We start from the raw sequence: 57671 nt of genomic DNA, 5'->3' as shown, positions 1-57671 counted from the left end.
TAAAACGTCAGCCTCAACCTCATCTTCTCTCTCATTTTCTATAGCTAGTAAAATGCCATCCCTTTCTAAGCCACCCTTTGTTTCGAATGCATCTAATATCTGACAACCAGCGCACAATTCTTCAACAACTTCCAGGCTGCTTCCTAAGCCGTAGCCACCATTAGTATTGAAGGGAATAACGGTTTTTCCGCTTAAATCATATTCACTCAAGAAGCTTTTCATTGGTGGTGGCAGGGTCATGTCCCAGGTAGGAAAACCAATAAAAATGGTATCGTATTGCTCTATGTTATCGATGGTTGATTCAAGAGGAGGAAGGTACCCTGTTTCATTCTCTTCGTCTACTTGAGATACGATAGCGTCATAATCTTCAGGGTAGGGCGATTCTAATGCTAGCTCAATAAGTTCTCCGCCCACTGCCTCATGAATCATTGAAGCGACGGCTTTCGTATTGTTGGTACGTGTTAAATAGACAATTAAATTCGCATCGTCGCTTTGAAGGTTAATCTCACTCTCCTGTTCTTGAGCGTATAGGGTGGAAGAAGCTGATAAGGTAGCCATCAATAAGGTAAAACGAAAAAAAATCATAGGGTATTATCCATTAAATAGACGGATTAAGTGTCAATTACGCTTAGTTATCTGAAGTGTCGTCGATATTCCACCACTGGTTGAAATCAAGCTCTGACAAAGAAGCTAGCTCAATAACTTCACCAATACGTGGAGTTAACAGCCCGAACGGTTCATCTTGCTCAAGACCTGCCAACTGGTTAAATGGGTCGTCCCAATCGTGAAAGGCGAGCGAAAACCTTCCTACATGAGCCGGTATAACCCCCGTCGCCCTTAGGTCGCGGCCCGCTTGAGCGGCATCTTCAGGCGTCATGTGCGTAAAACGCCATTGTTCATCGTATTGGCCTGCATCTAGCATGGCTACATCTACTGCGCCTAACGCATTGGCTATAATTTGAAAGTGGCTTCCATAGCCGCTATCACCACTGAAATACAGTTGCCTTTGTGGTGATTGAATGCCAAAAGATACCCAAAGCGTCTGATTACGTTGAAACAGGCGGCCTGAATAATGACGTGCGGGAAGTACATGGATAACTAGTTCGTCATCCAGGCTTATTTGAGTGTTCCAATCGGTTTCAATAATCTGATCATTATCAAATCCCCAGCTTCGAAAGTGTGAACCCACACCCAGCCCTACGATAACGTTATCGATTTGATCCTTTAACGCCATCACCGTGGGATAATCCAAATGATCCCAGTGATCATGGGAAATTAAGACATAATCGATATCAGGGATATCTTCTACGGTATAGATGCTCGTCCCTTCAAATGCTTGGATGGTGAAGGGGATAGGTGAGGCATTTTGACTAAGGACTGGGTCGATTAAAATACGTTGCCCCGCCACTTGTACATAAAATGAGGAGTGCCCTAACCAAACAATGATGTCTTCGCTTTGTTCTATTTCATGTAAGTTTGTCTTTACTGTAGGTAACGCCTGTGGGGGTGCTCTTCCGCTATCTCCAGTAAAGAAAAAGTCTAACCAGCCGCGATCGGAGTCTGATTCCATTGTGATCTCAGGGATTGGCTCTAGGTTATGAAAAATCCCGTCTGAATAATTTGGAGATTGTTGAAAAAGCGCTAAGCTCTCTTGATCGGGCGGCGCACCAAATTTTGGAGATTGAAGGTAAGCATACCCAGCCACGCCAATAGATAAAACCAGAAGTAATAGAACACCTAGAATTTTTTTCCATCGAGATTTCAACTACATACCCCTTAAAGTGAGTAGCGACTTTAGATCGATACACGATTGGCTTTTAAAAAATATGTATCAGATTGCATCACCATAATGCCATGCAGTAATAAGCATTAGAGGTATAAATTGGGATGTGGCTATGAATTGAACTCATCAATAGTGTTGCCGCGCCTATGAAGATGAGCGTAATGCCTCCAATAGCAGTGAAAAAGCGGGCGATGGTTGACGTCGATTTGGATAATAGAGATGAAATCCAGGGAAGGAAGGGCACCAATCATCTAACACTTGAATTAGCTGCCCAGATTTAATGTATTCCACCACCATATCTTCTGGGACGAAACCTAACCCTACGCCCGCTAACGTGGCATTTATTTGTTGTTGAGTATTGTTGACGATAAGTTGCCCCTCTGTCGATACGTTCATTGCATGGCCTTTCTTCTCAAATTCCCACATATATAAACCACCGTGGGTTGGAAACCGGAAATTAATACAATTATGGTCAGTCAACTCATGGGGATCTTTTGGCTGTGAATAACGCTCAAAATAATCCGGTGCTGCTACAACAACCATCCGCATATTAGGGCCTATTCGAGTAGCTATCATATCTTTCGCGACGCGTTCGCCAAGCCGGACACCTGCATCAAACCGTTCAGAGACAATATCCGTTAATCCATTATCTACATTGATCTCAACTTGAATATCTGGGTACTCCTTTAAAAACGGTTGTAGCTTGGGTATTAAAATATAATCGGCAGCGTGGCTGCTACTTGAAAGCCTGATAGTACCTGCTGGCTTGTCACGTAGTTCGTTGAGGGCGGTTAGCTCTGACTGAATGTCTTCAAAGCAAGGACCTATAGTGCGAATTAACCGTTCACCTGCATTGGTAGGTGAGACGCTTCTTGTGGTACGCATTAACAAGCGGATGCCCAACCTTTCTTCTAAGCCGCGCATGGCATGACTAAGAGCCGATTGTGATACACCTAACTCTGCAGCGGCCCGCGTGAAGCTGCCCTTTTTGGCGACCATGAGAAATGCGTGTAAATCATTGAAATTATCGCGCGACATTGATGAATTTCCTTCATTAGCTCATCCATATTTTGCTATCTAATCATAAAAATTGCCTTTTGCTAAAGTCTTATCACTACTTTTTGCACCGCTACTCGCTGTTACGGAGCTGATGGGTAGGCCATAGCACAACGCACCAGCATGCGCTGTATTGCCATCGCTGCCTCACCCTATTCAGGACACCTGAACATTATGAGCCATGCCCGCTAATTGCAGGTTAAGAATAGATGCCTTGGTTTAAGGAGTGAATAATGTCGTCAAGTGAGTCGGCTGACAGCCGCTTAATTAATGGTCACCCCAGCGCAGTGTTGGGTGTAGTGTTAATCAGTTATTTAATGATTGTTCTCGATATCTCCATTGTCGTAACGGGACTGCCTGAGATACGCGATGATCTCGGCTTTACTTCAGTGGGATTGTCGTGGGTACAAAATATCTACACGCTTTTTTTTGGTGGTTTTTTATTATTAGCCGCGCGCGCAGGCGATCTGTTGGGCCGTAAGAGAATGTTGCTAGTAGGCCTATGGATATTTACCTTGTCATCGCTTGCGATAGGTTTGGCACAAACACCGTACTGGCTGATTATTGCGCGGGGGATACAAGGCATAGGGGCGGCTATTTTAGCGCCTTCAGTATTAGCGCTAATATCAACAACCTTTCCGGAAGGGCCTGAGAGGACTCGGGCATTGGCGTATTATTCGATGGTAGCGGGGGGCGGTGCTAGCTTGGGGCTGGTGCTAGGGGGGATATTCGCTGATCAGCTTTCTTGGCGGGTGGGCTTTTTTATGAATGTGCCCATTGGCTTGGCTCTGATTGCCACGGCAATGAATGTATTGAGCGAGACCTCACGACAAAAAGGGGCTTTTGATCTGGTAGGCGCAGTCAGCTCTACCCTCGGTATGGGGGCATTGGTTTATGCCATTGTTCACTCCACTGAGGTGGGCTGGTTGGCAGTGAGCACCTTGGGAGTGTTAGCCATCTCGATTGGGTTGCTTGCACTTTTTATTGTTACTGAACAGCGTGTATCTCAGCCAATGCTACCCTTAAGGCTCTTCGCCAGTCGTGAAAGGGTCGGTGCCTATTTAGGTCGTCTACTGTTTCTTGGTGCAATGGTAAGTTTTTTCTTTTTTTCCACTCAGTTTATGCAGCTCGTGTTGGGGTTCTCGCCATTGCAAGCGGGTATTGGCTTCTTACCTATGACCATACCTACCTTTGTCGCTGCACTTTCGGTGCCTATATTGACACGCCGTTTTGGCAACGGTGGCGTGTTATGCCTTTCTTTAGCGCTACTCGCTGTGGGTATGTTTTGGCTTTCGCTAGCCGATGAGAATGCCAGTTATTGGTCTGGAATAGCGCTACCCATGTTATTGATTGGACTCGGCAACGGCTCAGCACTGGGCCCGCTGACCGTCGCCGGTGTTAGCCAAGTCCACTCTGACGATCAAGGTGCAGCTTCAGGCATGGTCAACGTGGCCCACCAAATGGGTGGAACACTTGGGCTTGGTATCTTGATCGCTTTTTTTGCCCATGCCAGCAATGCACCTTTAACGGGAATCACTCTGCTCAGCCATCAAATCTCAGTGGCTGTTTTGGGAGGCAGCATTATGGTGTGCTTAGCCCTATTGGTGGCGCTATTCATGATCGTGCCAGCATCAAACGCAGCAACGAGAGCATTGAGTTAATCAGCTGTTTAATTAAATGACGTTTAACACGATGGCTTCTAGGTTTTGATGCATTGGCTGCCTTCCCTTTTAGCCAGTTGATGCGAGGTGAAAATGCAGCATCTTGATCTAAAGGTTATCGAGCAGGCACTTGCTTGGGCACGTGACGGTGCCACCGTGTGGCTATGCACGGTGATGGCAACCTATGGCTCCTCGCCACGTCCACCGGGCGCTTTATTCGTTGTCAGTACCGAGGGGCAGTATGTTGGGTCGCTGTCAGGTGGGTGTGTTGAGGAGGACTTTCTTGAACGGCTGGCCGCGGGTGAGTTTGACACACCAATGACCACTCTTCGCTATGGTGAGGGCGGTGCTGAAGGCGCAGGCGTTGTCCTTCCTTGTGGGGGTATTCTCGATGTTCTTATTGAACGACTGCCACCTGAGCATGATGCTTTAGTTCACCTTGAAGTATTCCGTGACACCTTGCTAGGCCAAAAAGCATTGGCGCGGTGTATTGAACTTAACAGCAATGCGAGGAGCTTCGTTGTTGATGATGGCATTGGGCCGCGAGTGACCTGGGACGCGAATACCAATGTGGCGCACATTCGTTTAACACCAGCTACCCGTTTAATTATTGCGGGAATATCGCCTGTCTCCGAGGCCTGTGCTCAATTCGCGCTTGGGTTAGGGTATGAGGTGATTATCTGCGACCCGCGTGAGGAGGTGCTAGCTGGTTTTGATGTGCCAGGTGTGGAAGTGCGTGCCCAGCTTCCTTCTGTATTCATTGCATCGGGCGGTTGTCATGCCGCTACCGCTATCGTCGCGCTGACGCATGATCCTCGCATTGATGATTTAGCCATGATTGAAGCCGTGCGCACTCCTGCTTTTTATATCGGAGTCATGGGGTCACAACGAACTTCTCACGCTAGGGCAGAGCGGCTTCGTCGTTCAGGTGGGCTCAACGAAGCTGAAATAGCAAGCCTCCATATGCCCATAGGCCTGTCGTTAGGTAGCAAAACACCTGCCGAAATAGCCCTTGCTGTGATGGCTGATGTATTACGCGTTCAGCGGGGTAAAACGCGTAATAGCCTCTGAATGTGTCTCTAAAAATGGGGGATTGACCTACCTGCCTTGCGTTTGCGCCACTGCAACCCCTTGTGACGCGTAATAAGACAAGAGCATGAAGAGTCCGGCGATCGCTATGCAGTGAATGAAAAAGCCGGCCACTGATTCTTCGAAGTTCCACCAATCGAGTGTCATTTGCATGGATAACTTACTCCCAAGCCCCAGTTCAAACGAACTCCACACACCATGGACCGCAATCATTATAACTATTAATCGAAGTACGACAGTTCGCGTACGGCTATCGCGTTGAAGGCCCAAAGCGTTACGAGCGAGTCCCATGAGTAATGGCCAGCGTAACCCGAGATGGATAGCCACGATGACGAGTGCCCAATAAGCTGCCATCGTGTGTATTTGCATCACTGTAAAGCCGCCATAAGCTGACATGACGCTAGATAAAGCATTAGAGATCAGTATGCTAGTGACGATCAGTACCAACATCACAACCATCAGTATGAAAGTTACAACGGTATTGAAAAGCTCACGTGATGCACGCCGTGCCTTAGGGGGCGTGCGATACCAACGCCGATTAAAAAGGTTATGAATAATAACGAGAAGAAACAGTGCTGTCCCAGCGACTTCATGGGCAACATTACCAAGCCACCAATAAGAAAAGCCAAACAACAGCAGACCTGCCGCAGTGAGGTCAAATACCAGCCTCATCAAAAAAATTGAACTCACGTGGTGCTCCTAACATTACTCGACGGGTGAACCATCAAATCGGGGTATCCGATAGCCAGTAAACAGGTAATCACTCGACGCCTGTCGACGGTGGCAAGATTGGCAGCGGGCTGTATTTTCATCGGTATTAATTGATCTATCTGGCCAAAACCATTGAAACTGCCAGTCGTCGGTTCTACGTGACGTATCGTAGTCATCACCAAAACCTTCGCCTTTCTCCATGACAAAGTAGCGATAGAGTTCGCCATCTCGATGGTCAACGAGCACAAAATGCGTTCCGTAGGGTATGGAACGTCTTTCCTCTACGGCTTCCATGGCTTCGGGAGTGGTCATGATATGTTCCATCACATCGCCACGCCTTACGGTTGTGTAGTGCACCAACTCATCAAGATCAGGAAACTGGACACGGTTTTCCTCGGCCTGCAGTTGCCCGCTGGGTAAATAGAGAATTGAAGCAAACAAGGCAAAATAGGGGGCATACTTCTTCATTTCAGTACTCAATAAGGGATGAAGTCAGGAAGTTAATGGTCGCCTACACTTGGGTATCACTGGTTCCTTTAAGCCGGTTTCGATGTGAAGACTGCAACACCTTCATTGGCCTTATGAGAGTCGGGCCACTGATAGCAGCGACTATGATGCAATTATTTATTACAAAGTGCGGGCATAGAATTCGGTCAACTCATCGACGGCGCTATCGACATACTCGGGAACCCAGTAGGTTTCGATATGCGTGGCACCATCGATCTCGAACAATTCCTTATTCTCTGTGCCGGTGGCCATGCTGAAAGCATCCTCGGTCATATAGAGGGTTTCGGCCTCACTACCGGCGATCATTAAGAGCGGCTGGTCGATCAATTCGATCTGATCAGTAGCATCCCAGCGCATCAAATCTAGCAAACTGCTCTGAGTGTATCGGGCAGTCGAGTTCGGATGTGCATGGGTTCTACCGTAGTAGATAGCCCCCTGGCTATAGAGCTCAAAGGGAAGCTCGTCAATCTGCTCGTCAGTGAGTTCAGTGAAACCTTCAGCTGCATACAGCACTTCTCCGCCAGCCGCTTGCTGGTCGCGAGCTTCCGAAGCCTCCTGCAGCCGCTCTTGGATCGTGTCCATTTGCGAATCCACATAGCCATTGCGACGAACGCGGCCCGAGTTGAACATGCTGAGCGTTGCGACTGACTGGAAGCGTTTATCCGTTTTGGCGGCTGCCAACGAATATCCACCACCGCCACAGATGCCGAGTAAGGCTAAGCTTTGCTCATTGGCGCCCGGATATTGGGTGATGAAATCCGCCATGCCATGGATGTCTTCGATGCGATTTGCGGGCGTGTCAACATTGCGTGGCTCGCCACCACTTGCCCCCTGAAAGGCTGCATCCGCGGCGATGGTGATGTAGCCCTGCTCCGCTAGGCGTTGTGCATACAAACCTGCCACTTGTTCTTTTATCCCGCCATTCGGGTGGGCCACTACCACGGTTGGGTAGCTCTGCTCCGGATCGTAACCCGCAGGGGTATAGACATTAGCTGCAATATTCACGCCATTAAGTTCATAGCTGACCGGATGAATATTGACCTTGCCATTTACGTTTTCAGTAATCGCGTCCTCGTAGGTCAAGGTAAATGGATTGTCTTGGTAATCCGCCGCCCAAGCACTGCTCGCAGTGATACCGGTCATTGCCGCCATGACTGCAGCCTGTAATAAAGTGTATTTCATATAGTTCTCCAGATGATTAAACAAACGATACCCAGAGCGCACTATTGGTGATGAGCGCGCTTTTAATAGCAGCGTAAGGGAGTTGACTGATGAGAATAAGTCCAATATCTGGGATGAGCTGATGAGGTGAAATCATGAATACTTCGAGCAGCATTGCTGTCGGCTGCAGGGAAAACAGGACTTCCTTGTCCTGTTGCGATATTAATGCCGATGCCGATATTAACTAGCGTTGAGTTGGCAAGCGTTAATCCAATCCTTTCTCGGCCAGAAACTCAGAAACCTGATCCGCAATTTCGACGTTGTTCAGATCCGAGAAGGGGAAGTGGGTATTACCCTCAATGCCAATCTCAGGCAGGTGAACGAGTGTAACGTCGCCCCCATGTTCGTTAACGGCATCTCTCCACTCACGCGCCATCTCTAGTCTTACCCGCCAAGCGTCTTGGGTGGGAATATCGGTGGGCTCTGCAGGAATATTGTCGCCATAAAAAATAATAATGGGGATCTCGGTTAGTTTTTCGAAATCTTTCATTGGAATCGCTACCCCTTCCAGCGTATCGAAGGAGCTTTCTTTAGGAGCAGGTACTTCATCTTCTGGGAAGACAAAGTTACTGCCTGGCTCAAAGGCAACGATGGCTTCGATATCATCATTCTTGATGGCTGCAGACCATCCCATGCCGCCACTGTGAGAGTGTGTAAACAGGATGCCTTGGCCAATCTCGTCAAACAGGGCTGAGACGGCGTCGGACATGATGTCAATATCGAATGGACCGGTATCGGGTGTCATGGAACGGAAGTACTGATCGAGCGTCTCCTCATCGGTCGGGAACTGTACGCCTTCGAAATAATCTGGCCAGACGCCCACGCGAAACTGCCCAAACCAAAACTGCTCATCAGGGGTGGGGTTGATTTCGGTACCGACCGTGCTGCGTCCAGCGTTACCACGACGCGGTTGGTCAATGACATAAACCGGGTATTGGCGACGAAGAAAGATATTTTGGAAACCCTCACGCCCATCCGGGGTGGACTCCCATGTCTTGGAGAATTGCCCAAAGCCGTGCCACATAACGATAGGCAGTTGCCGAGCTTCGTCTGGAATCTGGTAAAACGTATAAAGGTGGTCTCCTCGAAAGGTTTGACCATCAGGTTGAGTAGGGTTCAGTGGGTCAAACTCTCCTGGCTCCGTTGTTATGGTACCACCCACGGTGAAACTGCCTTGCTCCTGGATCACCAGAGGTTCTTGAGTATCAGGTTCGGCCGCGAGGCTAAACGGTGAACTCAAAGCACTGACAATAAAGGCAGCCGTTAATGGCGTTGTCCATCTAGATTTCATACAAGCCGACTCCTTAGAACGTTGTTATCTGTATAACTCCTCCAGCGCTTGATGGGGGAGCTTTTGATGGGATTATTCGTGCTATGGCTGAGTCAATCCGATCACCTATTTAGACGTTGCATTTACTCTCAGCGCTATCTCCTTGTGCATACTCTTCATCAGTGACGAGTTCCATCCACGTTACAGAGCTGCCATCCTGCGCTTCTGATATAGCAAGGTGAGTCATGTCGTCAGATGCGGAAGCACCATGCCAGTGAGGCGTATTCGGTGGTATGACAACGATGTCGCCGGGCTTAACCTCTTGGACAGTTTCGCCTTCACTCTGCACCCAGCCGCATCCGTCGGTGATATAAAGCGTTTGACCGAGAGGGTGGGTGTGCCAAGCCGTGCGTGCGCTCGCCTCAAAGCTCACTACGCCTCCCCCGAGGCGGGCGGGTTGGGGAGCAGAAAAGCGTTGGCTGACCTCAGCCACGCCTGTGAAGTTATCCTCACCGCCCGTCGTGGTTTCTGCATTCGTGCTGGGCACAACCGTAATGTTGGCTGACGTCTCGGCTGTCTCACGCGCCGACAAGACTTCTTCAAGCACCGGGACTGCGGATACCGCGTTTGGCCATCCTGAATAGTAGGCTAGGTGGTGAATTGCTTCCTTCGCCTCAGCTGGTGTTAGCCCATTATCCAGTGCTCGATTGAGGTAGGCGGGGAGTTGTTCGGCCTTACCGGTAGCGGCTAGTGACGCGATAGTCACCAAGCTGCGGTCTCGGGTGCTCAGCGTAGGTCGACGCCATAAATCGTCAAACAGTACCTCATTGGTCGCGTCCGCGAGTTGAGGCACTGTCGCAGTGATGCCTTCGGACATTTCACGCTGACGCGCCGCTTCGGCCTCAGAGTTAAGTTCCAGCGGTGTGCCATCGGCATCTACTGGCATCTCAACGCCTTGATTCTGAAAGACCTCGTGCATCTCGTAGACAGCGGCGATGGCATAGGGCCAGCCAGCATAGAAAGCCAGATGGGTGGCGATCTCACCGATCTCGGCAGGCGTGAGGCCGTTTTCCAGGCCGATGCGGGTATGACTACCTACCGGCCCGGTCTGCCCCATGGAAATCAGAGCGGACAGCACGACGAGGCTACGATCTCGGGGGGCGAGGGCCTCGCCGGGCCAGACGCGCCCGAACAAGACGTCATCCGTGTATTGGCCTAGACCAGGCGCTACTTCGTAGACCTCGTCCGGCGCGATACGGCCTGAATCAGACTCTTGTGCCTCGGCGTGAGAAAGCGCGGCGAAGGAAAATAGGACTGGAAAAGCAAACTTCATCATACGGCGACATCCTTTGCATTAAGGGTTGTTATATCAACGGATTTCATACTGCTCAGAACTGTGTTTGGAAGCTAACGAGGCTTCCGGGATTGCTAAGTGTTTCAGGCGATTTCCGGTAGACGGTCTAGGAACTTATCGAGTGTGATGGGGTAGTCACGGACTCGCGCACCGGTAGCGTTATAGACCGCGTTGGCGACAGCTGCGCTGACCCCACAAATACCGAGTTCGCCGACCCCTTTGGCCTTCAGGGGTGTCGAATAGGGGTCTTCGCCTTCAAGGAAGATTACCTGCTGTGCGGGGATGTCGGCATGCACCGGCACCTCATAGCCAGCGAGGTCATGGTTGACGAAGAAGCCATGTCGGGTATCGACCGCCAGCGATTCCATCAGAGCTGCACCCACGCCCATGGTCATCGCTCCTATAACCTGGCTACGGGCGGTCATGGGGTTAAGAATGCGCCCTGCATCACAGACCGCCAGCATTCGTCGGACGCGGATTTCACCCGTCGTCGCGTGGACGGCCACTTCGACAAAGTGCGCGCCAAACGTGGCCAGTTGATACTCTTCACTTCGAAAATCGCCGAACTCAATACTGTCTTCAGCTGTAATAGAGCCAGCAGATGCGAGCTCGCTGAGCGCTGTTTGCTGATCGTTATAGCGAACATAACCTTCTGAAAATTCAAGTGCCTCAGGATCAACAGCTAAACGCTCTGCAATTTTTTTGCGTAACGCTAAACAGGCGGCATAGACCCCTGCCGTCGAGCTTGCCGCACCCCATTGGCCGCCTGAGCCAGCAGAAACAGGATGTCGAGAATCCCCTAAATCAACGTTAACCACCTCCAACGATACGCCCATCATTTCTGCCGCCGTCTGAGCGATGATGGTGTACGAACCGGTGCCAATGTCCGTCATGTCCGTTTCCACCCGTATAGAACCATCGGGTCTTACACTGACACGCGCCCCTGAGGTTTCTGCAGGGGCATCGCGATAGGCGCCTGCCACACCATGCCCAATTAACCACGCCCCTTCACGTCGCGAGCCTGGGGCTTTGTTGCGAGATGCCCAATTGAAGACTTCGGCGCCGCGCTGTAAGCACTCAATAAAGTGACGCTCCGAAAACTGACGTTCAGGATGACTAGGGTCGACCTGCGTATCGTTAATAATCCGAAACTCGACAGGGTCCATACCTAGCTTCTCAGCCATTTCATCCATCGCAATTTCTAGCGCCATCAGGCCTGCTGTTTCGCCTGGTGCGCGCATCGCATTGCTTTCTGGAAGATGAATTTCCAGCGCTCGATTAATGAGAAGCCGGTTTTCACCTGCATAAAAACGGCGAGTGGCCCTGGCGCCGTTTTCACCATCACCACCGGGAAGCGTGTTGGTGGCGTTATCGTGACCGATCGCGGTGATTTTTCCCTCTTGGGAGGCTCCAATGCGTATTCTTTGGATCGTCAAACCGCGATGGGTCGTGTTATTTGCGGACATTGGCCTAGGGAGCGCGAGCTTAACCGCACGCCCGACCTTTCTAGCAGCAAGCGCAGCCATCACCGCATCGGCGCGTAAAAATAGCTTCACCCCGAAACCACCGCCTATATAAGGCGAATCGAGACGAAAGTTTTCGGCGGGCAAATCAAACGTGGTAGCGAGTGCTTGACGGCTCCACTCAATCATCTGATTCGATGTCCAGAGGGTCAGGTGATCTCCATCCCATTGGGCAATGGTCGCGTGTGGCTCCATTTGGGCATGGCATTGCCCTGGGGTGGTATAGGTGGCATCAAGTGTCACCTCAGCTGACGCATAGGCGCTTTCGAAGTCGCCAATATTGTCAATGGGTTCTACGTCATCACTTAACCGCTCTTGCCGTACGGCAGCCAGGTCGTAGGTGGCATCTTGGTCTTCCTCATACTCGACGCGAATCAAGGCAGCTGCGGCGCGGGCTTCTTCGAAACTGTTAGCAACCACCACGGCAATTGCCTGGTGATAATGCTGAATCTCGCGGCCGCCGAAGAGATACGCCACATTCCAGTCGACCTTGGGGAGGCGCTCCATTTCTAAGGTGGTGACAATACCCACAACGCCCGGTGAGGCTTGCGCTTCATTAATATCCATCGAGACGATACGGCCTTTGGCGATGGCAGAGCCGAGTGGGTAGCCGACAAGCTGATCTTTCGCCACACCATGACGCTCGTAGGCGTAGGGCGCCATGCCGGTGGTTTTGAGAGGGCCGTCGATTCGGCGTAATGGTTGTCCGAGCACCTTCATACGATCGGAGACGTTTTGTTCAGCGGGACTGTCGAAACGCATGGCTTATCCCCTGGCTTCGGCGAGCACGGCGGCAAGTGTACGCTCAGCCAGTGTCACCTTAAATTCGTTATCTTCGGTGGGTGTCGCACCCTCAAAAAGACGTGATATGACGGCTCGGGCACCGTTTGGCATGGCGGCCTCGGCGGCCTCATTTCGCCACGGTTTGGGGGCCACGCCACCTAGTGCGATGCGACCGGAGCCATCCGGCTGAATCACAGCGGCAACCGATACTAGAGCGAAGGCGTAGGATGCACGATCACGTACCTTGTGGTAGAAGTGCTGCCCGCCAAGTGGCCTGGGAAGGACAACGGCGGTGATGAACTCGTCTGGTGCGAGTACTGTCTCGATATGCGGGGTGTCGCCAGGGAGAAGGTGAAAGTCAGCGAGGGGAATGGCGCGAGTGTCGCCCTCGGCATTCACTGTCTCCACCACTGCATCGAGCACACGCATGGCGATTGCCATGTCACTTGGGTGAGTAGCGATACATGCTTCGCTGCCGCCGATGACCGCGAGTTGACGGCTGTAGCCTCCTTGCGCGGCGCAACCCGACCCTGGCTCACGCTTGTTGCAAGACATGTTGGTGTCGTAGAAATAGGGACAGCGTGTGCGCTGTAGCAGGTTACCACCCGTCGTTGCCTTGTTGCGTAGCTGGCCCGATGCCCCCGCGACGAGCGCACGACTCAGGACACCATAGTCGCGGCGCACGCGTTGGTCGGCGGCAAGATCAGTGTTGCGTACTAGCGCGCCAATGCGCAGGCCTCCCTCTGCCGTCGCTTCGATAGTATCGAGTCCTAGTCCGTTCACATCGATGAGATGCGAGGGTGTCTCGATTTCCAGCTTCATCAGATCAAGAAGGTTTGTCCCGCCAGCGATGAACTGGGCTCCTTCATGCGCGGCCGCTGCTGCGGCTGCTTCTTGGGGCGATCCTGCTCGTTCGTAGCTAAATGCTCTCATGCCTTATCCTCCGCGACGTGCTCTATGGCATCAAGAATGTTCGCGTAGGCGCCGCAGCGGCAGAGGTTACCGCTCATACGTTCGCGTATCTCAGCGGACGTGATTTGTATCTCTCCGGTGATATCTTCAGTCACATGGCTTGGGATGCCAGCCCGGATTTCTTCGAGTGTTGCCTTGGCCGAGCAGATTTGACCAGGCGTACAGTAACCACACTGATAACCGTCATGTTCAATGAAGGCTACCTGCATCGGGTCAAGACCCTCTGGTGTGCCAAGCCCCTCAATCGTTGTGATTTCGTCACCTTCATGCATTACCGCAAGGGACAAACAAGAGTTAATGCGCCGACCATTGACCATAACGGTGCAGGCTCCGCATTGGCCATGGTCGCAGCCTTTTTTCGTGCCGCTTAGTTGCAGGCTTTCGCGCAGAGCATCGAGAAGGGTGAGGCGATTATCGGCAGTTAACTTCCGGGCCTCGCCATTCACAGTGAAGCCGACCTCTGTCATTGCCGAGTTTGGAATAGTGGTTACTGAAGAAGCTTGCCCCGTATTTTTTTCCTGGGCGAAGGAAAATTTAGGCAAGGCAAGAGAGGCTGTGGTCGTGGCGCTCCCGATCAACAGGTTGCGCCTGGTGATTTCGAAGTCGCTTAGCTTTGACATGGGGCATCCCTATCGCTAGCAAGTCGGCATGAAATTCGATCCAAATGACATGGTGTCTTTGGGAAATGAGTTCATAACGTTCATTTGTCTTCAGCTACCAACTTAGCTAAACCAAATCCATTCAACTATCGCTAAAATCCGGATGAGCTTATGTGCTCAATTCATTAATCAGATGATGGCTTTGGGTTTCTATGCGGCTAGGATAGTTGGATATTCCTTGGAAGCTTCGCTACGAGTTCAATCAGTTAACGGTGATAAAAGCCGTTAGGACGTATGCCCTGTAGCAGTAGGGTTGCCAAATAGCTTAAGCCGTTATGGAGAGCATATCTTCCATACAGCTAGTTAGGTGCGTCATAAGCGTCACCCGTGATGGGGCAAATGCACGAGAAGGAGGGGTAGGTTGGTTTGGGGATTAATGAATTTTAGACATAAGACCAAGTCATTATAAGCCTCTAATCATATCCATGTGAGTGTCCTAAACTGTGAGACACGCTACTCCCTCTTGACCTCGCTGTCTGTTCCAGGCTCGTCAAAACACTCCAATGACCAAAGGTATTCTCATGGATATCCAGCGCAACGCCTCCAAGTCATCTGCCCAAGGCCCCGAAGAATATTTCACTGGGACAGTGCGTATTGATTCGCCTTTCCAAGCCCCTGAACCAGCTAAAACCGGCGGAGCTATCGTCACTTTCGAACCTGGAGCCCGAACGGCTTGGCATACCCATCCACTAGGGCAAACATTGATCATTACGGCCGGGCTGGGTTGGGCTCAGCGGGAAGGGGAGCCAAAACAAGAACTTTGCCCAGGCGACGTAGTGTGGTTTGGACCAGACGAGAAGCATTGGCATGGCGCCACTGATAGCAACGCTATGACGCATATCGCGATTGCTGAATCGGAGAATGGTTCGCCCGTCACGTGGATGGAAAAAGTAGCGGAAGAGGATTATCTCAGCAGCGTTTCTTAAGCAAAGAACCAGCAAGAGCCATTACTTTATTTAGAAAGGAGAACTCACAATGGAAGGTATCAAGGATAAAGTCGTTGTCATCACAGGGGCTAGCAGTGGCCTTGGCGAAGCGACCGCACGCCGATTGGTGAATGGGGGCGCAAAGGTAGTGCTCGGCGCGCGTCGTATGGAGCGTTTACAGGCGCTCGCCAAGGAGCTCGGCCTGGATGAGCAGGCGGTGGTTAAGACCGATGTCACCCAGCGGGATCAGGTTGAAGCGCTGGTGGAGCGCGCCATTCAGTTACATGGCCGTATCGATGTCATGCTCAATAATGCCGGTGTGATGCCGCATTCACCTTTAGAGCGCCTGAAGGTCGAAGAGTGGGATCAAATGATCGACGTCAATATCAAGGGTGTGCTTTATGGCATCGCGGCAGCAATGCCGCATATGACCGCCCAAAAGAGTGGGCAGATCATCAACGTTTCATCGGTCGCTGGCCATAAGGTTGGCCCTGGCAGTGCTGTTTACGCGGCCACTAAGCATGCCGTTCGTGTCATCTCCGAAGGACTGCGCCAAGAGGTCAAACCTTACAATATCCGTTCGACGATTATCTCGCCTGGCGCTGTCGATACAGAACTACCGAATAGTATCTCGGAAAATGACGTGTCCGAGGCGATCCATGATTTCTATGAACAGTATGCGATACCCGCCGACTCGTTCGCACGCTCAGTGGAATTCGCCATGAGCCAGCCCGAGGACGTGGATATCAACGAGATTCTATTCCGGCCGACCAGCCAAGTGCTATAAACAAGATAGGAAATGCTATGACCATACCCCTTCTTACCTTGAACAATGGTGTTGAGATGCCTGCCTTCGGACTGGGCGTTTATCGCTCTAGTCCTGAGGAAACTACTGGCGCGGTGTTGTCTGCCTTTGAGGCGGGCTATCGCCATGTCGATACTGCCGCCGCTTACATGAATGAAGAGCAGGTGGGCGAAGCGTTCCGATCAAGCGGTCTCGCTCGCTCAGACGTGTTCATCGAGTCCAAACTCTGGCTTTCAGATTATACCTATGACGGCGCGATGCACGGGTTCGAACGTTCGCTGCGCAAGCTGAGCATGGAACACATTGATCTCTATCTGTTACACCAGCCAGCCCCGACTGAATTCGAACGCACTTTGGGTGCATGGAAGGCGCTCTGTGAAATTGTGAAAAGTGGCCGTGCCCGTGCTGTCGGCGTGTCGAACTTCAACGAAGAAGAGCTTATGCGCGCCATTGATGAGACCGGCGTGGTTCCTGCGGTAAACCAGGTGGAGCTGCATCCGTTCTTCACTCAGAAGAAGCTGAGTCAATTTCATCTGGAGCAGGGCATTCTGACTCAGGCGTGGTCGCCCATTGGCGGCGTTAATCGTTACTTCACTGAAGACCCTAAGCCGGAAGACGACCCGCTGACGCATCCCACAATCATACGGATTGCCGGTCAGCACGGTAAATCACCGGCCCAAGTGATTCTGCGCTGGCATATCGAACGGGGTCATTCAGTGATCCCCAAGTCGGTACACACTGAACGGATCAGCGAGAATTTCGATATTTTCGATTTTTCGCTTTCCACCGAAGAGATCGCTTTGATCGACGCACTTGATACTGGCCGCCGTGGCGGGCCAGACCCCAAATCGCTCAGTACTAAAACGGTCAAATTTTCTATACCGGAGTGATGCTGTCGTTTAGATAGAAGAGAAGAGCCGAGCTTTGCTCGGTTCGACGTCACCCCCTGATTGAGTAGCGCTACACTTTAGAGTCTCTCAATCGCAGAGCTGAAAATAGGCTGGAATATAGTCTCATCAGTAAGGTGCTCTTCCAGTTGGCCAGCGTCTAGCATCTCTATCTGTGACGGGTAATGCCTTAATAGCTGCTTTGCTTGTCTGCGGATGGTTACTGAAAAGTCAGTGTTACGGCTTAGCTCGATCAAGAACTCTCGGGTCTGGATAACCGAGCGCGTGCGTTCACTAGGCATGGTCATAAAATTTTTCTTTTGCTTGATAGAACCGCCACACCAAAAGCTGACGGCTCAGGTCAAAAAGTAGAAGACGGCATCAATGAGATGCTGCGGCAGGTAGTTGAGGTTGCCAAAAAAGGTTTTGCCCGAGTCGGCCAAATCCCTTGTTAGTTTGACGGCGAAAAGCTCGCTGTTGGTTATCGGCCATCGCGCTTTGCCCATCCGCGTCACGAATATAACGGGCCAACGTCATTGCTGCGGGTTGTCCGTAACGAGCGCCTGGCGAAGCACACGTCCACACATGGCGAAATGTCATCGCAATATCGGGCTTATGAGTATCCAAGTATGCAAGTCCATAGGCACAAGCCTCTAGTGTAAACACGTCATGGCTACAGAGCTTCCAGGCGGCATTTGGCTTGCCCTTGGAGTCATAAGTATATGTCTTACCAATATCGTGCAATAGCCCTCCCACGAAACAGGCTTCCTGCATGAGTCGAGGCATGGTTGGCTCGTTAAGGCGCAGCATAGCCACTGAGTGATTAGCAACTTCCAGCGAGTGCTTTAGCAAACCACCTGGATAAGCATGGTGATAATTGGCGCTGGCGGGCGCATTCAAAAAAGCTTCAAGACGATCCTTACGTTCCAGTACCCGTGTTAAAAACACTCGAAGGCAGTCTGATTGAAGCGACTGTACGGTCGTGACTAACTGATCGAATACCGCTGGTACTGGGCAATACACCCGTGGCAACGATTGCAGGGTATCCATAGAGGTCACTTCATCCCGGGACGCCTTGCGGAATTCATCAAGAATGAATTGGCCTGACAAACACTTCACTCCGGAAGCGGTAACAAAGTCCAGATGGCCGATGCGCTCAGGTACCGTTGTTTTGCTCAAGTTGAGCATCGCGATTTGATCCCCCACGCAATCACTTAGCCGCAGCTTTAAGAAAGGCGTTTTCGCGTTATCGAACTCCACCACGCGCCCAGTAAGGCGATAAGTGCCCGTGAAGGTGCGAGACAAATGAGTAGGGGCGTTATCAAGCCGTTTCATGATGCTGCTCCTTCTGGGGCTTAGTGGGCGTGGTGTTGTCTAACAAACGCTCAAAGGCAGAGCCATCCATACGGGTGGCATTGGGGACGTAACGGGAATAGGCCTTGAACAGCATTTCGGTTGAACTGTGACCCAGCATGCGCGCTACCCATTCTGGGTTTTCGCCAGATGCCAAAAAGAGTGTCGCGGCAGTATGGCGTGTTTGATAAGGACGGCGTTTGGTCAGCCCAAGAGACTTGAGCAAGGGATACCACACGCGCTTCGTCACGTTATTGTGATCAAGCGGCTGTCCCATCTGATTGCAGAACACGTACTTGCTCATGTGCCCAGTGGCGGTGTACTGCGTTTTGAGGGCGTCATACACCTGCCCGAACATAGGGATTTCTCGTTGCGACCCATCGGTCTTGGTGTATTCCGTTTCGCCGTTGATCAATGTTTCGCGTACTAAGATTTCACGCTTAGCAAAATCAATATTTTTCCACTTCAACCCATCGACTTCACCAGTACGCATGCCGGTAAAGAACCGTACTGTGTAATAGTGGCAATAATCTGCGCGGACGTTATCGATGATGCGTTGCACCTCATGTAGCGAAAACGGCTCGATGTGCGTCTTCTGGAGCTTTAACGGCTTAATATTTTTGTAGGGCGTCTCAAAATCGAAACGCTCGGCCGCCTCATCGAGCACCATACGCAAAATGGACATATGGCTGTTGATCGTTTTAGGCGACACAAATCCTGTGGCACCGCGGCCCCTGCGTTTTGCTAGCTTGGCGCGAAACGCCATGATGTCGGCCTTGGTGATGTCTCCGATGGTTTTTTTACCAAACGCTGGCTTCAGCGAGCTATCCAAGATCGAACTCACATTGCGGACGTGGGAAGCACGCCACTGGATTTTGCTCTCGTCGAACCACTGATCAGAAAAATCATTAAAAATCGGTGTGTTTAAATCGCTGACAACTTGAGGTTCAGCTTTATTGGTAGGCTGATGGGTCTTCAATTTCTGCAAATTGCTGCTATTAGGAAAGAACTCTGCATAATGGAATTCGCCGAGCAGCATTTTCGCTTCCATGCGCTGTAAAAGTAGTTCCAGTTGCTTACGATTTTTTACGTTATCGTCAAGCAGGGTTTGTTCCCGAAAACGCTGGCCATCATATCGGAAGTCGATAAAAAGCTTTTTGCTCTCTTTACGGGCTCGAACTTTACCCATGACAAACTCCTCCGTTAGCCATAGGAATGGCAATTGCTTGCTGACGAGGAGTCGCTTGAAGCATTTCTTCTTGGATAGCTTCCCAAATATAAAGGATCTTCCTGCGCCCAAAGGGACGGATGTAATGAGTGCCTTCGATGAGCACGCTGTCTTTGAGTTGCTGGCGGATGGTTCGCGCATCATATTTGATCCGCGATGCGAGTTCTTCCGTTGTCAAAAAAGTGCAGTCCATGAGACTATCTCCTCATGCTGGTGATCATTTGATAATATTTCTAATCGTTAGATTATCAATATATACAATCAAATGATTATTTCAACACCTTTTTGATAATTTTTATGGTCACATTGGATAAAGATATGATTCGGTATCACTTAAAAGAGCTGATTGCAGAAAAGGAATTTGCAGAACGGCGCAGAATTACGATAGGCGAGATAGCGAAAGAAACAGGTATCAATCGAATGACGTTATCGAAAATTATCAATCACCCAGGCCACAGCACAGTGACGGATAATCTCGACAAGCTATGTTACTACTTTGATTGTGAAATCGAGCAGCTGGTCACTCATATCAAGGAAGAAATAAGTGCTCCGACCGAAACCTGAACGCGTTGAATAAGATAGGTAGAAAAAATGGCGCAGGTAGCCTGAAGGTCACATTAATGCTGGAGGATTAAGAAGAGATATAAAGTTTAGGCACAGCGTGGGCACCATTTGGGCACAGGGCGTTTTGGAACGGCAGGCATAAAAAAGGCAGATCAGTAAGTAACTGATCTGCCTTTCAAAATATTGGTAGCGGGGACCGGATTTGAACCGATGACCTTCGGGTTATGAGCCCGACGAGCTACCAGACTGCTCCACCCCGCATCAACGTGTGGCGTATTCTACAGAGTTTTTACGTGAAGTCAATAGAGGTATTAACACGTTCGGCTTATAGCAGTGGCGTACATCCTACTGCAACATGAAGGGAGTACAGCTATGCTTCAGGTAGCTATAACAAAAAGCTTACGTTGGTGCATTGCTAACGCGAATAATGCACTAGGGTAATACAAGCGCAGATGCGCTTTTTCACAATGGCTTGCGGCGCAACGTGCGTGCGGTTAGATCCAAGCCATTTGTCATATCAGGGAGGTAGTCAATGGCCAATCAAGCCCCCGTCGCCTGGGTAACTGGTGGAACTGGTGGTATCGGTACGGCAATTTGTCGTTCGTTGGCAGAGGCGGGTTATCTGGTCGTCGCGGGTTACCGCAACCCCGATAAGGCCAAAACCTGGCTGGAGTCGCAGCATGCTGACGGCTTTAACAACATCGAATTGTCGGGTGTCGATCTCGCTGACCACAATGCCTGCCTGGAAGGTGCCCGCGAAATCCATGACAAGTATGGACCCATCAGCGTGCTAGTGAACTGTGCGGGTATTACCCGTGACGGCACCCTGAAGAAAATGACTTACGAGCAGTGGTATGAAGTGCTTGATACCAACCTCAACAGTGTTTTTAACACCTGCCGTAGCGTTATCGAGATGATGCTTGAGAATGGCTATGGCCGGATTATTAATATTTCCTCCATCAATGGTCGTAAAGGTCAGTTTGGCCAAGTGAACTATGCGGCTGCCAAGGCCGGTATGCACGGTTTGACCATGTCGTTGGCGCAGGAAACAGCGACCAAAGGTATTACGGTCAATACCGTATCGCCAGGCTATATTGCTACCGATATGATCATGAATATTCCAGAAAAAGTGCGCGAAGCCATTCGGGAAACGATCCCAGTGAAGCGCTATGGCACGCCAGAAGAGATTGGTCGCTTGGTCACTTTCTTAGCCGACAAGGAGTCAGGATTTATCACCGGTGCTAACATCGATATCAACGGTGGTCAGTTTATGGGCTAGTGGTTCGCCATAGGCTGATAAACGCTAGCTCCCTTACCAGGGAGAAACGCAAACGGGAGGCTATTAGCCTCCCGTTGTTATTGAACGATACGCCAAACTATCGCTAAACCATCATTAAGGCAGTGGAACCCGAGCCATTCGACTCAGTAGCTTATCCAACTCTTCCACTTCAGCGTCCCATAACGAGGTGGGCAGTGGCCCCAGTGCCAAAAGCGCGACTAAGATGTCGGTGACCTCTAAATCACGGCTGCGTTCTTGTTTGAAGCCTTCGTTCAAGCGTTCTACTTGAATAGCCAGCCGCAATGGTTCATCGCTTTGCCGTACGCTACCCACGGCCAGCATTGAGAGATGTACCCTTAATCGGGCGAGAGACTCAGCCAGCTTAGCGTGATCAGCGTCAGATAACGGCACCGCTATACGATGGCGCTGCTGGTTACGAGTGTTATGTGCTTCGCTAAAACAAGCAGGTAATGAGTCGCTGAGCACTGCCTGGGCATCTACATCGCTGGGGATGCCCTCATTAAGGTAGTGCTGATCAGCGGCTAAGTGAGCATTCACGAGCGGCATAATAGCGTGCCATTGCTGAACCGTATTGGCGACGGCGAGCCGATTTAAGCGTTCGCGACGCGCCCGCACAATACCACTCATGCGCCGCTGCATACCTTCACTACGGCGATTGCGTGGCAGCGGTTCGAGTTGGTTAGCCTGGTTTAGAAAATTCTCCAGCGTGGTTGCTTCGCTAGCCTCAATAGGTTGCCAGCTATCCATTTGGTCGATCAGCGTTTGCATTTCGTCAAGCTGCTGTTGTTGACGTGCCGCTTGCTCATTTTTGTGCGCATCGCGCTGGGCAAAAAGCTGGTCACACTCATGACGAAAGGTTTTCCATAACGTCTGCTCTTCGCCTTTGGGTGCACGACCTAACGCTCGCCACCGAAGCTGTAGCTGTTTGGTTAAGTGGATTCGCTGTGCTAGTGGTTGGCTTTCATCACTTCGCAGAGCCGTCACCTGACCAATCAATCCGCGTTTCTGTGAGGCAATAGTCTCGGCGCGCTGATCAATCAATGCCTGTAGTTGATGGCGAATAGTACCGAAGCGGCGTCCAACGGCTTCAGAGTGATCTCGCGGCACCGGGCTATAGTGGCGCCATTGGAGGCGTGCTTTGTCGCGAATTTGCCGAAGTACATCCGGGTCGGCGTCTTCAGCAGGTTGAGCCAGCAGGCTTTCAAGCTGGTCGCATAACGCTTCTCGGGCTTGAAGGTTGGTCTCACGCTCCTCGCTAAGCTGTTGGCGCCAGGGGGCTAAACGTTCGTGGATACGATCTGAGGCGCTGCGAAAGCGCGTGGCCTGCTCCCGGTTGGCAGCGGCATCACCCAGCGACTTCCACTCTTTGACCAACTGAAGGTGATGACGATCAAGCGCCTCTTCTGCCATGTGAAGATCATTGGCGAGGGCTTCAATACTGGCACAGAGCTGCTCGCGCTTAGGTCCGGCGACGAAACCTCGCCAATCGCGCAGTTCCGCTAATCGTGCCGCTAAATGCTTCAGACGCGCTTTAAGCGGTTGAGCGGAGGCACTTTCAAACCCTTCAATGCGCGGTTTAAGCCGTTGATGAAGGCGGCTGGCGCTTTTGAAGGCGCCCCGTTCTAATAAGTGCTCAAAGGTGTCGAGTTCGCCAGCATAAGTAGTGAGCGTGGGATGGTCTTCGGTGGGCTGCGAGGGCGCCGAATTTTCAGCGTTAAGAACCGTTTGGGCGCGCCCAAGCAGCGCGGGCGGTGTTAAGGCGTCCGGCCATTGGCATTGGGTGATCTGCGCCGCTAAGGTGGCGTGATCTTCGTTAGCCAGCGCCTTTTCCATATCGGCGCTAACCGCGCACCAGCGCTGCCAGGCTTCTAAGCATTGATCGTAATCTTGAATCGCCAGCGTGTAGCGTTGTCGCATCACATCGCTAGGCGGGTGCATATCGGAAAGGGTTTGCCAGCGTTGATCGAGTAGCTGGCGCTGAGCGCGCAGGCTGTCTATATCCTGTACGGTCATGGCCGCCGCGTGGCGTAGCCCATCAAGCGTCTCTTCTATTCCTTCAAGCAATTGCTCGCGGGTGTTCTCCGCTTCGTCCCGGCGCTCTATGCTCTGCTGCCGAGCCTGCTCTCGGGTTTCATGATCATGCAACGTCTTGCGGCAATTTAGCCTGGCTTGGTGGAAGCGCTGCTCCTGCTCTACGCTTGGCGGTTGCGTGAGTTGTTCCCACTGCCGCTCAAGATGCCGGAAGCGCCCGCCATAAAGTGGCTCCCACGGGGCACGGGCATGTTGCTCAAGTTGGTTAAGCAGCGTTTCGCGCTGCTGCTCTTCCGCTTCCAGCCACTGGGCGTCGCTGCGCAACCGGTTAAGCCGTTCCCGCGCCAAGCGTACAACCTGGCGGTCACGGCGCGCTTCTTTCAAAAGTCGTTTGAGTCCTTCTTCGTCCTCAATTCGCTCCGCAGCCTGGTGTCTAACAGCGGCCACGCCATTATGGCAAGCCTGATGAATCAGATCATTCTCATCAGTCAGCCTGTCCAGTGCGCTTAAGCGCAACGTCAGGTTGTCGGCTTGTAAGGCCACCGCGCTCAGTACCCGCGGCTCTTCAAGACGTTCAATAAGCGCTTGGCGTTGCTGCAGGTCGGTGTGGCCTTCGCGTCCGCTCAACCGTTGGCAAATGGCATTGAACCAAGCTTCATCCTGTTGATGATGCGAATAAGCATCGACTAAGCTTGCACAGTCATCCAAGGCCAGTAGCGCGGCAAGGCGAATCTGGCTATCGGGATCTTGAGAGAGCGACTGCAGCGCCTGGCGCTGTTCTGATTGTTCAGGGTCGAGTCGCTGGAGGGCCTGACGACGTACTTCGGGGTCGGGATGCTGCCACCGAGGTGCGAACAGGCGTCTTAACAGTCCGTGCATGGATCATCCTGCTGGTGCGTAGCGTGAAAAAAATCGTTAGTCAGCAATGCGGCGGTTGCAGTCACCGGCGCTGTCGCTTAGCTTGGCCTTACTATCTTGTAATAAGCATGGTGTGGTAAGCGACTATTTTCTAGACCACAATGCGTGATAGTACGCTACCTTTATCTTATCTGAACATGACAGGGAGTTCGGCCATGAGCCTTAACGTGGATAGTGCCGCTGTGGCCTTTACCTTTAAAGGCGGCATGCTGCCGATGACCGTCATGGAGCTAAGTAGCGCTGATCCGGAGCGAATCCGGCAGCAGTTGGCTGGCAAACTTTCCCAATCACCTGCTTTCTTTCAGCATACACCGGTTGTGCTCAGCGTGGAAAAGCTGGATGAACCGCACTTAGCCCTTGAACGTATTTGTGCCGTGTGTCGTGACCATAAGCTACTGCCGGTCGCGGTACGCGGTGGCACCGAGCCTGTGCGTCAGTCTGCCTGGGCGCTGGGGTTGGGATGGTTCCCGCCGGTAGAAGAGGGGCGCGCGCGGGTACTTGAAAGTGTTACTAGTTCGCCAGTGCATGAAGTGACCCGCGAAGAAACAGAAGTGAGTGAAGCAGAAGCGCCTGCGATTGCCACTCGCCTATACCGGGGTACCGTTCGCTCGGGGCAACAGGTGAGTGCTTCTGAAGGCGACCTGGTCGTGATTGGCGCGGTGAATGCCGGTGCAGAAGTGTTGGCAGCCGGCAGTATTCACGTATATGGCGCCCTGCGAGGACGTGCTCTAGCGGGCATCCATGGCAATACTCATGCGGGTATATACTGCCGTGAATTGGAAGCTGAGCTGCTATCAGTGGCGGGGAATTACAAACGATCTGAAGATATTGACCCGCAGCTTTCAGGGCGTCCAGCAGAAGTTCACTTTACAAAAGAGCAGCTTGAGATTAAGCCTTTAGGATAAGGTGTTTTCATGAGGGCGCGTTGATCTTCATGCCTAGCGACGCCGATGACTCGATCCGTTACAGTACGGCATGTTTGATGACATTGATGTTCCCGTTATGTGCAGAGCGCCAACTGACTCGCGCTCGCGACGAACGACTTCAAGAAGGAAGTGAATCTTGGCCAAGATAATTGTAGTGACCTCTGGTAAAGGAGGGGTCGGCAAAACCACCAGTGCGGCGGCAATTTCCACAGGGCTTGCGCTGCGCGGTAAAAAAACCGTCGTCATCGACTTTGATGTGGGTCTTCGAAATCTCGATCTCATCATGGGCTGCGAGCGGCGTGTGGTATATGACTTAGTCAACGTTATTCAAGGCGAAGCGGGGCTTAATCAAGCGCTGATTCGTGATAAGCGCGTTGAGAATTTGTTTATTTTGCCGGCCTCGCAAACCCGCGATAAAGATGCATTGACCCAGGAAGGCGTTGCGGAAATCCTGGAGAAATTGCAAGAAGATTTCGATTTTATTCTATGTGATTCCCCGGCAGGTATTGAACGCGGTGCTCAACTGGCGATGTATTTTGCCGATGAAGCCATTGTGGTTACCAACCCTGAAGTGTCGTCAGTGCGTGACTCTGACCGTATTTTAGGGTTGCTAGCCTCTAAAACCCGCCGTGCGGAGCAGGGCGAAGACCCTATTAAGGAGCACCTGCTGGTCACTCGCTATAATCCAGAGCGAGTCACTTCCGGTGATATGTTAACGCTAGACGATATTCGCGAAATTTTAGCGATTAATCTGCTGGGTTTGATTCCTGAGTCAGAGGCCGTTCTGCGTGCTTCTAACCAAGGGGTGCCCGTCACCCACGATATATCGAGTGACGCTGGTCAAGCTTATAGCGACACCGTATCGCGCCTACTGGGCGAGGACATGCCACTGCGTTTTCACGAACTGCAGCGTAAAGGCCTGCTTAGCCGCATGTTCGGGGGAGGTCGTCGATGAAACTACTGGAGTTCTTGAAGCGTGAGCGCAGGAAATCCGCCTCGGTAGCCAAAGAACGTTTGCAAATTATTGTGGCGCATCAGCGTAGTCAGCGCGGCCAGCCTGACTATATGCCATTGCTTGAGCGCGAACTGCTTGAGGTTATTCGTCGTTATGTACATGTGGACGACGACGCCATTCAGATTTCGCTGGATAGCGAAGACAACTGCTCTGTACTCGAGCTGAACGTTACGCTTCCGAAGAGCTGATCTTAACAACTGAATACGCGGCGAAAGGGGTGGCGGGTGTGCTAGGCTTGGGCTTTTCATTGCCCAGCGGAGTGTTTGTTCATGGCGCCACCCAATGCTGCCTCTGCCAGTTTTCTTTGGCATGATTATGAAACCTTCGGGGCTGACCCGCGTCGCGACCGGCCCGCACAGTTTGCCGCGCTGCGCACTGATGCCGATCTCAATGAGATTGGTGAGCCCATTGAGCTTTATTGCAAACCGGCCGATGACTATTTACCCCATCCTGCGGCCTGTTTGATTACCGGCATTACCCCCCAAAAAGCCCAGCGCCATGGTCTCCCCGAAGCTGAATTCGCGGGAGATATTCAGCGCCATATGAGTGAGCCAGGCACCTGCGTAGTCGGCTACAACAGCCTGCGCTTTGATGACGAAGTGTCCCGCCACCTGTTTTACCGCAATCTGCTCGACCCTTATTCCCGCGAGTGGCAAAACGGCAATTCCCGCTGGGATTTGATTGATGTGGTGCGCGCTTTTTATGCGTTGCGCCCTACGGGCATCGAGTGGCCGCTGCGTGAAGATGGCGCACCCAGTTTTAAGCTTGAGCACTTAACGGCAGCGAACGGCATTGCCCATGAAGGAGCTCATGACGCAGTGGCCGATGTGCGCGCAACAATCGCCTTGGCGCGTCTTCTCAAAGAGCGCAATGCGAAGCTGTTTGATTACTTGCTCGGCCTGCGCGGTAAGCGTGCGGTGGCTAAACAGCTCGACTTGCCCAATGCCAAACCGCTACTGCATATTTCCCGCCGTTATCCCGCTAGCCGTGGCTGTAGCGCCCTGGTGATGCCGTTGGCTGAACACCCGACCAACCCCAACGGGGTCATCGTTTACGACTTAAGCGTTGATCCCGGCGATATGCTTAGTATGTCGGTGGAACAGATTCGTGGCCGTGTGTTTGTAAGCCAGCAAGATTTGGCAGAAGGCGATGTACGCATTCCGCTGAAAGTGATTCATATCAACCGCTGCCCGGTGGTCTTTCCTGCCAGTGCCTTAAAAGATGTTGATGGGCCGCAAAAAGGTGAGTATGGCTCTATCGTTGAGCGTTTAGGCTTGGATGTGACGGCCTGTCGGCAGCATTGGAAAACCCTACGTGATGCCAGCGGTGTGGCTGAGAAGGTCGCAGAGGTATTTAACGCAGGCTATGAAGATGCGCCGCAAGACCCTGATCTAATGCTCTATTCTGGCAGCTTCTTTTCCGCCGCTGACCGCCAGCAGATGGAGCGTGTGCGTGAAATGGAGCCGTGGGACTTGGTGGGGCAGCGTTTTGCGTTCCAAGATCCACGCTTGGAAGAGATGCTGTTTCGCTTTCGTGCGCGTAGCTACCCCGACACCTTGGAAGGCGAAGAGCGTGAGCAGTGGGAGGCGTATCGCTGGATGCGCATTAATGACCCTGCGCTAGCGGGCTTTACTTTAAAGGCGTTTGCGCGGGAGATCGCTCAGTACAATCAGCAAACGCTTACTGATCGCGAGCGGCAGATTCTGGAAGAACTGGTCATGTTCGTCGAAGCCATGATGCCAGCTCAGGCGTTTGACGCCTGAGCTGCTATCAATAACGAGCCGTTACGATTAAGTGTTACGGGGTGGCTTGCTGTTCATGCACGCTGGGCAGTGGTGAACGGGCCTCCCGATAATCGCCGACATCGCTGGGTTCATCGCCTGGATTAAAACGCACGTCTAGCATGTGTTCGCGTAGCGATGGCCAAAGGGCTTTGATGTCATCAAGGCTAACGTTAAGCACTAATTCCGCCAGTTGGTCGCGGCGGTCAAAGCGCACGTCTTCCAACGCGGTGGCTTGCCAATAACGGTTGGCCATGCCCGCAAGGCTGGTATCGCGCTGGCGCAACTGGTCGTGAACTGCCTGGCGGTAAGGCGCTAAGTCAGCGTCGCTGAGTTGTTCAAGTCGTTGGTTAGCCTCATCAAGAAACACATCCATGCGTTCGGCAATGGTGCCGCTGTCTACGTCGGGTGATTGCACCATGAGGGCAATCCCTGGCGCTTCGAGCAGCGGCGAATAGCCGGCGTTGACGATGTAGCCGAGCTGCTGCTCGGTGCGCAGCTGCTGGTAGAACGGTGTTTCCAGCCACTGGGCGATCACGGCGGTGGTGGCTTGCTCCTCTGGGGTCTGGTCGCGACCTTGCAAATAGCGCAGTACCAAGGACTCGTCCCGCGTGCTGTGAGGGTGCAGCACGCGGTGCTCCTCACTGGCCGCAAGGGGGGTTAAGTTAGCAATGGCGTCGCGGGTTAGCCGTGGCTTGAGCGTGGCGCGCATCAGCTGAGTTTGTTCACGGGCCAGGTCAGCATCCAGGTTGCCCACCGCCATAGCGTCGACGTACAGGTCATTTAGAAAGCGCTTGCGAAAATTTTCCAGGTGCCCCCGATCAAATCGCTCGCTGGCGGCGAGAAGCTCTGCGTTAGACCACTGCGGTGTGAGCAGGGCTTCGCCTAGCGTACGGCTGGCTTGGCCGGTGAGCGACGCCTGGGGCGCGTTGCGCCACTCCCGCTGTAGCTGATAGCGCACCCGCTCAAAGGCGCTGTCGCTGATCTCTGCGTGCGCTAATTGCTCAAGGGCTTTTTCAATTAGCGGGGTTTGGCCATCACGCCAGCCCGAGAACGACAGCGTCATCCCCCGGGCGTGAGGGTAGGCGCTAAACGACTGCCCCGCTAGCCACGCTGGGTAGAGGGATTCATTCAAGCTGTCGTTGAGCCAGCTGGCGAGCAGCCGGGTGAGTACTGCTTCTTCTGCAGAGTAGCTGGCGGTGGGATTTTGCAGGCTAACGCGCCACTCAACTGTCGGGGTGTCGAAGCGTTCATCCTGCATATGCCAGGCGCTAAACGATGGCGTATCGACCAGTAGGCTGGGGCGCTCATCCTGGCCCTCTTGCAGCGTTAAATCGCTGGCAATAAAGGGGTTGGGGCCAGGGAGCTCCAAGCCACTCAGTACCTGACCTGGCTGGTCGGGTACTTGCTCTTTCCACTGAGTATTAAACCACGGTGAGACGGTGTCGCTTTCGACATCCGGCGCTGAGTAGAAGCGCAGCATGTTATCCGGCGTTAGGGCATCCAGGTAAGCCTGCTGGCGCTCAGCGTCTGGGCCATCCATGCGGTAGGCCGCGTACTGCACGTCTTCTACCGGGTAGCGCGATAGGCTCATGGAGAGGCGTGTGGCTTCCTGCTGCGGGGCGCCATGTTGCTGGAAGCGGAAGGCCTGTTCATTGAGGTCTGCTTGTTCCTGGTAACGCCAATCAGCGAGGCCGTCGTTGCGCAGTTGCTCGATGGCCGCAAACAGGGTGGCTTCAATATCGTCAAGGCGCTCGGCGCCTGCGGGCGTTAGGCTGATGGAGACTGTGAACAGCGCTTGGTTGCCATCACCGCGGCCAACGCCGGCGGAAAGACCGTCGGCCAGTCCAGCATCGCGCAGTACGGCGAGCAGGCTGCCTTCACCCTCATCGCCAAGCAGGTGAGCGATTACCTGGGTGGGTTTTGTGCGGTAGTCGTCGGTGGGGTCGGGTACCGGGAAGTAGAAGCGTAATTGACGGCGATCCTGCAGCGACTGACGCTCGATATAGTGGGGGAGCGTGTCTGAAACAACCAGCGGCGCGTCAATCGTCGGCACGCTTAAGTCGTTGTTGGGAATATCGGCAAAGCGTTCGGCTACCAGCTCTTCCAATTGATCCAGCGGCTGCGGCGCCACAATCGCCAGGTTCATCACATTGGCGTCGTAATGCTGGTGATAAAAATCGATCACCCGCTCGCGCAGCGTGGCTTCGCCTTCCGGCGGGCTGGCCAATGTTTCCCGGCTACCCACCGCAAAGCCGGTAGTGGGGTTGTCAGGGTTGAGCAGTTGGTTGAGCACATCGTTTTCGCGCCGGGATTCGTCGCGAATGCGCGCCATATACTCCGAGTGAACGATATTGCGCTCGCTCTCCAGGTGGTCGGCGTTAAACAGCGGTGAAAGGAAAAATTCGCTGAAACGGTCAAGCGCACCCGGCAGCGCCGACGGCTCAATATCAAAGAAGTAATTGGTATCCTGCTGCGCGGTAAAGGCGTTGTGGGAACCCGCATTATTGGAAATGTAGCGCTGGTAGCCGTCGGATTCTGGGTAGGGTTCGGTGCCTAGAAACAGCATATGTTCGAGAAAATGCGCTAATCCCTGAAGATCATCGGGATCTTGGGCGCTGCCGACCCGTACATTCATCGACGCTGCCGCTTTGTCAGCTTCTGGGTCGCTGACCAGTAATACATTGAGGCCATTTTCAAGCGTCAAAACCCGGTAGTCGCGGCTGTCATACGGGCTAATGATCGGGGTGACTGTATCAGCAATGGCGTCGGCAACGGCGTCATCATTCGCGGCGAAGGCGATTGGCATCATCGCGATGCTGGCAATAACGCCAAGCAGTGCACGCTTGGGGAAAAGCCGCCGGCGGGTTAAGCAAGGGGATCGCAACATTACAGCTCCTGAGACACAGCCCATCGCAGCATCGACCCGGTGGGGTGGGCACAAGCCGATGACTGATAGGCGGGATTATTGACATATTTAGATACCGGAAAAGCGCCCAACAGTTCCAAAGGGGCGGGCGCTAGTAGTGAATTAAGCGTTTCAGTATCGGTATCGGGGTTGAGCCAGGTGGATAGCGCATGATTGGGAATCACCACCGGCAGGCGATCCGTTAGTGGTGATAGCAGAATATTAGCGGGCACGGTAATCAAGGCAGTGGAATCGGTGAACGCCGTTAAGGTGGTGTGATAGCGGCACCACAAAGCGCCCAGCAGTAGCGGTGCCCGGGACACCTGAGTCACTAAAAAAGGCTGTTTGCTGCGTGGCTGGGTTTTCCATACATAGAAACCGCTGACCGGAATAACGCAGCGGCGTGCAACGAAAGCATCGCGAAACATCGTCCGAGATTCCAAGGTTTCAGACCGGGCGCAGTGCGGTGCGTGATCCAGCACTTCCAGCCAAGGCGGCGTAAGGCCCCAGAAAACTGACGAGAGCCGATATTGGCCCTGCTCAAGGCGAATCGCCGAAATGGGCCGTCGAGGTGCTAGGTTCGGGGATTCTATCAGCGGGTCCTGAAGATCAAGTGTTGGCAATAAACGGGTTAGCGGTAAGTTTTGCACATGCAGTCGTCCCGTCATGCCTGTCTCCTTAAGCAAAATCGTCGTGGAAGTGGCCCTGGATGTGAGGAATTCGCGCAATTAAGCACGAATTGTAGCGTTTTAGTGTCGAAAACAGTGTTCGATGTAAGGTATCCTATAGTAACCCTTACTCCCGCTAAAGTGCAGTGAGGCATTCCTCCTCGTTTGCCGTTGACCTTAAGAGATCGCCATGGCCCGTCCTAGACAGCATGCGCCCGATGCCCTCCATTCGCAGGTCATGCACGCTTGTGATGAGTGGTTGGCTGAGCAGCCAGTCCATGGTCTTTCACTGCGTGCCCTGGCCAGGGAAGTCGGCTGCGCCCCCAGCACGCTACTCAAACTATATGGCAGCTTCAATAACTTGCTGCAGCACGTCAATGTGGAGACGCTGGCGCGCCTGCAGCACACCATTACTAGTTTAGTGGATGATGATCCTGAACCATGGTTACGTTCGTTAGCCCGTGCCTACTGGCTTTTCGCTGAACAAGACTGCTACCGCTGGCAGTTGCTTTTCGATTACCCGTTAGCCAAGGAAGGTGAACTTGATCAGCGCCAGAGCGATTTGATCGAAGCGCTGTTTACCCAAGTAGAAGCGTCGCTTAAATCCTACCAGCCAGCGCTGGATGATCTCGAAGCCCGCCGTTTGGGGCGCACGCTGTGGGGCAGCGTTCATGGTTTAGTCCAGCTAGGGCTTAATGAGCGATTGGGCTATTGGCAGGGTCAGCAATTAAAAGTAGATGAGCTGCTGGATCAACTGATGAGTACCATTCTGGCGGGTCTGCGCCATCGTGAGGCGGCGACGTGAGTGGGTGGGACAATGCGGCTCGCCAGGTGCTGCGCTGGCTGATTTTTATCTCCATGCGCCTTTGCTACCGGCTGCAGGTTCATGGGTGCCACCATATTCCTAAGCATGGGGCGGCGCTGGTGGTGTGTAACCACGTAAGCTTTATGGATGCCTTGGTGCTCGGCGGTGCTAGCCCTCGGCCGCTGCGCTTTGTTATGGATCAGCCGATTTTTGATTCCCCTTGGCTGAAGTGGTGGTTCCAACTGGTCGGCGCTATTCCCATCGAGTCTGATCGGCGCAGCCCCGGCGCCCTCAGGCGTGCCTTGGATGACGTAAGCGCAGCCCTTCGTCAGGGCCAGGTCGTGATGGTATTCCCTGAAGGCAGGTTGACCCCGGACGGTGAAATTCACGCTTTTCGCCGTGGCTTGGAGACAATCCTGGCGCGGGATGATGTGCCGGTAATCCCTGCTGGATTGGCAGGCTTGTGGGGTTCCTGGACGTCTCACCATGGTGGTAAGGCGCTGAAGAAATACCCCAAGCGGTTTCGTGCGCCGGTCAGCTTGCACTTCGGCCCACCGCTCAATCGTCTGGATGCCGATGATATGGCGCTGCGGCGGTTTCTTGAGGCAAGAGTAAGAGCGTTAAAAGCGGTGGCTGACCAGGATCTGGCCAACCGCCATTAACTTGCCTGTAACTGACTAGCGGCGTGGCAGGCGTATTTTTTGCCAGCAGCGTGCCGAGGTAATGAGATTGTCTCGGATCTCTAGAATCTCCATGCGCATATTGTCGATCTGCAGGCATGCCGGGCCTTCCGGGAAAGCTTCAAGGTGTTCAAGGATTAGCCCGTTAAGCGTCTTGGGGCCATCGGTAGGTAGCTGCCAGCCGAGCATCTTATTAATCTCTCGAATATTGGCGGTGCCTTCGATCACATGGCTGCCGTCGTCCTGCTGGTGAATCTCTTCATCTTCAGAGACATCGGTGGTGAACTCACCAACGATCTCTTCGAGAATATCTTCCAGCGTGACCAAGCCCTCAACATCGCCATACTCATCTACCACGATGCCAATGCGCCGCTTCTGCTTTTGAAAGTTGAGCAGTTGGGTATGGAGAGGTGTCGACTCGGGAATAAAATAGGGCTCGCGGGCTTCCTGAACAATGGATGCTTTGGTGACTTCATCCCGAGAGAGAAAGCGTGCCGCATTACGCAAATGCAGCATACCGATAATATTATTGATGTCGCCTTTATAAACCGGCAGTCGGGTGTGCTGACTGGTACGAATCTGAGTCAAAATATCTTCAAGCGTGTCATCCAGGTCGATACCCAAAACCTCATGGCGGGGCACCATAATGTCATTTACGGTGACGTTCTCAAGGTCAAGAATCGACAGGAGCATGGCGCGGTGACGGTAGGGAATCAACGTGCCAGCTTCGTGAACCACCGTGCGCAGTTCATCACGCGTTAGGCTGTCACCGCCGTTATCGACGCTTTTAACGCCCACTAGCCGGAGCAGGCCGTTAGACATCACGTTAACCAGCCATACCAGCGGGTAGAGCATTTTCAGCAGCGGCTCAAGGGCATAGGACGTGGGGTAGGCAATCCGCTCGGGCTTAATCGCGGCGTAGGTCTTCGGCGTCACTTCGGCGAAAATCAAAATCGTGATGGTCAGCAGGGCGGTAGAGATAGCAGGCCCTGATACGTCACCAAAGAAGTGAATGGCAATAATGGTCGCAATTGAGGCCGCCAGGTTGTTGACGAAATTATTACCGATCAGGATAACGCCAATCAGGCGGTCTGGGCGTGTGAGCAGGCGCATGACCCGTTTGGCTCTGCGATCTCCGCTGTTGGCTTGATGGCTCAAGCGGTAGCGGTTAATCGACATCATGCCGGTTTCAGAACTGGAGAAGAAAGCAGAAAGCACTATCAGTAAGGCTAGCAGGCCGAACAGTAACCCCAGGGGGAAGTCGTCGCTCAAGTCGAAAAGTCCTTTGTGGCGGATTAGGCTCGATTTGTAGAAGGTAGCGAGTGGTGTGTCAAGACAACCAAAGGCGTGGTCACGCCCCCGTTAGTGATTGAGCCGTTATCTGTTGAGCAGTATCTCAAGTACGAACTTACTGCCAAAGTAGGCTAACACCAGCAAGCCGCATCCGCCCAGCGTCCAGCGGACGGCACGCATGCCGCGCCAGCCAAAGCGGTAACGGCCAACTAACAGGGTCGTGAATATTACCCAGGCCAATAGCGAGAGTACGGTTTTGTGCGCCAAATGCTGGGCAAAGAAGTTGTCCAGAAAAATAAGCCCGCTCGCGATGGATAGGGTCAATAGAATAATGCCCGCCCAGACCAGCTCAAAAAGTACCCGTTCCATCGTGGTTAGCGGCGGTAACGACTGCACAATGCCGCGAATATGGTGGTGGCGTAACGCCTGGTTCTGTAAACCGACCAGCACCGCCTGAACGGCGGCGATCGCCAGCACGGCAAACGCCAGGGCTGAGCTTATCGCATGTAATAAAATGCCCGGTGTAAGGCCGGTATGGCCGCCCTGATTCGGTAGCCAAGTAGCGGCAAGTAGTGCAACACCCGCCAGCGGAAAGAGCGCAATACCGGCGTTAAGCACCGGTTTAAACAAGCTGGCCACCAGCACGACGTTGACAGCCACCGCCATTAATAGCGTGGCGCTAGTGGTAAAGCCTGGAAGCAGGCCAGGGGATTGGCCGACTAATTTGACCACCACAGGAATATGCAGCAGTAGGCCCAATACGGCGAGCAGGCGCACCATGCCCTGGCGGGGAGGCACACGCCGGAACAGCGTCATGCCCTGCCAAATGGCCGCGGCAACATAAAGAACAAAAGCAATCGTGGCGAAAGGGAGCGCCTGCATGATGCTATCCGTGCGCCTTGCAGCGCGTTGCTGTGAATAAATAAACGAATTAAGTGTGATTGCGACGAGAATCTATCCAACTACTATAACGAATCCAAGCGGCGTCGCCCAGCAGGGCAAACGTAGGAAAATAGGTATGGCGCTCAATGCACCCCATGGAGACTCAAAGCATGAGCGCGTATAATCTTTTTACTAATGAGTCCAGGGCGTGCGCGCCAACGGCAGTGACGGAGGCAGAGAGGCCCCATGTTCCAGAATCTAAGTGAGCGTCTTTCCCAGACGTTAAAGTCGATTAAGGGTCAGGCTCGCCTGACCGACGACAATATTAAAGATACCCTGCGCGAAGTACGCCGCGCACTGCTTGAGGCCGACGTAGCGCTGCCGGTTATCAAGGAGTTTATCGAACGCGTGCGCGAGCGGGCGGTCGGGCAGGAAGTATCCAAAAGCCTGTCGCCAGGCCAGCAGTTCGTCAAAATCGTCCAGCAAGAGCTGGAAGCGATTATGGGCGAAGCCAACGACGGCTTTGTGCTTAAAGGCTCCCCCGCCGTTGTGTTAATGGCTGGTTTACAGGGTGCGGGTAAAACCACCTCTGTGGCCAAGCTGGCCCGCTACCTGCGCGAACGCGAGAAAAAGAAAGTCTTGGTAGTGTCTGCCGACGTTTATCGACCGGCGGCCATCGACCAGCTTGAAACCTTGGCCAAAGAGGTTGAGGTAGATTTCTTTCCTTCCCGCTCTGACCAGCAGCCGGTCGCGATTGCCGAAGCGGCTATCAAACACGCCAAGATTCAGTTTCACGATGTGGTGCTGATCGATACCGCCGGTCGTCTGGCGATTGACGAAGCCATGATGGCGGAGATCCAGGCGCTGCATAAAGCAGTCTCGCCTCAGGAAACGCTGTTTGTCGTCGACGCCATGACCGGCCAGGACGCCGCCAATACCGCCAAGGCATTTAGCGAAGCGTTGCCGCTAACCGGGGTGATCCTCACCAAGGCGGACGGTGATGCTCGTGGTGGCGCGGCGCTGTCGGTACGTCACATTACCGGCAAGCCCATTAAGTTTATGGGTGTCGGTGAAAAGGTTGACGCCCTAGAGCCTTTCCACCCAGACCGGGTTGCCTCGCGCATCCTGGGCATGGGCGACATGCTGTCGTTGATCGAGGAGGCCGAGCGCACCGTCGATAAGTCCAAAGCCGAGAAGTTGGCCAAAAAGGTCAAGAAGGGTGATGGCTTTGACCTGGAAGATTTTCGCGACCAGCTCCAGCAGCTCAAGAAGATGGGTGGTATGGGCGGCCTAATGGGCAAGTTGCCGGGTATGGGGCAGATGGCTGAGATGGCTCAAGGCCCTGGGCCTGAGAAAGAGCTGGGCAAGTTGGAAGCGCTAATTAACTCCATGACGCCTAAAGAGCGCCGCAAGCCCGATATTATCAATGGTTCGCGCAAGCGCCGCATTGCCTCGGGTGCCGGCCTGCAAGTGCCTGATCTTAATCGTCTGCTCAAGCAGCATAAGCAGATGCAGAAGATGATGAAGAAAGCAGGCCAGAAGGGCGGCATGCAGAAAATGATGCGCGGCATGTCCGGCATGATGGGCGGCGGTGGCCCAGGCGGGCCCGGAGGAATGGGCGGACCCGGCGGTATGGGTGGCCCAGGCGGATTGCCGCGGCGTTAAAACACTAACAGTAACGTGCTGATGCGCTTGGTGAGGTTGACGGCCTGTGAGTTTTCTGGCTGTCAGGCTTTCCAAGCCGAGCGCATTTGCGTAGAATGCGGCCTCTTCATGCGTGGGTGTTGCCTAAAATACGTTAAAAACGTAGCGGTAACAGTCTCAGTGAAGGCCTTAATGGTACTAAGCATGCCTTATGCGGGCTTAGCGCCAAGAAAACAGCACGAAGAGTGTTCCGATAGCGGTTTGCGCTAACAACACACTCTCGTAACCTCAACCGAAGGATAGTTATCGTATGGTTACCATTCGTTTGGCCCGTGGTGGCGCCAAGAAGCGTCCCTTTTACCACTTGACCGTTACTGACTCTCGTAACGCCCGCGACGGTCGTTTCATCGAGCGTATCGGCTTCTTCAACCCGGTTGCCCGTGGTCAGGAAGAGCGTCTGCGCGTTGACCTAGATCGCGTTGTTCACTGGCAGAGCCAAGGCGCCCAGTTGTCTGGTCGTGTTGCTGAGCTGGTTAAAGAAGCACGCAAACAGGCTTAAGCCTGCATTGTGGGTTCTGTAGTGTGACATTAGATGAATGCTGGGTTAGCTGAGGTCGTCAATGACGCGTTTTGAAATAAGCCAAACTGACGACACGCATGTGGTGCTAGGCAAGCTGACTAGCCCTTATGGGGTGAAAGGTTGGCTCAAGGTGTACTCCTACACTAGCCCGATGGACAGCATTCTCGAATACCCAGAATGGTGGGTGCGCCAAGGTGAAACCCTTAAGCGCATGAGCATTGTTCAGGGGCGTCGACAGGGCAAGGGAATTGTAGTGCAGCTTGAAGGGGTCGATGACCGTAGTGCGGCGGAAGCATTAGCCCAAACGGACATTCTGATGCCCAAAGAAACACTACCTAAGCTTTCTGACGGCGAATACTATTGGCATGAGCTTGAAGGCATGACGGTCTTCACTCAGGCCGGCGAGCGGTTAGGGCGGGTAAGCTACCTGTTTGAAACCGGCGCCAACGATGTCATGGTGGTTCGCGGTGATTCAGACGCAATCGACAAGCGCGAGCGACTGCTGCCATTTTTGCCAGATGATGTCATTGTTGAAATCAGCTCCCAAGAGGGCCGCATGGTCGTCGATTGGGACCCTGAGTTTTGACCAAACTTATGAACAGTTTGAGTAATGATGCATCTTCCGGCTCAACTGAGTTGGATAGTGGCAACGCTCCGGCAGCGGAGAGTGAAGCAGTAGCGCCTGCAATGTGGATTGGTGTGGTGTCGTTGTTTCCCGAAATGTTCGACGCGTTAACGCAACAGGGCGTGGTCGGGCGAGCGGTAGAGAAACAGCGTGTCGCACTGGAGTTTTGGAACCCGCGGGATTACGCCACTGACCGCCATCGTAGCGTAGATGACCGCCCCTATGGCGGTGGTCCAGGGATGTTGATGAAAGTCGACACCCTGCGCGCAGCGATCTTTGCAGCCCGGGAACGGGCGCAGCAAGCCACCGGCTTAGTGCCGACGGTGATCTACCTCTCGCCCCAGGGGCGTAAGCTGGATCAGCAGGGCGTTCAAGCACTGGCTTCCGCCGGGCCTTTAGTGGTCGTGGCAGGACGCTATGAAGGCATTGATGAACGCGTGGTGGAGAGTGACATCGATGAAGAGTGGTCGATTGGCGACTATGTGTTGAGCGGCGGTGAGCTGCCAGCAATGGTGCTAATTGATGCAGCGGCAAGGCTGATTCCCGGCGTGCTGGGCCATCAGGACTCCGCTGTCGAAGACTCGTTTAATGACGGTCTGTTAGACTGCCCGCACTATACTCGTCCCGAAGTCATTGACGGGCGCCAAGTGCCGGATGTGCTGTTAAGCGGTAATCATGCAGCCATCAAGCGCTGGCGGTTAAAGCAGTCGCTAGGCCGTACATGGCAGCGTCGTCCCGATCTGTTGGAAGGGCGACCGTTAGACGCCGAACAGCGCAAGCTGTTGAACGAGTTTATCGAGGAACACGCTCTGTCCACTCATTAGGCCAGAGCGGCGGTGCAGGGCGAAAAAGCGCACCTGTGTCACCCATAACGACTCCCGCGTAGCTCGTTTCGAGCGCCGGGATCACGGCTTCCGCCACCCATGATTGAGCGGTCAAGCCAACACGTTATTCAGGAGTATGATGATGAGCAGCAAAAGCAAAGTGATCCAGGCGATCGAATCTGAGCAAATGGGCAAGGAAATTCCTGCCTTTGCCCCCGGCGACACTATTGTCGTTCAGGTAAAAGTAAAAGAAGGTACTCGCGAGCGTCTGCAGGCGTTTGAAGGTGTGGTCATCGGTAAGCGTAACCGTGGCCTGAACTCCGCTTTCACCGTGCGTAAAATTTCTCACGGCGTTGGCGTAGAGCGTACTTTCCAGACCTACAGCCCGCTGGTTGACTCAATCGAAGTCAAGCGTCGCGGTGACGTGCGTCAAGCCAAGCTTTACTACCTGCGCGAGCGCAGCGGTCGTTCTGCACGTATCAAGGAAAAGTTGGCTTAAACCGCCACTGTTCCCAAGGCGAGCGCGGTACTTTGATCTGCGTCTCGCCTGGATACCAAGACCCCGTCACCGCTTTGCGGGGCGGGGTTTTGTTTATGTCGCTCAATAAAAGCGACTGGAGGTGACTAACGTATGAGCGTTATCGATGCTTTTTTGGATGCCCTGTGGTTAGAGCAGGGCGCCAGCGACCATACGTTATCCGCCTATCGGCGTGACTTAACCGCCTGGCAAACCCACTTGGAGAGCCACGGTGAAGCCCTCTTGGCACCGCCCCCGGAGCGACTCAGTGAGTGGCTGGCCAGCCGCCGAGAGGAAGGCTATCAACTGCGCAGCAATGCCCGGCTACTGTCGACGCTGCGCAGCTTCTACCGCTGGGGGCGCTTAAATAACCAGGTGATGAGTGACCCGCTCACTGACATCAAGCTGCCGCGCATCATTCCCGGCTTGCCTAATACGTTGGAAGAAGACGAAGTAGAGCGCCTGCTGATGGCGCCGGATACGGAGACGCCTTTAGGCGTGCGCGATCGTGCCATGTTGGAGTTACTTTACGCCTGTGGCCTACGGGTGTCAGAGCTGGTGGGGCTGACCGGCGATGCAGTGAACCTTCGCCAAAACGTGGTGCGGGTGCGTGGTAAGGGTGATAAAGACCGCCTGGTGCCGATGGGTGAAGAAGCCGCGGATTGGATTGCGCACTATATGGAGACCGCGCGGCTGGCGCTGATGAGTGACCCAACGCGCCCAGCGCTGTTCCCAGGCCGGGGCGATAAAGCCATGACCCGGCAAACGTTTTGGCACCGCATTAAGGTACATGCCATCACAGCAGGGATTACCCGGCCACTGTCACCGCACACACTTCGCCATGCATTTGCGACCCATTTATTGAATCATGGGGCCAATTTGCGGGTCGTACAGCTGCTGCTGGGTCATAGCGATTTATCGACGACCCAAATTTATACCCATGTGGCCCAAGCGCGCTTGGAAAGCCTACATGCAGAACATCACCCACGAGGTTGAATTGATGATGCGTCAACGCCGTTTTTTAGTATTTCCGTTATTAATAGCGGGTAGTCTATTACCTGTTGCCGCTCAGGCTGATGCGATAACAGACCGCCTTTCAGAATCCCTTAGCGTTAATGGTCAGGCGATGCCGGTGGAAACGGTGACGGAGACGCCCATGAGTGGCGTTTACCATGTGCGGTTGGAGAGCGGCGAATCCTTCTACTCCAATGCGGACGGTAGCCACTTTCTTGTCGGCGATCTGTATGAAAATGCCGATAACGGTTTGGTGAATTTGACCGAACAAGAGCAGAATCAAGAGCGTGCTGATGCGTTAGCAGCCGTGCCGGAAAGCGAGCGAGTGATTTTCCGCGGAGCTGATGAGCCGAAGGCAACTGTCACGGTGTTTACCGACCCCACATGCCCTTACTGTGCCCGCTTACACGAAACGATTCCCGACCTAAATGAGCGCGGTATCGCCGTTCATTATCTGGCGTTTCCTCGTGCGGGCATGGGGAGCCAAGCCGCCAACACGCTGAAGCAGGTGTGGTGCTCAGATAATCGCAGCGAAGCGATGACTCAAGCCAAAGAAGGCGAGGCTATTGCCAGCGCGGCAGACTGCGACAATCCGGTAGCTGGCCAATATGAGCTGGGTAAAGCCCTGGGCGTGCAGGGGACACCGGCGATTATTTTGCCCGATGGGCAGTTGGTCCCTGGATTTGTACCACCCGAGCGGCTCACCGCCATGTTAGGCTTGGATGACGAGGAGTAGTGCCGCAACGATTAGACGGCATACAACGCTGAGATACTGTCTTAACGCGTGTGGTTAAGAGCTTATAAAACCGCTTTTAAGACTAAATTTAAGACCAGCACCACCAGGTGCACAACACGAAAGGGGAAGTATTTTGAAACCGGTAAGAGTAGGTATTTGTGGTTTAGGCACTGTCGGTGGCGGCACCTTTAACGTATTGACCCGCAACGCTGACGATATTGCGCGTCGTGCTGGCCGTCCTATTGTGATTGAGCAGGTTGCTCACCGCAGTATTCATCCTGACTGCGATATTACCGGCATCAATGCCACCTCTGATGTGTTTGAAGTTGCCACCAACCCCAATGTCGATGTTCTGGTGGAGCTGATTGGCGGTTACGATATCGCTCGCGAACTGGTGCTGACGGCGATCGCCAACGGCAAGCACGTGGTCACCGCCAACAAAGCGCTGATTGCCGTGCACGGTAACGAAATCTTCAAGGCTGCCCACGAAAAGGGCGTTATCGTGGCGTTTGAAGCCGCGGTCGCGGGTGGTATTCCGGTGATTAAGTCGTTGCGCGAAGGCTTGGGTGCCAACCGTATCGAATGGGTAGCGGGCATTATCAACGGCACCGGCAACTATATTCTTACCCATATGCGCGACGAAGGCCGTGCCTTTGAAGACGTGCTCGCAGAAGCCCAAGCGTTGGGCTACGCCGAATCCGATCCCACTTTTGATGTGGAAGGTATCGACGCCGCGCACAAGCTGACGATTTTGGCCTCGATTGCTTACGGCGTGCCGCTGCAGTTTGAGAAAGCCTTTACCGAAGGCATTTCGCGGATTACCGCGGAAGATGTCGAGCAGGCTGATAACCTTGGCTATGTGATCAAGCACCTGGGTATCTCCAAACGCACCGACCAAGGCCTGGAGCTGCGCGTGCATCCCACGCTGATTCCTAAAGAGCGCCTGCTGGCCAATGTGCATGGCGTGAAAAACGCGATTGCGATCATGGGCGATGCCGTTGGGCCGACGCTTTACTACGGTGCTGGTGCAGGTGCAGAGCCGACTGCTTCAGCGGTCGTGGCCGATTTGCTCGACGTAGCCCGGGATATCTCCACCGATCACCACTACCGGGTGCCTTACTTGGCGTTCAGCGGCATTGACGAAGATGTCAGCCAGCTACCCATCATGCCGATGGAAGACATCATCACCGCTTACTATCTGCGTCTACTGGCGGTAGATCGCCCCGGCGTGCTGGCGCGAGTAGCAACGATTCTGGCCGAACAGGGCATCTCTATCGAAGCGCTGATTCAGAAAGAGGCTACCGAGGGTGAATTGGTGCCGATCATTCTGCTGACCCACCGCACCAAAGAGAAGCAGATGAACGAAGCGATTCGTGAAATTGAGTCGATGGCCGATATCGCCGGGCCGCTAACACGCATTCGCGTGGAAAGCCTGGACGAAGGGGAGTAGCCCAGATGCGCTATATCAGCACGCGTGGGCAGGCGCCTGCGCTCTCTTTTGAAGAAGTAGTGCTTACCGGCATGGCCAGCGACGGCGGCTTATATGTCCCGGAAACACTGCCTGAATTCTCCCGCGAAGAGCTCGCCGATATGGCCGGGCTTTCCTATGCGGAGATCGCCTTTCGGGTGATGAAGCCGTTTGTGAACGGCGAGATCGACGACACGACGTTCCGTAGCATTGTGACCGAAGCCTACGCGACGTTTAATCACGATGCGGTCGTGCCGCTTAAGCAGCTAGATGCCAATCACTTCCTGCTTGAGCAGTTTCATGGGCCGACGCTGGCGTTTAAAGATGTGGCGCTTCAACTGTTAGGCCGCTTGCTGGATCACTTCCTGAAAAAGCGTGGCGAGCGCGCGGTGATCATGGGCGCGACGTCGGGTGATACTGGCTCTGCAGCGATTGAAGGCTGTCGCCACTGCGACAACTTGGATATTTTTATCCTGCATCCGCACAACCGGGTCTCGGAAGTGCAACGCCGTCAAATGACCTCGGTACTGGCCAATAACGTCTTCAATATTGCCATCGAAGGCAATTTCGACGACGCCCAGGCGATGGTCAAGGCAAGCTTTGCCGACCAAACGTTCTTGAACGGTACACGTCTGGTGGCGGTGAATTCGATCAACTGGGCGCGTATTATGGCCCAGATCGTTTACTACATCGCCTCAGGCGTTGCGCTGGGCGCACCGCACCGCGAGGTGAGCTTCTGCGTGCCCTCCGCCAACTTCGGTAATGTGTTTGCAGGCTACATGGCCTACAAAATGGGCCTGCCGGTGAAGCAGTTCATCATCGCTACTAACGCCAACGATATTCTGCACCGTACGCTGGCCGCCAACGACTTCTCCAAAAAGGAGTTGGCGGCTACTTTGGCTCCCTCTATGGATATCGTGGTGTCGTCTAACTTCGAGCGGCTGCTGTTTGATGCTTACGACCGCGACGGTATGGCCGTGGCAGCCCTGCTTGAGCGTTTCCAGCAGGAGCCTACGGCCTTGGCCGACGCACCGCTTGCCAAGCTGCGCGAGAAGTTCGCAAGCTACAGCGTGGACGATGCAACGATTCTGGAAGTGATCCGTGACGCTCATAAACGCACCGGTGAGATGCTCGATCCGCATACGGCGACCGGTTATATTGCCGCCGAGCGCGCCCGCGCTGATCAGTCAACGCCGGTGATTACCCTGGCGACGGCGCATCCGGCCAAGTTTGCCGAAGCCGTGGTGAAAGCGGGCTTCCTGGGCGTGCCACTGCCACCGCATATGGAAGACCTGCTAGAGCGCGAAGAGCGTTATACCGTGCTTCCAGCAGAGCTTGCCGCCGTTCAGCAGTTTGTCGCGGAAAACCGGCGTTGAATGCCCGTTCGTTGAGACAGCGATGACCTCAGTGATCGATTTACCCCATAGCACGCTGTCTGCTAGCACAACCAGGCCGCGCTTAGAGCCTCGTCCGGTGGACGAGGCGCTTTATACCCGTGCACAAGCGGAAGGGTTAAGCGAACTGCAGGCGCGATTGCTAGCCTCCCGCTTGCCTGGTTACAGCGGAGAGTTGCTACCATTAATCGAGCCCAGCCTGCGTTATCTGGCGCATCCCGAGAAGCTTGCAGATGGGCGCCGCGCCGCCGAACGTATCGCTCAGGCGGTGGCAGAAGGTGAGGCGATCGGTATTCTTACCGACTACGACGTGGATGGCATTACCTCCCACGTGGTGATCCGGCGCACGCTGGTGGAGCTGTTTGGGGTGCCGGAAGGCAAGCTGCACAGCCTGATTGGCCATCGTATTAACGACGGCTACGGCATCAGCTTGCCGCTGGTAGAGCGCACCCTGGCGCAAAAGCCGTTTCCGACCCTGGTGATTACCGCCGACTGTGGCAGCTCCGATGAGCCAAGAATCGCGCGCCTAAAAGCGGCAGGTATCGACGTGGTCGTCAGCGACCACCATGCGCTGCCTATCGAGGGGCCGCCCTCTTCTGCTTATGCCTGCGTAAATCCTACTCGCTCGGACTGTGACTATCCTGACAAAACCATCGCCGGCTGTATGGTGGCGTGGCTGTTGATGTCACTGGCGCGCGGAGTATTGATCGAGTGGGGAGCGCTGCCGGATTCAACACCTAAACTGTCGCCCTGGCTCTCTTACGTAGCGCTAGGCACGGTAGCGGATTGCGTTTCCCTGGGTGGCAGCCCCGCCAACCGCGCGGTGGTTAATCATGGTTTAACGCTGATTAATCGCATGGACGCCGCGTGCTGGCGGGCCATGGCCACGCGCTTAGGCGCCGACAGCGTGCCGTTTAACGCGGAGACGTTAGCGTTTCAGATGGGGCCGCGGATCAACGCCCGTTCGCGGCTGGACGACCCCTATGCGGCACTGCACTTTATGCTGGCCGAGAACGATGGAGTCGCCAATCGCCAGCTCGACGTGCTGGATCAGGATAATCAGTCCCGTAAAGCAATTGAGGCCGATATGGCCGCCGAGGCGCGCACTCTAGCTACAGCGGCGCTGGACGCCGACGAGCCCGCCGTGGTGGTGCTGCTTGAAGACGGGCACCCCGGCGTACAGGGTATCGTCGCCTCGCGATTGGTCCAGGCCTACGGGCGCCCGGCACTGGTGCTAACTCAAGCAACAGCACCGGGCATGCTAACCGGCTCTGGCCGCTCAATTGACGGACTGCACCTGCGCGATGCTCTTCAGCGTACCTATGAGCTTGCTCCCGAGGCGTTACCACGCTTTGGCGGCCATAGTGGCGCGGCAGGGGTAGGCGTGCCACGGGATCAGCTTGACGCTTTTAAAGCGGCTTTCTTGAGGGCTGTAGGCGAGCAGTTGGAGGGGCGAACGCTCTATCCGCGCCTATGGACGGATGGCGAGCTTTCAACAGCGCAGCTTTCGCTGACCACCCTGCAAGAGATCGAAACGCTCGGCCCCTACGGACGGGAATTTGACCCGCCGCTGTTTGAAGGCCGCTTTATTGTCGAGGCGCTGCGCCCGGTGGGTGCCGACGGCGCGCACCTGATGCTGGAACTCTCCACTGGCCCGGTGACCTGCAAAGCGATCTGGTTTCGTGCGTTAACGCCGGGGGAACTGCCAGGTTTTAACGTAGGCGATACGCTGCACTGCGCCTATAAGCTCAATCGCAATCGCTGGCGCGGCCGCGAGACGCTGCAGTTAATGGTCGAGCATGCCAGCGCTATCTAAACTAGCCACTTAACAACCTCAACAGCCTAAGTAAGGACGCTCCCATGCGTGTTGAAGATTTACCCAAGGATCAGCATCGCCCCTATGAAGATGTGATGGCGATGCTGCTGGGCACGTTCTTTGTCGCGCTGGGGGTGACCTTTTACACCCATGCGGTGTTGCTGACCGGCAGTACCGCAGGCTTGGCGCTGCTGCTCAGCTATATGACCAGCAGCGTGACCGGCTGGGGCTTTGGGGTGTATTTTTTTGCCATTAACCTGCCGTTTTACTACTTGGCGGTGAAGCGTATGGGCTGGAGTTTTACCCTACGTACCTTCGCCGCTATTGGTCTGGTATCGCTGTTTTCGGAGCTAACCCAAGGCTGGGTGCAGTTTGACAGCGTGCCCTCGATCTACGCTGCGTTAATGGGCGGCGCGCTGATGGGCATCGGTATGCTGATGCTGTTTCGTCACCGCACCAGCCTTGGCGGTATCAATATTCTCGCGCTCTACTTGCAGGATAAACATGGCCTGCGTGCAGGCTACGTTCAACTGGCCATTGATGGCGTTATCCTGCTGATTGCGTTAACGCAGCTACCGCTGGATCGCGTGGGTTATTCGGTACTAGGGGCGCTGACGCTCAATCTAATTATCGCCCTGAACCATAAGCCAGGGCGCTATATTGGAGTGAGCTAAAGGCGTTTAGCCAAGCCAGAACCACCACACTATTAGCATGATGAGTCCCAGGCCTGCCAAATTGATCAATAAGCTCATGAGGCGTCCTCCTGGCTGGCTTTCCACAGCCGCAAGCGGTTGGCGTTACTCACTACGGTGATGGAAGAGAGTGACATGGCAGCGCCCGCTATCATCGGTGAGAGCAGCATGCCGGTGATCGGGTAAAGCACCCCCGCCGCGATGGGAATGCACAGCAGGTTGTAGCCAAAGGCACCCACCAGGTTCTGTTTGATATTGCGTAGCGTGGCGCGACTGATCTCTATCGCAGACGCCACCCCGTGCAGCGAGCCACGCATTAGCGTGATGCCCGCGCTCTCAATCGCCACATCGGTGCCTTGACCAATCGCAAAGCCCACATTTGCTCGGGCCAGCGCTGGGGCATCATTGATGCCATCGCCCACCATGCCAACGATTTCCCCCGCCTGTTGACGGCGCTCGATCTCGGCGTGCTTGTCTTCAGGCAATAAGCCCGCGCGAAACTCATCAATGCCCACTTCCCGGGCAATAGCTTTGGCGGTATGCTCGTTATCCCCGGTTAACATCACAATGGTTAAGCCGTCTTTTTGCAGGCGCTTGATCGCGGCAATAGTATCGTGACGAAGCGGGTCGCTGATGCCAAACAGGGCGGCCAGCTTGCCATCCACCGCTAGATACACCAGTGTGCGGGCCTGCTCCTCCATAGCGTGGGCCTGCTCTTCACCTGCTTTGAGATCCACTCCAGCCTCGCTTAACAGGCGTGCATTGCCCAGCAGCAGCGCTTTGCCGTCGGCGGTTTGGGCTTTTACCCCGCCACCGGTCACGCTGTCGAAACCATTAATCTCGGCAGGGGCAGCGTTGTGTTCATCCGCATAGTTCATTAACGCCGCTGCCAGCGGGTGTTCAGAGCCGCGCTCAAGTGCGTTCACCAGCGCCAGTACGGTGGATTGCTCCACGCCAAACATTTGTGCATCGGTAACGCTGGGCTTGCCCTGGGTGAGCGTGCCGGTCTTATCAACGACTAGCGTGGTCAGCTTGCTAGCGGTTTGCAGCGCCTCGCCGCTACGTACCAGTACCCCGTGCTCTGCCGCTTTACCGACGCCGATCATGGTCGAGATTGGCGTGGCCAGGCCCAGCGCGCAGGGACAAGCAATGATCAGCACGGTGGTCGCCGTCACCAGCATATGGATCACCTGGGGAGCGGGGCCTAGGTTGAACCACACCAGGGCAGTCAGCACGGCAATAATCATCACCGAGGGGACAAACACGCTGGAGACCTGGTCGGCGAGCTCGCCAATCGGAGGCCGCGAGTTCTGAGCGCTCGCCACCTGCTCGGTAATCTGGCCCAGCCGGGTGTCGGCGCCTACTCGCGTTGCTTGATACACCAGCCCACCGCGGCCATTCACCGTGCCAGCGCTGACGTCATCCCCCTCACGTTTCGCTACCGGTAGGGGCTCGCCAGTAAGCATCGACTCATCAATATGGCTTTCGCCTTCGGTTACCTGGCCATCCACAGGCAAGCGTTCGCCGGGCCGCACTCGAACTTGGTCGCCTGCTTGCACGGCATCAATCTCAATTTCCTGCTCATGGCCGTCGCGAATAACCCTCGCTGTTCGGCTCTGTAGGTCAAGCAGGCGCTTTAAAGCATTGCTGGTCCGGCCGCGGGCGCGCAGTTCCATGGCATTGCCGAGCAGAATCAGCCCGATCACCATGGCGGAGGCTTCAAAATAGATGCCTTGAGCGACTTCCGGCAACCACGGGGCGAACAGCACCACCGTCATGGAGTAGAGCCAGGCAGTGCCGGTGCCTATGGCAACCAACGTATCCATATTGGCTTGGCGATGCTTAAATTGCTTCCAGGCGTTGACGAAAAAGTGTCGCCCAGGGAAGGCCATAATGCCCAGAGTTAATAGACCAATCACCAACCAGTAGAGACGCCCCAGCCCCATGGGATGAGGGTGGAAAAACAGCATGCTAACCATGAGTGGAATCGCCAGTGCCAACGAGATGGTGCTGCCGCGTAGCCGTTTTTGGTAGGTCTTGGCATCCTGCTCTGCCCGGGTGCGTTCGGCTTCCCGCATATCCACAATCGGCTCGGCACCATAGCCCGCTGACTCAACGGCGGCGATTAACGCTTGGGTCTCGGCACTGCCAAACACCTGGGCGGAGTGGCTGCCAAAGTTGACGCTGGCGGTGTCCACACCCTCGGTACGTTCAAGCGCTTTCTGAACGCTGTTGACGCAGCTGGCGCAGGTCATCCCGCTAATTGCCAAGCGCTGTTTCTTGCTTTGCCCTTGAGAATGGGAGTGAGCACTTGCAGTTTTTTCAGCTTCGGCATCAGCGGGTGCCGCGGTTTCTGGCTGCTTATCAGCATCGTCTGGGGCTGCTTCCTCCAGCGCTGCTTCGCCTGGCGGGTAGCCCGCCGCGGTCAAGCGTTGATCAAGCTCGGCGTCGGTTAGAGTCGAAACAACCTCGAGGCGTTTTTCGCTAGGCATGCCGGTGACGTCTGCTTCAGGGTCACCACTTTGAATCGCCTCGCGCATACGCTTGACGCAGCCCTGGCAATTCATGCCGGGGATGGTTCGCGTGGTGGCTCCATTGGCAGGGCTTACGCTTGAGGCGGCTTCGGTAGAGGCGTCGCTCATGGGGTCTCCTTGGTAGACGTGGCGTCAGGAAAACTCTCAATCAGGCGGCACACGCTGTGGCCGTCGGGGGAGCCGTCGGGCATCTGCTGCCAGCTCTCCATGGCCTGTTCCATTCGTTCGGCTAGCGCTTCCAGCTCGGCAATGCGTGCGCGAATTTGTGGCAGGCGGCTGGCAAGTAAGTCGCGTACCAAGGGGCAGGGGGAATCGCCTTGATCGGCATGAGTGAGGATGTCGCGAATTTCCGCCACGCTAAACCCTAGTTTGCGCGCCCGCTGGATAAACCGTAGCCGCTCTAAGTCGTTATCTGAAAATAGCTGATAGCCGTTATCCGGGTGGCGCTGAGGAGCAAGTAGCCGCTCACGAGCGTAGTGGCGCACGGTCTCCGCAGTAACCCCGCCACGTTTGGCAAGCTCGTTAACTTTCATGGCCTGTTCTCCCGACCGGTTAAATAGTCACTATTGAGTGTAGAACCTATGGGTTACCCATAGGTCAAGGGTGTCTTTATTCAATCAGCTGAAATGACTAAAACACTGATTTAAAACGGTCGTGCGACTAATGTATAAGCCAGAAATAAAATAAAACGAACGTTTGCCCTTGAACCTTTGGCTCAGTTGCGAGAAAACAGTCATGTAAAAATAAAGAGGGTGGATCGTCGGTATCCACTGGATCATCGGGAAGAGAGGCCCACTATGAATAATAAATTTAATAAGCTCACCCTGGCTGCTGCCATTACGGCCGCTTTCGCTAGCCAAGCCCACGCGGGCGGGTATCAAATTAACGAGCAGAGCGTGAGTGGGCAGGGTTATGGCCATGCCGGGCGAAGCTCTAACATCCATGATGCAACCATTGTGTACGGTAACCCGGCGGGTATGTCGTTTTTGGATCGTGCGCAAGTGACGGTTGGGGGAACCTATCTAAACGTAAATACTGATCTTTCTAATGTCGAAGCTAGCCGCTTTATTGATTCGGGTGTGGCCGCTGGCGGGGCCCCCAATGGCAATCAGATTCCCATCGGCAGCATTCCTGGGGGGAATGATGGCGATATGGTGCCAGGTACTCCCATTCCTTTTGCATTCTATGCGCAGCCAGTGACTGATCAGTTAGCGTTTGGGTTCGGGGTATATGCACCCTTTGGCTCCAAAACCGACTACGAAGATGATTTCCAGGGACGCTATTTTGGCGACTATACCGAAGTCAAGGTGATCAGTGCGCAGCCGACGGTTTCTTATCGCTTTAATGATCAGTGGTCGGTTGGTGCGGGTATTACCTATAACCAAGTGGAAGGTGAACTGCGTCGCCAGCTACCCTCTGAAGCTACGTTTAATCCAGCTACCGATATCGACTCGCGCGTTGACGGCGAAGACGAAGCGTGGGGCTACAACTTAGGCGTGATCTATCGCCCGATACCCGAAACCACCTTGGGTCTGACTTACCGTTCAAAAGTGGACTACACATTGGAAGGGGATTTTAGCGCTACCGATCCCCAGGGTAATGTCCTTCGCTCAGATACCGCGAACCTGGATTTAACCACCCCGGAGACGGTTAACTTCTCCGTAACCCAGCAGATGACCGATCGTCTCAAACTGATGTTCGGGGCGTCCTGGGTTCGCTGGAGCCAATTTGATCAAATTTTGGTTACCGGTAGCCAAGGCGATACGATTACCCAAGAAGTTCAGAACTATTCAAACGCCTGGGCGTTTGCCTCCGGCGGCGAGTATCAGTTAACGAAGACATTAGCGCTTCGTGCTGGGGTAACGTTGGACTTTACACCCACCAATGATGAAGACCGCAGCGTGCGTATTCCTTCTGACGATCGGCGTATTTTCTCGCTGGGGGCAGGATGGAGCCCAACGCCTGATATGACCATTGACGTGGCGTACTCCTATCTCACGGAGCGAGGCACCTTTGTTGAACAGGATCGTAACGACCTGCTCCAAGGTGCAGGCGGCGCGTCCTACTCAGCCGACTACAAAAACGAAGCCCACGGTTTTGGTGCGCAGTTAACCTATCGCTTTTAAGCTTTAGAGAGCTAAACCCCCATGAAACCCGGCGCACGCCGGGTTTTTTATTGCCTTGTGACAGGCCATTGGATGCGGGGCGTGTCGGCTTTCGTTACACTATGCGCTTTTCTGATCGATACACCTCTGTACGACCAGATACAGACAAAGCTAGGGCGATCCCATGTTGGAAACCAACCCGATTCACAACCAGATCAAGGACCTGTCTGAGCGGACAGACGTTCTTAGGGGGTATCTTTGACTATGCCGAGAAGAAAGATCGGCTAGAAGAGGTCACCCGCGAACTGGAAGACCCCAATGTCTGGAATGATCCAGACTACGCGCAGAAATTAGGCAAAGAGCGTGCCTCCCTTGAAGCCATTGTGGCGACCATTGATGACCTTGAGCAGGGCCTGGGCGATAGCCGGGATCTGTTAGAGCTTGCCGAGATGGAAGAGGACGAAGGCACCGTTGATGAGGTGCGCCATGAGCTGGACGGCATGCAAGCCGCGCTGGAGAAGCTTGAGTTTCGGCGCATGTTTTCCGGCGAAATGGACCCAAATAACGCCTATCTGGAAATTCAGTCCGGTTCCGGTGGTACGGAAGCCCAGGATTGGGCCAATATTTTGCTGCGCATGTACCTACGCTGGGCGGAGAGCCACGGCTTTAAAGCCGATATCACCGAAATCTCCGCGGGCGAAGTGGCGGGCATTAAGTCAGCCACTGTGCATGTTCAGGGCGATTACGCCTTCGGTTGGCTACGTACCGAAACCGGTGTGCACCGGCTAGTGCGTAAAAGTCCGTTCGATTCCGGCGGTCGTCGGCACACCTCCTTTGCCTCGGTCTTTCTGTCACCGGAAATTGACGACAGTTTTGAAGTGGAAATTAATCCCTCGGACTTGCGTGTTGATACCTACCGCTCAAGTGGTGCAGGCGGTCAGCACGTTAACACTACCGATTCAGCGGTGCGGATCACCCACGAACCGACCGGCATCGTAGTGGCCTGTCAGGGCCAGCGCAGCCAGCACGCCAACCGCGACTTTGCCATGAAGCAGTTAAAGGCGCGGCTCTGGGAGCACGAGATGCAGAAGCGAAATGCCGCCAAGCAGGAGGCCGAAGACTCCAAGGCGGATATCGGCTGGGGCAGCCAGATCCGTTCTTACGTGCTTGACGACCAGCGCATCAAGGATTTGCGCACCAGCGTGCAGTCCAGCAATTGCGATAAAGTGCTCGACGGGGATATTGATCAATTTATCGTTGCTAGCCTAAAGCAAGGTTTGTAATTTTTTTTAGCGTTTGAACATGAACAGGGTGCCCCATGGCTAACCAAGACGCGTCTCCTGCAGACAACGAAAACCACCTGATCGCCGAGCGCCGTGCCAAGCTGACTGCTCGCCGTGAGCGCGCCGCTGAGCAGGGAAAGAGTGCGTTTCCCAACGATTTTCGCCGCGACAGCTTAACCGTTGAGCTGCAAAATGCCTTCGGCGATAAAGACAAGGCCGAGCTTGAAGCGCTGGATCACCACGCTGCGGTGGCCGGTCGTGTGATGCGTCAACGTGGCCCCTTCATCGTCATTCAGGACGTGGCTGGGCAAATCCAGCTCTACGTGGATAAAAAGGGCCTGCCCGCCGACGTACTGGAAGACGTTAAAAGCTGGGATATCGGTGACATCGTTGCTGCCCACGGGCCGGTGCATAAATCTGGCAAGGGCGATCTGTACGTGATGATGAAGGAGGCGCAGCTGCTCACCAAGAGCCTGCGTCCGCTGCCGGATAAGTTTCACGGCCTCACCGATATGGAAGCCCGCTATCGCCAGCGCTATGTGGATCTGATCATGAATCCGCAGTCGCGCAAGGTGTTTGAAACCCGCGCAGCGGTGATCAGCTCCATGCGACGTTTTTTTGAAGCGCGCGGTTTTATGGAAGTAGAGACGCCGATGCTCCAGCCGATCCCCGGCGGCGCGGCGGCACGGCCGTTCATTACCCACCACAATGCGCTGGATATCGACATGTATCTGCGTATTGCGCCAGAGCTTTACCTCAAGCGTCTGGTGGTGGGCGGCTTTGAAAAAGTGTTCGAGATTAACCGCAACTTCCGCAACGAAGGGTTATCAACGCGCCACAACCCAGAATTCACCATGGTGGAGTTCTACTGGGCGTACGCGGATTACCGCGACCTGCTGGATATGACCGAAGCCATGCTGCGCACCGCGGCTGAAGAAGTGCTCGGCAGCGCGGTGATTGAGTATCAGGGAGCGAGCTACGATTTCGGCAAACCTTTTGCCCGCTTGACGCTGCGTCAGGCGATTCTTGATCACGGTGACGGCATTGCCGACAGCGATTTGGATTCGCTGGAAGCGGCGCGGGCCACTGCTGAGAAACTCGGCATCAAGGTCAAGGAGAGCTGGGGCCTGGGCAAGGTGCAGACGGAAATCTTTGAAGAGGTGGCCGAGCACAAGTTGGATCAGCCCACCTTTATCACCGAGTACCCGGCTGAAGTGAGTCCGCTTGCTCGGCGTAATGACGCGAATCCCTTTGTCACCGACCGCTTTGAGTTCTTTGTGGGCGGGCGCGAAATCGCCAACGGGTTCTCGGAGCTCAACGACGCCGAAGACCAAGCAGAGCGTTTCCGCGCCCAATCAGCGGAAAAAGACGCTGGCGACCTGGAGGCGATGTACTACGATGCGGACTATGTGCGCGCACTGGAGTACGGCATGCCGCCTACCGCGGGAGAAGGTATCGGTATTGATCGTCTGGTGATGCTGTTTACCGACAGCCCTTCCATTCGTGATGTGCTGCTGTTCCCGGCGATGCGCCCCGAAGTGGTTTAAACCATTCGATAGCGGATGAAAAGTTGGTAAGGGCGCGTTATAGCGCCCATAATGGTCAACGTTTCGACGGCGAGGAGAATCCCATGAAACTGCTTAACCGCTCCGCACTGAGCGTCAGGCCGACCCAGCCCTTTGTGGACTGGATCAACGCGCTGGAACCCACCATGGGAGACGACGACCTGACCCTGGACGACGTCGAACGTGAAAGTACCATTTATCTGATTCCAGAGATGGATACTCCAGAGGCGCTGGAAACGTTTGTGCGCGAGCGCTGTGTGGAAATTCTCGAGACTGAGTTGCGCGCTTGGGAAGAGGATGAGCGCCAGTGGCCGGACAAGATAGATTGGGCACTGTTTCAAAAATTTGTGCGCGTTGAACATAGCTACCTAGCAATTGATTTGGACGACGAAACAGCCCTTGAGATTTCCGAAGTCGATGATGCATTGTTATTAGACAGTGAGCAGGATTAGCGTGCTAATATTTTAGGCAAGCTCAGTGCTGCCTGCGCGGCTGTTTGATACAGCCATTTAGCGCACTAGGAAACCGGCTTAGGCCGGTTTTTTTGTTTTCAAGTTAATTGTTTTGAAAACAATGGCTTTGAAGGCGGCGGTTTTGAAAATAAGCATTCTGAAAACAATGGTTTTAGCCGTTTCGTTTAGGAACACTCTTCCCTAGGACTTCGCTATGCGACTGTTTGAAACCCGCCCTGGCGACGATGGCCTGCCTGGGCCTGAGCGTGCCTTGGCCGTGCTGGCGTTGGTAACCGGTACCTTAATGGCGGTGGTGGACACCACCATGATCAATCTGGCGCTGCCCACCATCGCCGCGGATTTAAATGTGTCGGCATCTCGTGCGGTATGGATCACCAACCTCTTTCAAGTGGTCTGTGCGGCGTTTTTACTCGTGTTTGCGGGCATCAGTGAGCTGATCACACGGCGCAGGCTTTACCTGTTCGGGCTGGCGACCTTTGTTGCCGCTGCGCTGGGGGCAGCGCTATCGCGTAACCTGGAAACGCTGCTGGTATTTCGCGCTTTCCAGGGGCTTGGCGCCGCCGCGACGCTCTCCATTGGTCCGTCGCTGTATCGGGCTATTTTCCCTTCGCGATTGCTGGGCAGTGCGCTTGGCTTGAGCGCGTTGGTGGTGGCCGGTGGCTACGCCGCGGGGCCCACATTGAGCGGTGTGATCTTGTCCTTTGCTGATTGGCCCTGGCTGTTTGCTTTAAATGTGCCGCTAGGTCTCTGTTCGCTTTGGTTGGCCAAGCGCGCCTTGCCGCGTGAAGAGCCGCGCAAAGGCAGTTTTGATGTAGTTGGGGCGCTGCTCTCGGTCGTTATGCTGGCCAGTTTCTTTATTGCCATGGACGCTGTGAGCCACGCCGCGCCGATTTGGCAAAGCGGTGGCTGGGCGCTCCTGACGGTGCTGGCCTGTGGCGGTTTTATTGCCCGCCAGCGACGTGCGCCTTATCCATTACTGCCGCTTAGCGTATTTGCCGAGCCGCGCTTTACACTGGCCGTTTCTGCTTCAGGACTTGCCTTTATTGGCCAGGGTCTTACGTTTGTTGCCCTGTCATTTTTCTACCAGGAACAGATGGGGTTTTCACCGCTGGAAACCGCTTGGCTATTCACTCCTTGGCCGCTGGCTATCATGTTCGTTGGTCCTGTGGCCGGGCGCCTAGCCGACAGGATCAATCCCAGCATCCTTTCCAGCACAGGGCTTAGCTTGCTGATCATTGGCCTGATTGCGCTGGCGTTAGTTGATGAGTCGACCGGTGTAGCCGGCAGTTTATGGCGCACCGCGTTATGCGGCATTGGCTTTGGGCTGTTCCAGCCGCCCAATAATCGCGAAATGATGGGTAGCCTGCCGCCGGAGCGTAGCGCTAACGTTTCGGGGGTAATGAGCACAACACGCACGGTGGGCCAGTCGTTCGGCGTTGCTCTGGTTGGCGCCGCCCTGGCGTTAGGGTGGCCAGTGCAGGTAACGCTCTGGTTGGGGGCGATAACCACGCTGCTAGCGCTATTGGCAAGCGTTGCACGTATGCCACTGGCAAGGCGTGCATTACACGCTCGTCGGGCATCGTCTGCCGGGCAGTAAGCGCGTACAATAAAGTGGTTTGTGATCTCAAGGAGAACCCCATGACGCTGCAGACACAGATTGAGCAGAAGTTAGCGGCACTCGCGCCCGATGTGCTGCAGGTTGAAAACGAAAGCCACATGCACAGCGTGCCCGCGAACTCTGAAACCCACTTCAAAGTGACGCTGGTAAGCGATGCCTTCGACGGTATGATGCCGGTGAAGCGCCACCAGCAGATTTATGCGCTATTGGCCGATGAGCTGTCAGGGCCAGTGCATGCCCTGGCGCTGCATCTTTATACGCCCGCCGAGTGGCAGGCGCGTGGCGGAGAGCGTCCGAATTCGCCCAACTGTCGTGGCGGCGGAAAGTGAACCAGGAAGTTATTCGGCGCCACTATCTGGACGCCATGGGCATTACCGCCTGGGGCTCGCGCTACCAACTTCCCAATGCACTGCCTACTGAAGCCTGCGAGTGGGACGATGTTGCGCCGGCACCTACGCCACCCCGGGAGCGGCTGCAGGCGTTGTTGGATGATGCCCCTGCGCCAAGGCGGAACGCGCCTGAGCCTCAGGCGTCAGGCGAGGCTATCGCCTCGCCTTCGGCGGTACGCGCGTTGTTACTGAAGGATAAGCCCAGCTCAGAAAAATCGGACCAAGCCAAACAGAGCCAAACCAAGCAGGTTAGCGCCCAATCCGATACGGCTGAGCCTACTGCTGATGCAACACTTGCTACGCCAGCCAAGCCCCTTAAGTTCTCCCTCTCCTGTCTATGCCTTAATGGCCGCTGGCTAGTGCTACAAGCGGGCGAAATGAGTGCGCTTGAGCAGCAGTTGTTGGCTAATCTACTTCAAGCAGCGGCCATTCAGCAGAGCGCGTTGCCGGAGGTAACGCACTTTACCTGGCCGCAAATGACCAACGCCTTTGCTGTTGAGGACCCACTAGATGAAGCGCGTGAAGGGTTAGCGGCCTTTATTGCAGGCCAAGTAAGTCGGCAGGAGTGGCAGCTAACCCGGCTGCTCTGGTGGGGCGAGCTGGGCGCTGAACAAGCGCCGCTAGATCGTATAATGAACGTGAACGAAGGCCAAAGTCACACGCTTTCGCTGCCTGTATGGCAGGGCCCCTCGCTTGCTGCACTTCTCGACGGCACCCGCAGTAAGCGCGATCTATGGCCAGAGCTGCAGGCCTTAAACCAGCAGTGGACCCGCGATAGTTCACCCGGCGCTGAGCCAGCAGTTTGATGATCACTGAACTTAGCGTTGAGCATCTA

Annotated in this window: 53 protein-coding genes and 1 tRNA gene (2 of these 54 cut by a window edge); 32 read left to right on the top strand and 22 right to left on the bottom strand. The window is 54.3% G+C overall.

The features are described from left to right. The 3 genes from HZS80_RS05540 to HZS80_RS05530 form a co-directional block, all read right to left on the bottom strand. Positions 1 to 585, bottom strand: partial view of a flavodoxin gene (locus HZS80_RS05540; protein WP_218927588.1) — the 5' portion only. 39 nt of this gene lie to the left of the window's left edge; 585 of the gene's 624 nt are visible here — the first part of the coding sequence; the start codon lies at positions 583 to 585; its stop codon lies beyond the left edge, outside the window. Positions 586 to 628: 43 nt separating this feature from the next. Continuing rightward, entirely contained in the window at positions 629 to 1765 is a 1137-nt protein-coding gene (locus HZS80_RS05535; RefSeq protein WP_218927587.1) for an MBL fold metallo-hydrolase, read from the bottom strand. 162 nt (positions 1766 to 1927) lie between these two features. Further along, on the bottom strand, positions 1928 to 2821 hold the full coding sequence (locus HZS80_RS05530) for a LysR family transcriptional regulator (protein WP_179915396.1): 894 nt from the start codon (positions 2819 to 2821) through the stop codon (positions 1928 to 1930). Positions 2822 to 3072: 251 nt separating this feature from the next. Between HZS80_RS05530 and HZS80_RS05525 the strand changes: the two genes are divergently transcribed. Both HZS80_RS05525 and HZS80_RS05520 read left to right on the top strand, forming a co-directional pair. Beyond that, positions 3073 to 4500, top strand: coding sequence for an MFS transporter (locus HZS80_RS05525; protein WP_179915395.1), 1428 nt, complete (start codon positions 3073 to 3075; stop codon positions 4498 to 4500). Positions 4501 to 4593: 93 nt separating this feature from the next. Then, positions 4594 to 5571: an XdhC family protein gene (locus HZS80_RS05520; protein WP_179915394.1), complete on the top strand. Its 978-nt coding sequence runs from the start codon at positions 4594 to 4596 to the stop codon at positions 5569 to 5571. Positions 5572 to 5598: 27 nt separating this feature from the next. Here HZS80_RS05520 and HZS80_RS23375 read toward each other — a convergent pair whose 3' ends face one another. From HZS80_RS23375 to paoA, 8 genes are all read right to left on the bottom strand, one after another. Then, positions 5599 to 6279, bottom strand: coding sequence for a DUF4405 domain-containing protein (locus HZS80_RS23375; RefSeq protein WP_179915393.1), 681 nt, complete (start codon positions 6277 to 6279; stop codon positions 5599 to 5601). 15 nt (positions 6280 to 6294) lie between these two features. Beyond that, positions 6295 to 6768, bottom strand: coding sequence for a cytochrome P460 family protein (locus HZS80_RS05510; protein WP_179915392.1), 474 nt, complete (start codon positions 6766 to 6768; stop codon positions 6295 to 6297). Between the two features lie 159 nt (positions 6769 to 6927). Further along, a complete protein-coding gene (locus tag HZS80_RS05505) occupies positions 6928 to 7989 on the bottom strand; it encodes an alpha/beta hydrolase (RefSeq protein WP_179915391.1) in 1062 nt (353 codons plus the stop codon). A gap of 244 nt (positions 7990 to 8233) precedes the next feature. Beyond that, a complete protein-coding gene (locus tag HZS80_RS05500; protein WP_179915390.1) occupies positions 8234 to 9319 on the bottom strand; it encodes an alpha/beta hydrolase in 1086 nt (361 codons plus the stop codon). 109 nt (positions 9320 to 9428) lie between these two features. Then, complete coding sequence (locus tag HZS80_RS05495; protein WP_179915389.1) at positions 9429 to 10634, bottom strand: (R)-mandelonitrile lyase; 1206 nt, start codon at positions 10632 to 10634, stop codon at positions 9429 to 9431. Between the two features lie 101 nt (positions 10635 to 10735). Then, on the bottom strand, positions 10736 to 12937 hold the full coding sequence (gene paoC / locus HZS80_RS05490) for an aldehyde oxidoreductase molybdenum-binding subunit PaoC (RefSeq protein WP_179915388.1): 2202 nt from the start codon (positions 12935 to 12937) through the stop codon (positions 10736 to 10738). A 3-nt stretch (positions 12938 to 12940) separates the two neighbouring features. Beyond that, complete coding sequence (locus HZS80_RS05485; protein WP_179915387.1) at positions 12941 to 13891, bottom strand: FAD binding domain-containing protein; 951 nt, start codon at positions 13889 to 13891, stop codon at positions 12941 to 12943. Beyond that, positions 13888 to 14550 (bottom strand): aldehyde dehydrogenase iron-sulfur subunit PaoA, encoded by a 663-nt coding sequence (gene paoA, locus HZS80_RS05480; protein ID WP_179915386.1) that lies wholly within the window; start codon positions 14548 to 14550, stop codon positions 13888 to 13890. The genes HZS80_RS05485 and paoA overlap by 4 nt, the downstream gene beginning before the upstream one ends. Positions 14551 to 15110: 560 nt before the next feature. Here paoA and HZS80_RS05475 point away from each other — a divergent pair. Genes HZS80_RS05475 through HZS80_RS05465 form a run of 3 tightly spaced genes read left to right on the top strand, consistent with a single transcriptional unit; the run spans position 15111 to position 17210 of the window. Further along, positions 15111 to 15515, top strand: coding sequence for a (R)-mandelonitrile lyase (locus HZS80_RS05475; RefSeq protein ID WP_179915385.1), 405 nt, complete (start codon positions 15111 to 15113; stop codon positions 15513 to 15515). 49 nt (positions 15516 to 15564) lie between these two features. Continuing rightward, on the top strand, positions 15565 to 16302 hold the full coding sequence (locus HZS80_RS05470) for an SDR family oxidoreductase (protein WP_179915384.1): 738 nt from the start codon (positions 15565 to 15567) through the stop codon (positions 16300 to 16302). Positions 16303 to 16319: 17 nt separating this feature from the next. Continuing rightward, positions 16320 to 17210: an aldo/keto reductase gene (locus tag HZS80_RS05465; RefSeq protein ID WP_179915383.1), complete on the top strand. Its 891-nt coding sequence runs from the start codon at positions 16320 to 16322 to the stop codon at positions 17208 to 17210. Positions 17211 to 17287: 77 nt separating this feature from the next. On the opposite strand, the gene HZS80_RS23955 is transcribed toward HZS80_RS05465, so the two are convergent. The 3 genes from HZS80_RS23955 to HZS80_RS05455 all read right to left on the bottom strand — a co-directional run bounded on the left by HZS80_RS23955 (position 17288) and on the right by HZS80_RS05455 (position 19932). After that, on the bottom strand, positions 17288 to 17509 hold the full coding sequence (locus tag HZS80_RS23955; protein WP_340162611.1) for a BPSL0761 family protein: 222 nt from the start codon (positions 17507 to 17509) through the stop codon (positions 17288 to 17290). Between the two features lie 79 nt (positions 17510 to 17588). Beyond that, complete coding sequence (locus HZS80_RS05460; RefSeq protein WP_179915382.1) at positions 17589 to 18542, bottom strand: TraI domain-containing protein; 954 nt, start codon at positions 18540 to 18542, stop codon at positions 17589 to 17591. Beyond that, complete coding sequence (locus HZS80_RS05455) at positions 18529 to 19932, bottom strand: tyrosine-type recombinase/integrase (RefSeq protein WP_246361727.1); 1404 nt, start codon at positions 19930 to 19932, stop codon at positions 18529 to 18531. The genes HZS80_RS05460 and HZS80_RS05455 overlap by 14 nt, the downstream gene beginning before the upstream one ends. Positions 19933 to 20085: 153 nt before the next feature. Between HZS80_RS05455 and HZS80_RS05445 the strand changes: the two genes are divergently transcribed. Continuing rightward, positions 20086 to 20352, top strand: coding sequence for a helix-turn-helix domain-containing protein (locus HZS80_RS05445; RefSeq protein ID WP_218927586.1), 267 nt, complete (start codon positions 20086 to 20088; stop codon positions 20350 to 20352). A gap of 184 nt (positions 20353 to 20536) precedes the next feature. Here the strand turns inward: HZS80_RS05445 and HZS80_RS05440 are convergent. Beyond that, positions 20537 to 20613, bottom strand: a tRNA-Met gene (locus tag HZS80_RS05440). A 271-nt stretch (positions 20614 to 20884) separates the two neighbouring features. On the opposite strand from HZS80_RS05440, the gene phbB reads away from it, so the two are divergent. Further along, positions 20885 to 21631, top strand: coding sequence for an acetoacetyl-CoA reductase (phbB, locus tag HZS80_RS05435; RefSeq protein ID WP_035564998.1), 747 nt, complete (start codon positions 20885 to 20887; stop codon positions 21629 to 21631). 114 nt (positions 21632 to 21745) lie between these two features. On the opposite strand, the gene HZS80_RS05430 is transcribed toward phbB, so the two are convergent. Then, entirely contained in the window at positions 21746 to 24562 is a 2817-nt protein-coding gene (locus tag HZS80_RS05430) for a DUF349 domain-containing protein (protein WP_179915380.1), read from the bottom strand. Positions 24563 to 24756: 194 nt separating this feature from the next. Between HZS80_RS05430 and minC the strand changes: the two genes are divergently transcribed. The 4 genes from minC (at position 24757) to sbcB (ending at position 28305) form a co-directional block, all read left to right on the top strand. Further along, the gene (gene minC, locus HZS80_RS05425) at positions 24757 to 25506 is read left to right on the top strand and encodes a septum site-determining protein MinC (RefSeq protein WP_035564994.1); all 750 of its coding nucleotides are present in this window, start codon (positions 24757 to 24759) and stop codon (positions 25504 to 25506) included. A 157-nt stretch (positions 25507 to 25663) separates the two neighbouring features. Beyond that, positions 25664 to 26482: a septum site-determining protein MinD gene (gene minD / locus HZS80_RS05420; protein WP_179915379.1), complete on the top strand. Its 819-nt coding sequence runs from the start codon at positions 25664 to 25666 to the stop codon at positions 26480 to 26482. Further along, the gene (gene minE, locus HZS80_RS05415; RefSeq protein WP_035564989.1) at positions 26479 to 26730 is read left to right on the top strand and encodes a cell division topological specificity factor MinE; all 252 of its coding nucleotides are present in this window, start codon (positions 26479 to 26481) and stop codon (positions 26728 to 26730) included. The genes minD and minE overlap by 4 nt, the downstream gene beginning before the upstream one ends. 81 nt (positions 26731 to 26811) lie before the next feature. Next, positions 26812 to 28305 (top strand): exodeoxyribonuclease I, encoded by a 1494-nt coding sequence (gene sbcB, locus HZS80_RS05410; RefSeq protein ID WP_179915378.1) that lies wholly within the window; start codon positions 26812 to 26814, stop codon positions 28303 to 28305. A gap of 34 nt (positions 28306 to 28339) precedes the next feature. On the opposite strand, the gene HZS80_RS05405 is transcribed toward sbcB, so the two are convergent. Beyond that, complete coding sequence (locus HZS80_RS05405) at positions 28340 to 31213, bottom strand: insulinase family protein (protein WP_179915377.1); 2874 nt, start codon at positions 31211 to 31213, stop codon at positions 28340 to 28342. Continuing rightward, entirely contained in the window at positions 31213 to 31899 is a 687-nt protein-coding gene (locus HZS80_RS05400) for an SOS response-associated peptidase (RefSeq protein WP_035564983.1), read from the bottom strand. Before HZS80_RS05400 ends, HZS80_RS05405 begins: the two co-directional genes overlap by 1 nt. Positions 31900 to 32089: 190 nt before the next feature. Here HZS80_RS05400 and HZS80_RS05395 point away from each other — a divergent pair, with 190 nt between their 5' ends. Both HZS80_RS05395 and HZS80_RS05390 read left to right on the top strand, forming a co-directional pair. Next, the gene (locus HZS80_RS05395; protein WP_008958733.1) at positions 32090 to 32704 is read left to right on the top strand and encodes a TetR/AcrR family transcriptional regulator; all 615 of its coding nucleotides are present in this window, start codon (positions 32090 to 32092) and stop codon (positions 32702 to 32704) included. 53 nt (positions 32705 to 32757) lie between these two features. Further along, a complete protein-coding gene (locus HZS80_RS05390) occupies positions 32758 to 33366 on the top strand; it encodes a 1-acyl-sn-glycerol-3-phosphate acyltransferase (protein WP_218927599.1) in 609 nt (202 codons plus the stop codon). A gap of 15 nt (positions 33367 to 33381) precedes the next feature. On the opposite strand, the gene HZS80_RS05385 is transcribed toward HZS80_RS05390, so the two are convergent. Together HZS80_RS05385 and HZS80_RS05380 are read right to left on the bottom strand one after the other, a co-directional pair. After that, complete coding sequence (locus HZS80_RS05385) at positions 33382 to 34656, bottom strand: HlyC/CorC family transporter (RefSeq protein WP_179915375.1); 1275 nt, start codon at positions 34654 to 34656, stop codon at positions 33382 to 33384. A 105-nt stretch (positions 34657 to 34761) separates the two neighbouring features. Next, positions 34762 to 35559: a cytochrome C assembly family protein gene (locus HZS80_RS05380; protein ID WP_035564976.1), complete on the bottom strand. Its 798-nt coding sequence runs from the start codon at positions 35557 to 35559 to the stop codon at positions 34762 to 34764. Between the two features lie 246 nt (positions 35560 to 35805). Between HZS80_RS05380 and ffh the strand changes: the two genes are divergently transcribed. From ffh to HZS80_RS05325, 11 genes are all read left to right on the top strand, one after another. Continuing rightward, complete coding sequence (gene ffh, locus HZS80_RS05375; RefSeq protein WP_035564973.1) at positions 35806 to 37224, top strand: signal recognition particle protein; 1419 nt, start codon at positions 35806 to 35808, stop codon at positions 37222 to 37224. Between the two features lie 289 nt (positions 37225 to 37513). Continuing rightward, a complete protein-coding gene (rpsP, locus tag HZS80_RS05370; protein WP_007111767.1) occupies positions 37514 to 37762 on the top strand; it encodes a 30S ribosomal protein S16 in 249 nt (82 codons plus the stop codon). A 61-nt stretch (positions 37763 to 37823) separates the two neighbouring features. Next, positions 37824 to 38369 (top strand): ribosome maturation factor RimM, encoded by a 546-nt coding sequence (gene rimM, locus HZS80_RS05365; RefSeq protein WP_008958728.1) that lies wholly within the window; start codon positions 37824 to 37826, stop codon positions 38367 to 38369. Positions 38370 to 38470: 101 nt separating this feature from the next. Beyond that, positions 38471 to 39232: a tRNA (guanosine(37)-N1)-methyltransferase TrmD gene (gene trmD, locus HZS80_RS05360; RefSeq protein WP_179915408.1), complete on the top strand. Its 762-nt coding sequence runs from the start codon at positions 38471 to 38473 to the stop codon at positions 39230 to 39232. A 142-nt stretch (positions 39233 to 39374) separates the two neighbouring features. After that, positions 39375 to 39731, top strand: coding sequence for a 50S ribosomal protein L19 (rplS, locus tag HZS80_RS05355; protein ID WP_008958726.1), 357 nt, complete (start codon positions 39375 to 39377; stop codon positions 39729 to 39731). A 132-nt stretch (positions 39732 to 39863) separates the two neighbouring features. After that, a complete protein-coding gene (gene xerD, locus HZS80_RS05350) occupies positions 39864 to 40745 on the top strand; it encodes a site-specific tyrosine recombinase XerD (protein WP_179915374.1) in 882 nt (293 codons plus the stop codon). After that, positions 40720 to 41499 carry a DsbC family protein gene (locus tag HZS80_RS05345; RefSeq protein ID WP_179915373.1) on the top strand — a complete coding sequence of 260 codons (780 nt, stop codon included), beginning with the start codon at positions 40720 to 40722 and terminating at the stop codon, positions 41497 to 41499. The genes xerD and HZS80_RS05345 overlap by 26 nt, the downstream gene beginning before the upstream one ends. A gap of 133 nt (positions 41500 to 41632) precedes the next feature. Further along, entirely contained in the window at positions 41633 to 42949 is a 1317-nt protein-coding gene (locus HZS80_RS05340; protein WP_179915372.1) for a homoserine dehydrogenase, read from the top strand. A gap of 5 nt (positions 42950 to 42954) precedes the next feature. Further along, complete coding sequence (gene thrC, locus HZS80_RS05335) at positions 42955 to 44343, top strand: threonine synthase (RefSeq protein ID WP_179915371.1); 1389 nt, start codon at positions 42955 to 42957, stop codon at positions 44341 to 44343. 22 nt (positions 44344 to 44365) lie between these two features. Then, a complete protein-coding gene (locus tag HZS80_RS05330; RefSeq protein ID WP_179915370.1) occupies positions 44366 to 46177 on the top strand; it encodes a single-stranded-DNA-specific exonuclease RecJ in 1812 nt (603 codons plus the stop codon). 44 nt (positions 46178 to 46221) lie between these two features. Then, positions 46222 to 46851 (top strand): YitT family protein, encoded by a 630-nt coding sequence (locus HZS80_RS05325; RefSeq protein ID WP_179915369.1) that lies wholly within the window; start codon positions 46222 to 46224, stop codon positions 46849 to 46851. Positions 46852 to 46925: 74 nt separating this feature from the next. Here HZS80_RS05325 and HZS80_RS05320 read toward each other — a convergent pair whose 3' ends face one another. Continuing rightward, entirely contained in the window at positions 46926 to 49511 is a 2586-nt protein-coding gene (locus HZS80_RS05320) for a heavy metal translocating P-type ATPase (RefSeq protein ID WP_179915368.1), read from the bottom strand. Further along, complete coding sequence (locus tag HZS80_RS05315; RefSeq protein ID WP_035564945.1) at positions 49508 to 49936, bottom strand: MerR family transcriptional regulator; 429 nt, start codon at positions 49934 to 49936, stop codon at positions 49508 to 49510. The genes HZS80_RS05320 and HZS80_RS05315 overlap by 4 nt, the downstream gene beginning before the upstream one ends. 264 nt (positions 49937 to 50200) lie before the next feature. Here HZS80_RS05315 and HZS80_RS05310 point away from each other — a divergent pair, with 264 nt between their 5' ends. The 8 genes from HZS80_RS05310 to HZS80_RS05275 form a co-directional block, all read left to right on the top strand. Then, positions 50201 to 51529: an OmpP1/FadL family transporter gene (locus tag HZS80_RS05310; RefSeq protein ID WP_179915367.1), complete on the top strand. Its 1329-nt coding sequence runs from the start codon at positions 50201 to 50203 to the stop codon at positions 51527 to 51529. Positions 51530 to 51692: 163 nt separating this feature from the next. After that, a protein-coding gene (prfB, locus tag HZS80_RS05305; protein WP_179915366.1) for a peptide chain release factor 2 occupies positions 51693 to 52791 on the top strand; the annotation gives its coding sequence in 2 pieces (ribosomal slippage) (positions 51693 to 51767 and positions 51769 to 52791; 1098 coding nt in all). A 35-nt stretch (positions 52792 to 52826) separates the two neighbouring features. Then, positions 52827 to 54338 carry a lysine--tRNA ligase gene (gene lysS / locus HZS80_RS05300; protein WP_035564939.1) on the top strand — a complete coding sequence of 504 codons (1512 nt, stop codon included), beginning with the start codon at positions 52827 to 52829 and terminating at the stop codon, positions 54336 to 54338. Positions 54339 to 54421: 83 nt separating this feature from the next. Beyond that, positions 54422 to 54808, top strand: coding sequence for a hypothetical protein (locus tag HZS80_RS05295; RefSeq protein ID WP_179915365.1), 387 nt, complete (start codon positions 54422 to 54424; stop codon positions 54806 to 54808). 214 nt (positions 54809 to 55022) lie between these two features. Further along, entirely contained in the window at positions 55023 to 56426 is a 1404-nt protein-coding gene (locus tag HZS80_RS05290; RefSeq protein WP_035564936.1) for an MFS transporter, read from the top strand. Between the two features lie 41 nt (positions 56427 to 56467). Next, positions 56468 to 56776, top strand: coding sequence for a BolA family protein (locus HZS80_RS05285; RefSeq protein WP_035564934.1), 309 nt, complete (start codon positions 56468 to 56470; stop codon positions 56774 to 56776). Further along, positions 56773 to 57642 carry a hypothetical protein gene (locus HZS80_RS05280; protein ID WP_035564932.1) on the top strand — a complete coding sequence of 290 codons (870 nt, stop codon included), beginning with the start codon at positions 56773 to 56775 and terminating at the stop codon, positions 57640 to 57642. The genes HZS80_RS05285 and HZS80_RS05280 overlap by 4 nt, the downstream gene beginning before the upstream one ends. Beyond that, positions 57642 to 57671 carry the start of a GNAT family N-acetyltransferase gene (locus HZS80_RS05275; protein ID WP_035564928.1) on the top strand. It continues 447 nt past the right edge of the window, so the window shows 30 of its 477 coding nt (coding positions 1-30); the start codon lies at positions 57642 to 57644; the stop codon falls past the right edge of the window. Before HZS80_RS05280 ends, HZS80_RS05275 begins: the two co-directional genes overlap by 1 nt.

The sequence above is a fragment of the Vreelandella glaciei genome, from assembly GCF_013415125.1.
Classification (GTDB): Bacteria; Pseudomonadota; Gammaproteobacteria; order Pseudomonadales; family Halomonadaceae; genus Vreelandella; species Vreelandella glaciei.
Note: the sequence above shows the minus strand (reverse complement) of the source record. Positions and strands in the feature narration are given on the sequence as shown.

Coding starts and splice junctions, on each gene's coding strand:
- HZS80_RS05530 (WP_179915396.1), bottom strand. CDS start 2,821: ATGTCGCGCGATAATTTCAATGATTTACACGCATTTCTCATGGTCGCC.
- HZS80_RS05525 (WP_179915395.1), top strand. CDS start 3,073: ATGTCGTCAAGTGAGTCGGCTGACAGCCGCTTAATTAATGGTCACCCC.
- HZS80_RS05520 (WP_179915394.1), top strand. CDS start 4,594: ATGCAGCATCTTGATCTAAAGGTTATCGAGCAGGCACTTGCTTGGGCA.
- HZS80_RS05510 (WP_179915392.1), bottom strand. CDS start 6,768: ATGAAGAAGTATGCCCCCTATTTTGCCTTGTTTGCTTCAATTCTCTAT.
- HZS80_RS05505 (WP_179915391.1), bottom strand. CDS start 7,989: ATGAAATACACTTTATTACAGGCTGCAGTCATGGCGGCAATGACCGGT.
- HZS80_RS05500 (WP_179915390.1), bottom strand. CDS start 9,319: ATGAAATCTAGATGGACAACGCCATTAACGGCTGCCTTTATTGTCAGT.
- HZS80_RS05495 (WP_179915389.1), bottom strand. CDS start 10,634: ATGATGAAGTTTGCTTTTCCAGTCCTATTTTCCTTCGCCGCGCTTTCT.
- paoC (WP_179915388.1), bottom strand. CDS start 12,937: ATGCGTTTCGACAGTCCCGCTGAACAAAACGTCTCCGATCGTATGAAG.
- HZS80_RS05485 (WP_179915387.1), bottom strand. CDS start 13,891: ATGAGAGCATTTAGCTACGAACGAGCAGGATCGCCCCAAGAAGCAGCC.
- paoA (WP_179915386.1), bottom strand. CDS start 14,550: ATGTCAAAGCTAAGCGACTTCGAAATCACCAGGCGCAACCTGTTGATC.
- HZS80_RS05475 (WP_179915385.1), top strand. CDS start 15,111: ATGGATATCCAGCGCAACGCCTCCAAGTCATCTGCCCAAGGCCCCGAA.
- HZS80_RS05470 (WP_179915384.1), top strand. CDS start 15,565: ATGGAAGGTATCAAGGATAAAGTCGTTGTCATCACAGGGGCTAGCAGT.
- HZS80_RS05465 (WP_179915383.1), top strand. CDS start 16,320: ATGACCATACCCCTTCTTACCTTGAACAATGGTGTTGAGATGCCTGCC.
- HZS80_RS23955 (WP_340162611.1), bottom strand. CDS start 17,509: ATGCCTAGTGAACGCACGCGCTCGGTTATCCAGACCCGAGAGTTCTTG.
- HZS80_RS05460 (WP_179915382.1), bottom strand. CDS start 18,542: ATGAAACGGCTTGATAACGCCCCTACTCATTTGTCTCGCACCTTCACG.
- HZS80_RS05455 (WP_246361727.1), bottom strand. CDS start 19,932: ATGATGCGCGAACCATCCGCCAGCAACTCAAAGACAGCGTGCTCATCG.
- HZS80_RS05445 (WP_218927586.1), top strand. CDS start 20,086: ATGGTCACATTGGATAAAGATATGATTCGGTATCACTTAAAAGAGCTG.
- phbB (WP_035564998.1), top strand. CDS start 20,885: ATGGCCAATCAAGCCCCCGTCGCCTGGGTAACTGGTGGAACTGGTGGT.
- HZS80_RS05430 (WP_179915380.1), bottom strand. CDS start 24,562: ATGCACGGACTGTTAAGACGCCTGTTCGCACCTCGGTGGCAGCATCCC.
- minC (WP_035564994.1), top strand. CDS start 24,757: ATGAGCCTTAACGTGGATAGTGCCGCTGTGGCCTTTACCTTTAAAGGC.
- minE (WP_035564989.1), top strand. CDS start 26,479: ATGAAACTACTGGAGTTCTTGAAGCGTGAGCGCAGGAAATCCGCCTCG.
- sbcB (WP_179915378.1), top strand. CDS start 26,812: ATGGCGCCACCCAATGCTGCCTCTGCCAGTTTTCTTTGGCATGATTAT.
- HZS80_RS05405 (WP_179915377.1), bottom strand. CDS start 31,213: ATGTTGCGATCCCCTTGCTTAACCCGCCGGCGGCTTTTCCCCAAGCGT.
- HZS80_RS05400 (WP_035564983.1), bottom strand. CDS start 31,899: ATGACGGGACGACTGCATGTGCAAAACTTACCGCTAACCCGTTTATTG.
- HZS80_RS05395 (WP_008958733.1), top strand. CDS start 32,090: ATGGCCCGTCCTAGACAGCATGCGCCCGATGCCCTCCATTCGCAGGTC.
- HZS80_RS05390 (WP_218927599.1), top strand. CDS start 32,758: ATGCGCCTTTGCTACCGGCTGCAGGTTCATGGGTGCCACCATATTCCT.
- HZS80_RS05380 (WP_035564976.1), bottom strand. CDS start 35,559: ATGCAGGCGCTCCCTTTCGCCACGATTGCTTTTGTTCTTTATGTTGCC.
- ffh (WP_035564973.1), top strand. CDS start 35,806: ATGTTCCAGAATCTAAGTGAGCGTCTTTCCCAGACGTTAAAGTCGATT.
- rpsP (WP_007111767.1), top strand. CDS start 37,514: ATGGTTACCATTCGTTTGGCCCGTGGTGGCGCCAAGAAGCGTCCCTTT.
- rimM (WP_008958728.1), top strand. CDS start 37,824: ATGACGCGTTTTGAAATAAGCCAAACTGACGACACGCATGTGGTGCTA.
- trmD (WP_179915408.1), top strand. CDS start 38,471: ATGTGGATTGGTGTGGTGTCGTTGTTTCCCGAAATGTTCGACGCGTTA.
- rplS (WP_008958726.1), top strand. CDS start 39,375: ATGAGCAGCAAAAGCAAAGTGATCCAGGCGATCGAATCTGAGCAAATG.
- xerD (WP_179915374.1), top strand. CDS start 39,864: ATGAGCGTTATCGATGCTTTTTTGGATGCCCTGTGGTTAGAGCAGGGC.
- HZS80_RS05345 (WP_179915373.1), top strand. CDS start 40,720: ATGCAGAACATCACCCACGAGGTTGAATTGATGATGCGTCAACGCCGT.
- thrC (WP_179915371.1), top strand. CDS start 42,955: ATGCGCTATATCAGCACGCGTGGGCAGGCGCCTGCGCTCTCTTTTGAA.
- HZS80_RS05330 (WP_179915370.1), top strand. CDS start 44,366: ATGACCTCAGTGATCGATTTACCCCATAGCACGCTGTCTGCTAGCACA.
- HZS80_RS05325 (WP_179915369.1), top strand. CDS start 46,222: ATGCGTGTTGAAGATTTACCCAAGGATCAGCATCGCCCCTATGAAGAT.
- HZS80_RS05320 (WP_179915368.1), bottom strand. CDS start 49,511: ATGAGCGACGCCTCTACCGAAGCCGCCTCAAGCGTAAGCCCTGCCAAT.
- HZS80_RS05315 (WP_035564945.1), bottom strand. CDS start 49,936: ATGAAAGTTAACGAGCTTGCCAAACGTGGCGGGGTTACTGCGGAGACC.
- HZS80_RS05310 (WP_179915367.1), top strand. CDS start 50,201: ATGAATAATAAATTTAATAAGCTCACCCTGGCTGCTGCCATTACGGCC.
- lysS (WP_035564939.1), top strand. CDS start 52,827: ATGGCTAACCAAGACGCGTCTCCTGCAGACAACGAAAACCACCTGATC.
- HZS80_RS05295 (WP_179915365.1), top strand. CDS start 54,422: ATGAAACTGCTTAACCGCTCCGCACTGAGCGTCAGGCCGACCCAGCCC.
- HZS80_RS05290 (WP_035564936.1), top strand. CDS start 55,023: ATGCGACTGTTTGAAACCCGCCCTGGCGACGATGGCCTGCCTGGGCCT.
- HZS80_RS05285 (WP_035564934.1), top strand. CDS start 56,468: ATGACGCTGCAGACACAGATTGAGCAGAAGTTAGCGGCACTCGCGCCC.